This is a genomic window from Streptomyces sp. NPDC059895, from assembly GCF_042731035.1.
Classification (GTDB): Bacteria; Actinomycetota; Actinomycetes; order Streptomycetales; family Streptomycetaceae; genus Streptomyces.
Map to the genome: position 1 here is coordinate 271826 of NZ_JBHWKO010000005.1, position 57484 is coordinate 329309.

Here is a 57484-nt window from a genome sequence, read left to right on the forward strand (position 1 = left end):
GCGCAGCCACCCGTCCGCGCCCTCGCCCTGTCCGGCGCCCCCGCCCGGCACCCCCACGACGACCACGACCACGAGCGCGGGGACCACCACCACGAGCACGGGCACGGGCACGGCCAGGAGCACGGGCACAGGCACAACGGCCCCGACCACCACGGCCACAACCACCACCATCACGGCCACCCCCACCATCACGGCCACCCCCACCCCCACACCCACGGCGGCTCCACCCACACCCACTCCACCGCCCCCACCCTGCGCGGCACGATCCTTCTCGGCTTCGCCGGGGGGCTCGTCCCCAGCCCCTCCGCCGTCGTCGTGCTCGTCGGCGCGGCGGCGCTCGGGCACGCCTGGTTCGGGCTGCTGCTCGTCGTGGCGTACGGCGCCGGCCTCGCGCTGACGCTCACCGCCGCCGGGTTCGCCGTGGTCCGGCTGGGCACGGGAGCGGCCCGGTTCCTGGACCGCGGCGCGCGCCGGCCCGCGCACCCGGTCGTGGCGCTGGTCCGCCGGAACGTGCCGCTGTGGTCCGCGCTCGTCGTCGTGGCCCTCGGGGCCGGGCTGGTGCTCAAGGGGGCCGCATCCCTCGTCGCCTGAGCTACGTTTGTGGAGGTGTCCGCCCGGATGCGAAGGGGGCGCGGTGTCCGAACGACCGGGCAGTGAACGTCTGATCGCGGGCCGCTACCGGCTGCTGTCGCCGCTCGGCGAGGGCGGTATGGGGACGGTGTGGCGGGCCCGGGACGAGGTCCTGCACCGCGAGGTCGCCGTCAAGGAGGTGCGCGCGCCCGCCGGACTGCCGACCGCCGACGTGGAACGGATGTACGCCCGGCTGGAGCGCGAGGCCTGGGCCGCGGCCCGGGTCGCGCACCGCAACGTCGTCACGGTGTACGACGTGGCCGTGCAGGACGGCCGGCCGTGGGTCGTCATGGAGCTGGTGCGGGGCATCTCCCTCGCCGAACTGCTCGACGCCGAGGGCCCGTTGGAGCCGGCGCGGGCCGCGCGCATCGGCGCCGAGGTGCTGGCCGCGCTGCGGGCGGCGCACGGGGCGGGAGTGCTGCACCGGGACGTGAAACCGGCCAACGTGCTGCTGTCGAACGACGGCCGGGTCGTGCTCACCGACTTCGGTATCGCGACCGTCGAGGGCACCTCCGCGCTCACCATGACCGGCGAGGTCATCGGCTCCCCCGAATTCCTCGCCCCGGAGCGCGCGCTGGGGCGCACGCCAGGGCCCGGGTCGGACCTGTGGTCGCTGGGCGTGCTGCTGTACGCGGCGGTCGAGGGCGCCTCCCCCTTCCGGCAGGACACTCCGCTGAGCACGCTGCGCGCCATCGTCGACGAGGAACTGCCGCCGCCGCGCCGGGCGGGACCGCTCGCCCCGGTGATCGAGGGGCTGCTGCGCAAGGACCCGGCCGAGCGGCTGCCCGCCGACCGCGCCGAGCGGGACCTGCGGGTCGTCGCGGCCGGGGGTACCCCCTCGGGGGGAGGCGCCCCGCGCGCCGGCACCGTCCGGGGGACGCCGTACGCGCCGACGGTCGCGGGCCTGCCGTCGGCCGCGGACACGGAACCGCTGCCGCCGCGGCGGCCGGAGCCCTCCGCGCACCCTTCGGGCACGGGCCCGTCGCCGGCCGCCCGGGGCGAGCGGGACGGCAACCGGCGCGCCGCCGCCGTCCTGGTGGCGGGCGTGGTGGCGCTCGCGCTGGCGGTCGCCGGGCTGACGTACGCGCTGCTCGGCCGGGACGACGGGGGCGACGGCACCGGCGGTGGTGTCACCTCCTCCGGCCGGTCGCAGGGCGCGAGTGCGTCCGCGTCACCCGTGTCGCCGGCGGAGAGCGGGACCGGGAGCGAGGCCGAGTCCTCCCCGAGTCCCGGCGGGAGCGAGGGCGGGAGCGGGCAGGCCACCGGTGGGACTCCGGCGCAGTCCGTCGCGGTCGGCGTCACGGGGGCCCACACGGAGTACTCCGGCGCCTGTCCGCCGCGGGACGAGGGGGCGCCCGCCTTCACGGCGACCATCACGGTGGGCCGGCTGCCCGCGCGGGTGTCCTACCGCTGGGTGGCGGAGGAGGGTGAACTCGCCGACTCCGGCTGGCGGACGCTCGACTTCCCGGCCGGCGGGGGGACCTCGCGGCAGGACCGGGTGACCGTGACGACGTACGCGGAGAGCGGGACGTACCGGAACGCGATCGGGGTCGAGGTGCGCGAGCCGCTGCGGACGGCGTCGAACTCGGTGCCGTTCTCGGTGACGTGCGAGACGGAGGCCCCGTCGGGCGAGGCCTCCCCCTCCGCGTCACCCTCGTGAGTGACGGCTCAGGACGCGCCGTTGAGCACGGGCAGGTAGCCACCCGACTGACCGGACGCGGTCGGGTGGTAGGACTCGCCGATGTCGAGCCAGTTGACGCTGTGCAGCCAGGAGCTGCCGGAGCAGATCTCATGGCCGGAGAAGGTGGTGCGGACGTCGCCGAAGACGAAGCCGTGGGCCGCGGCCCGCTGGGCGATGGCGGTGTTCAGGTGGTCGGAGGCGGCGTTGACGGCGGAGCGCTTGGTCTCGGACAGGCCGAGGCAGGTGGTGCCCAGCTTGTAGAAGCGGGGGTAGCCGATGACGACGACGCGGGCGTTGGGCGCCTTGGAGCGGATCGCCGAGTAGACGCTGTCGAGCTGGCCGGGGAGCGTGGAGTCGATGTACGCCCGGGCCGTGTTGATGCGGGACACGCACGTGCTGTCGGAGCTGGTGACGCAGGTGGTCATGACGTCGGCGAAGCCCGCGTCGTTGCCGCCGACGGTGAGGGAGACCAGCCCGGTGGCGGAGTTGAGCGGGCTGAGCTGACCTGAGAGGACGTCACCCGTCCGGGCGCCCGAACAGGCGGTGAACGCGAACGACGAGGGGGCGTGGGCGGCGTTCCACAGGTAGGGGAAGGCCTTGGTGCTGCGCTTGCAGTCACCGCTGGAGCTGTCGTAGCTGCCGGCGCCGACTCCGGAGGAGTAGGAGTCGCCGAGGGCCACGTAGCCGCCGGTGGCGGCGAGTTGGGCGCCCTGCGCCGAGGTGGCGCCGGTGAGTGCGGCACCGGCGGCCAGGAGGAGGGAACTGACGATGACGGCAATGCGGGAACGTCTCATGGAACCTCCCTTTAGCAGCATCTCTGCCACAACCGTGGTAGCAGCTACGCGTGTTGACAGGAAGTGTTCATGCCAAGTCTTTTCGTGCCGTGTCGCGATTGATCACGGCCGCTTTGTTACGTGGCCATGCCAAATTTGTTGACAGGCCTTCAAGTCCCTTGTTCTACCCCTGTAGATGACTCAGGCTTTGCAGCAGCCGAGAGCGGCACGCCGCGACGCTCGACGCCGTGCGCGCGACTCCGCGCGCACCCCCCACAGACGCGCGCCCAACCCAGCGCGCGCCGCCTAGAGGAGGACTCCCTCGTAATGGCACACCTTCGCAGCACCAAGCTCCGCGTCACCGCCGCCGCCACCGTGGCGGCCGCCGCCCTCGTCGGCGGGCTCACCGCACTCCCCGCCCAGGCCGCACCCGCCGAGGGCAAGGTCCTCGCGGCCGGCTCCCCCACCGCCGTCAAGGACAGCTACATCGTCACCCTGAAGAAGGGCGCGGGCTTCAAGGCGTCCTCGGCCACGGGCAAGGGCCTCGTCAAGGAGTACGGCGGCACGGTGAAGAAGACGTTCGGCGCCGCGCTGAACGGCTACACCGCCACCCTCTCGGCCACGGAGGCCCGCAGACTCGCCGCCGACCCGGCGGTCGCCACCGTCGAGCAGAACCAGACCGTCCAACTGGCCGACACCACGCAGTCGAGCGCCCCGTGGGGCCTGGACCGCATCGACCAGGCCGCGCTCCCGCTCTCCGGCACCTACACCTATCCGGACACCGCCGGCGGCGGCGTGACCGCGTACGTCATCGACACAGGCGTCCGCATCACGCACTCCCAGATCAGCGGCCGCGCCTCCTACGGCTACGACGCCGTCGACGGCGACACCACCGCCTCCGACGGCAACGGCCATGGCACCCATGTGGCCACCACCATCGCCGGCTCCACCTACGGCGTGGCCAAGAAGGCGAACATCGTGGCGGTCCGGGTGCTGAACAACAGCGGCTCCGGCACCACGGCGGGCGTGATCGCGGGCATCGACTGGGTCACCGCCAACCACTCCGGCCCCTCCGTCGCCAACCTGTCCCTCGGCGGCTCCGCCTCCACCTCGCTGGACACCGCGGTCGCCAACTCCATAGCCAGCGGTGTGACCTACGCGGTAGCGGCCGGCAACAGCAGCGCCAACGCCTCCTCGTACTCCCCGGCCCGCGTCGCCGCCGCGATCACGGTCGGCGCCACCACCAGCACCGACGCCAAGGCCAGCTACTCCAACTACGGCTCGGTCCTGGACATCTTCGCCCCCGGCTCCTCCATCACGGCGGGCTGGTACACCAGCGACACCGCGACCAACACCATCTCCGGTACGTCGATGGCGACCCCGCACGTCGCGGGCGCGGCCGCGGTCTACCTGGCGGGCCACACCTCGGCCACCCCGGCCCAGGTCGCCTCGGCCCTGACGAGCGGCGCGACCACCGGCGCGGTCACCAGCGCCGGCACCGGCTCCCCGAACCGGCTGCTGAAGATCGTTCCCTGACGTCCTGCCATCTCTCTCCCCGCTGACCCGGCTCCGCTGAGACCGCGGTGAGGGCACCCAGTTCCCCGGAGGCCAAGCGCCTCCGGGGAACACTTCTGTCAGGTCCCTGATCACACTTCTGTCAGGTCCCTGATCACCCTGACCGTCCCGGCGACCGGACGACCCGCTGTGTAACGGTCAAACGAACAAAAAGGTGAGTCTCTTTCCAGGTCTTGCCATACGGGTGCAATCGTCAATACCGTCATACATCTCACCCGCATCGGACCGTCGGCAAGCGGCTCTAGGGGAGGGCTCAAGGACCGCCTCGACGGCGTCCGGCGCGGGAGCGCGGTAGGGGGGTGCCGTGCTCGGTCAGCGCACTGTGTGACCGGGCCGTGCCGCGCGGTCGGCTGCCGTTCTCCGGGGCCGTCCAGTTATGCCAGCTCACCCGGCGTGCGCGGAGAAGTCCTCCGCCATGCCGTGCCGGACGGATCGCGGAGAGGTCCTCCGCCGTGCCGTGCGGCCGCGGGTGGGAAACAACCCCCCTTTCGAACCGGACGTAGATCCGGGCTGCCCAGGGGCGGGCGGCCCACCGGACGAGAGGGACCAGACTCATGAGTTCCGTGCTGCAGCCGGCGACATCGGGCCAGGATCTCCAGGCTCCGTCCACCGCCGGGAAGTACCGGCCCATCACCTCTCACCTGGCCATCACATCGCCGGTGAGCGTCGTGATCCCCGCGATGAACGAGGCCGAGAACCTCCCGTACGTCTTCAAGACCCTGCCGGACTGGATCCACGAAGTGGTCCTGGTCGACGGCAACTCCACCGACGGCACCGTCGAGGTCGCGCGTGAGCTGTGGCCCGGCGTCAAGGTCGTCGGGCAGCGGGGCCGGGGCAAGGGCGACGCCCTGATCACCGGCTTCGAGGCGTGCACCGGCGACATCATCGTGATGGTCGACGCGGACGGCTCGGCCGACGGCAACGAGATCGTGTCGTACGTCTCCGCCCTCGTCTCCGGCGCGGACTTCGCCAAGGGCTCCCGCTTCGCCAACGGCGGCGGCACCGACGACATGACCTTCGTCCGCTGGTTGGGCAACCGGGTGCTGTGCGCCGTCGTCAACCGCAAGTTCGGCGCCCGCTACACCGACCTGTGCTACGGCTACAACGCCTTCTGGCGGCACTGCCTGGACAAGATCGAACTCGACTGCACCGGCTTCGAGGTGGAGACCCTGATGAACATCCGGGTCGTCAAGGCCGGGCTGAGGGTGCAGGAGATCCCCAGCCACGAGTACCTGCGCATCCACGGCGTCAGCAACCTGCGGGCCGTGCGCGACGGCCTGCGGGTGCTGCGGGTGATCCTCGCGGAACGGTCCAACCGCCGGGCACTGCGCCGCCGCGGACACCGGTCGCCGATGCTCGACACGGTCCGGGGAGAGGTGTCTTGAGCTCGAACGGCACCACGAACGGCACCCCGGCCGGCCGGGCCGCGCGCGCCGGCTCCGCCGGCATCTCGGTCGTCGTCTGCGTCTACACCGAGGACCGCTGGGAGGACATCCTCGCGGCCGTCGCCTCGGTGCGGGCGCAGACCCGGCCGGCCCGGGAGACCCTGCTCGTCGTCGACCACAACCCGGTCCTCCTCGACCGGCTGACCGAGGAGTACCGGGAGGCGCACGACGTACGGGTGCTGCCCAACGCGGGCCCGCGCGGCCTGTCGGCCGGCCGCAACACCGGGGTCGCGGCCTCGCACGGCGCGATCGTCGCCTTCCTCGACGACGACGCCGCCGCCGAACCGGACTGGCTGCGCCGCTTCGCCGACGCCTACGCGGACCCCCGGGTCATGGCGGTCGGCGGACGGACGGTACCGGTCTGGGCCTCCGGCCGGCGGCCCGCCTGGTTCCCGGAGGAGTTCGACTGGGTGGTGGGCTGCTCCTACCGGGGCCTGCCGCCCGGCCGGGTCCGGGTGCGCAACGTCCTCGGCGGCAACGCCTCGTTCCGGCGGGAGGCGTTCACCGTCGCGGGCGGCTTCGCCTCCGGCATCGGCCGCGACGGCGACAAGCGGCCACTGGGCGGCGAGGAGGCCGAGCTGTGCATCCGGCTCAGCCGCGCGAGACCCGACGCGATCCTGCTGGTCGACGACCGCGCGGTGATCCACCACAAGGTGCCCGAGACCCGCGAGCACTTCGCGTACTTCCGCACCCGCACCTACGCCGAGGGCCTGTCCAAGGCGCTCGTCGCCCGCAGCGTCGGCGCCGGCAAGGGCCTGGAGTCCGAACGCCGGTACACCACCCGGGTCCTGCCGGCCGGCGTTGTCCGGGGCCTGCGCGACGGACTCCTGGGCCGCGCCGGAGGCGCCCGCCGCGCCGGCGCGATCGTCGCCGGCGTCCTGACCGCCGCCGGCGGCTACCTGGTGGGCAGCGCCCGGGCGCGCCGCGACGGCACGACGTTCGCGGTCGTCCGGATCGGTGCGGGCGGGGCGACCGCCGAACACCCGGAGACCGACACCGGGGCGGCCGGAGCGGTCACGGACGCCGGGGCGGTCGGCGTGGCCGGGGGCGCAGGGGCGGAGGGAGCGGTCACGGACACCGGGGCGACCGGAGCGGCCGGGGACGCCGGGGCGACCGGAGCGGCCGGGGACGCCGAAGTGGCCGCGGACGCCGACGTGGCCGGGGGCGCCGAAGTGGCCCGGGGGACCGCGCCGTTCGGTGGTCCCGGCGGCGGAGGCGGCAGCGGCAGCGGCAGCGGCAGCGGCAGCGGCAGCGGCAGCGGCAGCGGCAGCGGCGCGAACGGCGCGGTCGCGCGTGCCGAAGCGGCCGGAGCGGCCCGGGGCGTCACGCCGTTCGGTGGTCCCGGCGGTCGCGGGAGCGGCGACGTGGGTGAGGCCGGCGGTGGGCGGGACGTGCCGCGGGCGGAGGGCGCCGCATGACGGAAGCGAGGGTTCCGATCCTGATGTACCACGCGGTCGCCGCCGAACCGAACGACGCCACCCGCGCCCTGTCGGTCACACCGGAGGCGTTCGCCGAGCAGATGGGGCTGATCGCGGACCGGGGGCTCACCCCCCTCACCACGGCCGGCCTGGCCGCCCGCTGGCGGTCCGGACGGCCCCTGCCCGACCGGCCCGTCCTGATCACTTTCGACGACGGCTACGAGGGCGTGCACCGCCACGCCCTTCCGGCCCTGGCCCGGCACGGCTTCCCGGCCACCCTGTTCGTGTCCACCGGCTGGATCCGGGGCGCGTACGACACCGGCGGCGGCCTGGACACCATGCTGGACTGGCCGCAGGTGCGCGAACTGGCGGAAGCGGGCGTGGAGATCGGCGGCCACAGCCACACCCACCCGCAGCTCGACCAGGTCGACGACGGCACGCTGCACGCCGAGCTGACCCGCTGCCGGGACATCGTCGCCGACGCACTGGGCGCCCTGCCCGTCTCCTTCGCCTACCCGTACGGCTACTCCAGCCGGCGGGTGCGCACGGCGGTACGGGAGAACGGGTTCGCCCAGGCGCTCGCCGTCGGCAACTCACTCGCCCGCCGCGCCCAAGGGCCGTACGCCCTGCGGCGGGTGACCGTCCGGCGAGGCACGGACGCCGAGGAGTTCGCACGGCTCCTCGACGGCCGGGCCGTCGCCCGCGCCTTCGCCCGGGACCGCGCGCTGACGAAGGGGTACGCGGTGGTCCGCAGGACCCGGCAGATCCACCGCAGAGCCGTCGGGACGCTCTTCTGAGCCGACGGGTACGGCCGAGTACGGCCGAGTACGGCCGAGTACGGCCGGGGCGGTCGGGGCGGTCGGCCCGCCCCGGCCGGGCCCGCGGTGCCGACGCAGAACGCATCCCATGCACCCGAATGCCCTGAAACAGCCAGAAATGCTCTGGACAAATCCGACACACCGTCGCGCAGCGCGGAAACCGGGTGCACGCGGGCGCCGTGTGCCGGATCATGGCGGCATGTCCGCGCACCCACACGACGCCCTGCCGATCCGGCTCACCGTCGACGACTCCGACTCCCCGTCCGATGTCGTCGACGCGCTGTTCCTCGGCCGGTTCGCGACGGGCGAGCAGCCGTACTCGCACGCCGCGAACATCGACCGCGTGCGCTCCGGCGCGAACCTGATCCCGCCGGACGCACGCGTGCTACGCGTCGCCCGGGACGACGACCGCAGCGCGACGCTCGCCGAGGGTGACGGCTGGACCCTGCTGGTCTCCCGCTGGAACCGCGGCGCCGACGTCACGGTCACCGCGACCAGCGCCGAACTGGCCACGAAGGTGCTCAACGAGGCCACCGACGGCGCGGCGGACGAGCCCGAACCCCAGCCGGAGAACGTGACCATGGGCTTCTGGTACGTCTCCCCGAGGCGCGGCCCCCACCGCACCACCCGGCAGATCTCCGCGGGCACCTGGGACGAGATCCGCCCCAACTACACGGCCCCGGTCGCCGACGGGATGGACCGTCTGATGGGGACGACCCCGGACGACATCGCCGGCCGGCTGCTCCTCCTGCACGGCCCGCCCGGCACCGGCAAGACCTCGGCGCTGCGCACCCTGGCCCGCTCCTGGCGGGACTGGTGCCAGGTGGACTGCGTCCTGGACCCCGAGCGCCTGTTCTCCGACGTCGGCTATCTGATGGACATCGCGATCGGCGAGGAGGACAGCACCGGCAAGGGACGGTGGCGGCTGCTGCTCCTGGAGGACTGCGACGAACTGATCCGCGGCGAGGCCAAGCACACCGCCGGCCAGGCGCTGTCGCGGCTGCTGAACCTGACCGACGGCCTGCTGGGCCAGGGCCGCAACGTCCTGGTGGGGGTGACCACCAACGAGGACCTGGAACGTCTGCACCCGGCGGTGGTCCGCCCGGGCCGCTGCCTGGCCCGCATCGAGGTCGGCCCGCTGACCCGCCCGGAGGCGGTGGACTGGCTCGGCACGGACGAGGGGGTCGGCCGGGAGGGCGCGACCCTGGCGGAGCTGTACGCGCTGCGGCGCGGCACCTCCCCGACCTCGCTGCCGGAGCCGCGGGGCGGGGCGGACGCGGGGCTGTACCTGTAGTGCTTTGATGGATCCATGACCCTGTTCGTCGGCACGTCGGGGTGGCAGTACAAGGACTGGAAGGACGTCCTCTACCCGGCCGACGTCCCCGTGCGGCGGTGGCTGGAGGAGTACGCGGCACGGTTCGCCACCGTCGAGATCAACAACGCCTTCTACCGGCTGCCCTCGCGGGAGACCTTCGCGTCCTGGGGCGAGCGCGTCCCGCCGGACTTCGTCGTCGCGGTCAAGGCCAGCCGCTATCTGACCCACATCAAACGGCTGCGGGACCCCGAGGAGCCGGTGCACCGGCTGATGAGCCACGCGGCCGGCCTCGGCTCCCGGCTCGGCCCGGTGCTGCTCCAGCTGCCGCCGACCCTGCGCGCCGACCCGGACCTGCTGGACACCTGCCTGGCGTGCTTCCCGCCCGGGACCCGGGTCGCCGTCGAACCCCGCCACGACTCCTGGTGGACACCGGCGGTCCGCGAGGTCCTGGAGTCCCGGGGCGCGGCCCTGTGCTGGGCCGACGTCCTCTCCCGCCCGGTCACCCCGCTGTGGCGGACCGCCGGCTGGGGCTACGTCCGCTTCCACCAGGGCCGCGCCCGCCCCTCGCCGCACTACGGCCGCCGCGCCCTGGAGACCTGGCTCGACCGCATCGCGACGACCTGGCCGGACGACGCCGAGGTGTACGCGTACTTCAACAACGATCCCGGGGGCGCGGCCGTACGGAACGCGGTGATGTTCGGCAGGACGGCGGAGCGGGCGGGCCTGCGGCCGACCCGCGTCCCCGAGCACACGTCACTCGCCCACCGGTGAGCCCGCGCGCCGCGCCGGCGCACGCTCACTCCCGGCAGACCGCGCCCAGCGCCCCGTCGCCCCTGGCGAACAGCCCCACAGGGCGGTCCCGTCACTCCTGATAGGCGGCCCGCAGGGCGTCCCGGACCGCGGCCAGCGCCTCGTCCTGGGTGAGCCCCAGCCGTCGCGCCCGCTCCCCGTAGGCCTGCGCGGCGGCGGCCAGCTCCCGCTCCGCCGCCGAGCCCGCGGCGGCGACGTACGTGCCGTGGCGGCCCCGCGTCTCGATCACGCCGTCCGCCTCCAGGGCCCGGTAGGCCTTGGCCACCGTGTTGGCCGCCAGCCCCAGCGACTCGGCGAGGCCCCGGACGGTCGGCAGCCGGTGGCCCACGGGCAGCTCGCCGGACCGGGCCTGCTCGGCGATCTGGGACCGCACCTGCTCGTACGGCGCGGCACCCTCAGCGATGTGGATCTTCAAGGTCACGGACCCGATTGTCCCGCACCCGCAGGAAAAGGGGAGGCGCACCCGAGCCTTCCTCTCCTAGCCTGCGCCCCATGACCGTCAGCGTGCGCGACCTGCGCCCCGAGGTGCCGGCGGACGCCGAGGGCTGCGTCCGGGTCGGGCGACTGGCCCTGCCCGCCCTGGTGTCCACCCCGCGGTCCGTGGTCCACGACCTCACCCACGCCCACCCCGCGGCCCGCTTCCGCCGGCTGGTCGCCGAGGCGGACGGCGAGATCGTCGGCACGGCCGAGGCCGGCCTCGCCCACGACAGCCCGGAGCCCGGCCAGGGCTTCGTCAACGTGTACGTGCGCCCTGGGCGCACGCGCCGGGGCGCCGGGGCGCTCCTGGCCCGCGCGGGCGAGGAGCACCTGGCCGCGCACGGCGCCGCCAGGGTGTTCACCTGGGTCCTGGACGAGCCGGGCAACCGCGGTTTCGCCGAGCGGCGCGGCTACCGGGCGAGCCGCTCCGCGCACTTCCTCCGCCTGGACCTGGCGCACGGCACACTGCCGCCGCTCCAGGACCTACCGCCCGGCGTCGAGCTGCGCACCGCCGCAGACTTCGCCGGCGATCCCCGCCCGCTGTTCGAACTCGACGCGGAGACGACCGCGGACGAACCGGGCGATGTGGGCGCCGAGCTCACCGACTACGAGGCGTGGATCGAGGAGACGTGGAGGCATCCGCTCCTCGATCCCGGCCTGACGACGGTCGCCGTCGTCGACGGCCGTCCCGCCGCGTTCACCGCGGCCCGCACGGACGGCGCGACCCGCTACGCCTCCGGCATGACCGGCACGGCCCGCGCCTTCCGCGGCCGGGGGCTGGCCCGACTCGTGAAGAACGCCTCGCTGCACCGCGCCCGCGCCGCCGGGTACCGGGAGGCCTTCACCGGCAACGACACCGGGAACGGCCCCATGCTCGCCGTCAACCGGTGGTTCGGATACGAGATCTACGCAACGGAGGTGCGGTATGTCCGCGAACTCGACTGACCCCGCCGGCTCCCCGGACCGGGTGGACGTCGTCCTCGTCAAGGGCGGCCGGACGAAGATCCGCTACCCCGCCGGGCTGCTGTCCGACGACGGCACCAGGATCGCCGTCCGGGCCCGCTGGGCGGGCGACGGCATACGGGACTTCGGCTTCGTACGGTTCGAGCCGGGAGACGTCTTCACGGAGTACTACTGGCGCGACCGCTGGTACGCGGTGAAGGAGGTCCGCGACGCGTCGGGGGCCCTGAAGGGCTGGTACTGCGACGTCACCCGCCCCGCGACGCTCACCGGCACCGACCTGGTCGTCGAGGACCTCGACCTGGACCTGTGGTGCTCCGCCGACGGCAGCGACGTACGGCGGCTGGACGAGGACGAGTTCGCGGAGAGCGGGCTGGCCGAGCGGGACCCCGGGGCCGCGGCCGCCGCCCTCGCCGCCCTCGACGAACTGGAGGTGTCCGCCGGCGCCGAGGGCGGCCTGGAGTCGCTGCTGGCGTGAGGACGTCACGCCGTGCGGCGCAACGCGTCCCGCCGTGCGGCGTGAGGGCAGGGCGTCACACCGTCGCCACCACCGCGTACCGCTCGTCGTCCACTTCCCTGCCCCACAGCTCCGGGGCGCCGGAGAGCCGCTCCACGCGCGCGTGCCCGGTGAGCGGGGCCAGCAGGGCGGTGAGCCGGTCCGCGGGTATGCCGACGGGGGCGACGGTGCCCCACACGCCCTCGACCAGCACGAGCCGCCCTCCGGGGCGCAGCAGCCCGCACCACCGGCGCAGGGCGCGGGCCGGGTCGGGCAGCGCCCACAGCACATGCCGGACGAGGACGGCGTCGAAGCGCCGGTCCCCGACCGGGGGTGCCGCCGCGTCGCCGAGGAGGACCACCGCCGCGCGTCCGGCGAGCTTGGCGCGGGCCCGGTCGGCCATCGCCGGTGAGAGGTCTACACCGGTGACGCGGTGTCCCTGCTCGGCGGCGAGGAGCGACAGACTGCCCGTGCCGCAGCCGAGGTCGAGCAGGTCGCCCGGCGGCACCGGCAGCCAGCCGCGCAGCCGCCGCGCCCAGGCGGCACGCACATCGGGGTCGCGCAGGCCGTGGTCGGGCTCCTCGTCGAAGGAGGCGGCCGCCGCGTCCCAGTCGACACACGCCGAAGTCGTCCCGTCACTCTTGTTTGCCATGCCCCAAAGGGTGACACCCACCACTGACAATCGAATCGTGACAGCCGCCACTGACAGAACAGGTGGCGATGAGGAACTCTCCCCTAACGGGTCTATCTCCGTGAAACCGCGGAACTCGGTAGCACCCCGAGGAGGCAGCCATGCGCCGCACGACCGTGCAGAAGCCCCTGAAGAAGACGGACTCCCGCAGGGTCCGCGAGGAGGCCGACGAGCGCCCCTCCGGACGCCCCGAGGTGCGAAAGGACATCGCCCGCACCTGGTGGCCGGACGGGTAGCGCCGGCCCGGTCGCCGCGCCCCCGCCCGTGCGGAGCGCGCCCCGGGCCGGCGCGCCCGCTCCCTACCTGATCTCAGCCTGAGCGCTTCCTTAAGGCCACCCTAAAGATCGTCCGCGACCGCCCCCAGCAGGCGTTTTCACGGTTTCTTGGTTCCGGCACACATCAGCACCGGTACCTAGGAGACCTCCATGTCCGCACGCCGCAAGGCCGCCGCCGTCGCCGCCCTCGGCCTGACCCCGCTGGCCCTGACCGGGCTGTCCGCCTCCCCCGCGGCCGCGCACGGCTCGATGGGAGACCCGGTCAGCCGGATCTCCCAGTGCTACGCGGAAGGCCCCGAGAGCCCGTCGTCGGACGCCTGCAAGGCGGCTGTCGCGGCCGGCGGGACGCAGGCGCTGTACGACTGGAACGGCATCCGCCTCGGCGACGCCGGCGGCCGCCACCAGGAGCTGATCCCGGACGGCAAGCTGTGCAGCGCGAACAACGACGAGTTCAAGGGGCTCGACCTGGCCCGCACCGACTGGCCGGCGACGAGCGTGAGCGCCGGCTCGTACACCTTCAAGTACCGGGTGACCGCCCAGCACAAGGGCACCTTCACGGTGTACCTCACCCAGGCCGGCTACGACCCGGCGCAGCCGCTGGCCTGGTCCGACCTGGATCTGGAGAACCCGGTGGCGACGGTCACCGACCCGGTCGCGTCGGACGGCTTCTACACGTTCTCCGGCGCCCTGCCCGAGCGTTCGGGCCGGCACGTGCTGTACGCGGTGTGGCAGCGCTCGGACAGCCCCGAGGCGTTCTACTCCTGCTCTGACGTCGCCTTCGGCGGGGACGGCGCCACCGGCTCCGCGGGGCAGAGCGACACCGGGGAGCAGGACGACACCACCGAGCAGGACGGCAGCGCCGCGCAGGACGGCAGCGCCGCGCCCGCGGCCTCCGCTCCCTCCGACGAGCAGATCGAGGCCGGTGCCGACAAGTCGACGATCGAGCACCACGGCCACGGCGACCAGGACGCCACCACCACGACGGACGCCACACCCGCGAGCGAGGCGTCGCAGACCGCCGCTGCCGGCGACCCCAACCGCCCGAAGGCCGCCGGCAGCACCACGAACCTCGCCGAGACCGGCGGCGACAGCAGCACCCCGTACATCGCGGTCGGGGGCGCCGCCGTCCTCGCGCTGGGCGCGGCCGTGCTGTTCGCGTCGGTCCGCCGACGCGCGGTGGGCGGCGGCCGCCACGGCCGCTGACCGCACGGACCCCGGGGCCTGAACGGCGGCTCAGGCCGGTCAGGCCCCGGCATACGCACCCGGTGACCGGCCGCTCGCCGGCACACCGGGGTGGCGTGTGCCGGGCCGGAACGGGGATCACGCCTCCCCCGGGCCGGCCTCCCCGCCCCGGGCCGGACCTCCACGTCGGGCGGGCTCACGCCCCGGAACGGGATCACGCCCGCCCCCGGACCGGCCTCCCGCCCCGGGCTCGCCTCCCCGCCCCCGGGCCGGACCTCCACGTCGGGCGGGCTCACGCCCCGGAACGGGATCACGCCCGCCCCCGGACCGGCCCGCCGCGCCGGCCGGGCTCACGCCGCCAGTGTCCCCAGCGTCACCGCCCTCGGTCCGAATTTCGCCCGTGCGCGGTCGGCGACCTCCTCGATGCGGCGGGCCTTCTCGTCCACCGGGTCGAAGGTGAGCTGGTGGGTGGCCTGCCCGGCGGGGGCGAGGCCCTCGGCGCGCAGGGCGAGCGCGCGGACGCGGGCGCGCTGGAGGCCGAGCGCCTCGTAGAGGTCGTACGCGGTCCGGGTGAGCACCGGCGAGTGGGCGGTCGGCTCCCGCAGGGTGCGGCTGCGGGTGGTGGCGAGGGAGCTCCCTCCGTTCGAGCCCGTCCGAGAGGGGGGTTGGCCGGCGTAGCGCACGGTGAGGGTGAGGGTGCGGCAGACCTTGTCCAGGGTGCGCAGCCGGGAGCCGAGTTCCTCGGTGGCCGAGAGCAGGGCGCGGCGGTGCCGGTCGGGGTCCAGTTCGTCGCGGGTGAAAGGGCGTTCGGTGGCCAGCATGGGGGTCCCCCCGCTCGAGCGAAGCCGAGAGTGGGGGAGGGAGACGCCGTCGGGGACGACCCGCCCCCGGTCGACGCCGTTCGCCCGCTCGTGCAGGTCCCGGCCCGCCCTCGCCCCGACCAGCCGCTGGAGCGTGGACAGGGGCGCGACGGCGACCCGGCCGAGGGTGTCGAGGCCGTACTCGCACAGGGTGCGGGCGGTCGCGGTGCCGATGCCGGGCAGGGCGACGACGGGCCTCCCGGCGAGGAACTCCCCCACCGCGTCCTCGGGCACAGCGCACGTCACCCCGGGCCGGGCCTCCCGCATCGCCATACGGGCCAGCATCGGGCCCGGTCCGGCGCCGATCGCGCAGTCGACCCCGTGCAGCGCGAGGGCGCGGACGCGGATCACCGAGGCCAGCTCGGCGGCGCCGCGCCCGAAGTAGCGTTCGGCGCCCCGCAGATCGGCCAGCGCCCCGTCCGGCGGCAGCGCCTCGACCACCGGGGTGAAGTCCTCCAGGAGCCCGAGCAGCCCCGGCAGGGCCGTCTCGCGCGCCGGCGGCAGCTGGAAACGTACGCAGAGGATGGTCATCCCGCACTCCCCGGACTCTGGTGCCACAACTTCCTTCCCACCGCGGGCCCTTCGCCCGCGGGGCGCAGATCGGCCCAGGGGTGCATCCGGTACCCCGTGGGCATGCGGATGTGCCGCCGCTCCATCGCGTCCTGGGCCGCGGACCCGGCCGGCGCGGGCAGCCCGTCGGAGCCGGCGAGCCGCCTGCGCGCCGGGCCGTCGGCGCCGGCGGGCGCGGGGCCCTCGGCCGCCGTGGAACCCTCGGCCGCCGTGGAACCGTCGGCGGGCGCGGAACCGTCGGCGGGTGTGGGGCCGGCCGGTTCGGCGAGCCGGGCCGCGACCCCCTCCAGCCCCTCCTCCCGCCGTATCTCCAGCAGTTCGGCGAGGTTCCAGGCGGCGGCGCCCACCACGCTGAGGCTGCGCGGGCCGCGCCGCTGCACCACCCCGCGCACCAGCAGCAGCCAGGAGTGGAAGACGGTGTGGGCGCAGGCGTCGTGGGAGTCGTCGAAGAAGGCCAGGTCGACCAGGCCGGTGCCGTCGTCCAGGGTGGTGAAGATGACCCGTCTGCCGGAGCGGATCGGCGGGGTCTGGGTGGCCGCCTTGGCGCCCGCGACCAGCACCGTCCCGCCGTGCCGCGCCTCGCGCAGCCGGCGCGCCGACACCACGCCCAGCTCGCGCAGGAACTCCCGGTGGTCGTCCATCAGGTTGCGCGAGGCGTCCATGGACAGCACGCCCAGTTCGGCGCTGAGCCGCTCCTCGGAGGTGAGGTCGGGCAGCCCCGCCGGGGCCGTCCCGCGCCCGCCGGCCAGCGGGAGCTGGCCGCCGCCCGCGCCCCGGGAGCCGCGGTGCAGCTCGGTCAGGTGCAGTTGGAGGTCGCGCCGGTTGGCGCCGAAGTCGTCCAGCGCGCCCACCTGCGCGAGGCGCTGCGCGAGCGGCCGGCTCGGCCGGGCCCGTTCCCAGAAGTCGAGCAGCGAGGCGTACGGCTGCCCCTCCTCGATCCGCCGTGCCTCGGCCTCGCTGATGCCGTGCACGTCGGAGAGGGCCAGCCGGAGGCCCCACCGGCCGGAGTTCCCCGACCCCCCCATGGAATCCGCCATGGCTCCCCTGGATTCAGACATCAGTTCGATCCGATGGGCGGCTCCCGAACGGTTCACGTCCAACGGCAGGATCGGCACCCCGCGCCGCCGCGCGTCCGCCAGCAGCAGCCGCTTCGGGTACATCCCGGGGTCGTGCGTGAGCAGCCCGGCGTAGAAGGCGGCCGGGTGGTGCACCTTCAGCCACGCCGACTGGTACGTCGGGACGGCGAAGGCCACCGCGTGCGCCTTGCAGAAGCCGTACGAACCGAAGGCCTCGACGATTCCCCAGGTCCGCTGAATCGTTTCTGCGTCATATCCGTTCGCCGCCGCGCGCTGTGCGAACCAGACCTTGATCCGCCCCTGCGACTCCGGGTCGGACAGCCCGCGCCGCACCCGGTCCGCCTCGCCCCGGCCACAGTCCGTCATGACGGCGACGATGTCGATGACCTGCTCGTGGAAGACGACGACCCCGTACGTCTCCTTCAGCGGCCCCTCCAGGTCCGGGTGCGGGTACCGGACCGGCGCCCGCCCGTGCCGCGCCTCGATGAACGGCCGCACCATGTCGGCGGCGACCGGCCCCGGCCGGAACAGCGAGATGTCGACGACCAGGTCGTGGAAGGTGCTCGGCTGGAGTCGCCCGACCAGGTCGCGCTGCCCCGGCGACTCGATCTGGAAGCAGCCCAGCGTCTCGGTGGACCGGATGAGCCGGTACGTCGCCGGGTCGCCCGGCGGCAGGGCGTCCAGGTCGACCTCGGCGCCCGTCACCCGCCGTGTCTCCGCGACCGCGTGCGCCATCGCCGACTGCATCCGCACGCCCAGTACGTCCAGCTTGAGCAGCCCGAGGTCCTCCACGTCGTCCTTGTCGAACTGGGACATGGGCAGCCCCTCGCCGCTGGTCGGCATCACCGGTGTACGGGTGAGCAGGGAGGCGTCGGAGAGCAGGACCCCGCAGGGGTGCATGGCGACACCGCGCGGCAGGGCGTCGAGGGCCTCGACCAGCTCCCACAGCCTCCCGTACCGCCCCTCCTCCCGCCGGTGCTCCGCCGCCAGCGCCTTGAGCTCGGGCAGCTCCTCCAGCGCCGCGCGGGCGTCGCGCGCCCGGATGTGCGGGAAGGACTTGGCGAGCCGGTCGATCTCGGCGGGGTCCAGGGACAGGGCCGCGCCCACGTCCCGGATCGCGTGGCGGACCCGGTACGTCTCCGGCATCGCGACCGTCGCGACCCGCTCGGCGCCGAACCGGCCGATGATCGCCCGGTAGACCTCCAGCCGGCGCGCGGACTCCACGTCGATGTCGATGTCGGGCAGCACCACCCGCTCCTTGGACAGGAAGCGCTCCATCAGCAGCCCGTGCTCGACCGGGTCCGCGTGCGCGATGCCGAGGAGGTGGTTGACCAGGGAGCCGGCGCCGGAGCCGCGCGCGGCGACCCGGATGCCCATCTCCCGGACGTCGTCCACGACCTGGGCGACCGTCAGGAAGTAGGAGGCGAAGCCGTGGTGGGCGATGATGTCCAGCTCGCGGTGCATCCGCTCCCAGTACGCGCGCCGCCCCTCGTAGCCGCGCAGCACCATCCCCGCCGCCGCCCGCGAGGCCAGCGCCCGCTGGGCGGTCCGGCGGCCGGCGCCGACGAGGTGCGGCTCGGGGAAGTGGACGGTACCGATGCCGAGGTCGTCCTCGGGGTCGACCAGGCACTCGGCGGCCGTCGCCCGGGTCTGCTCCAGCAGGCGGTGGGCGGCCTCGCGCCGGAAGCCGGCGGCCTCCACGATCCGCTCGGCGGCCCGCAGCATGGCGTCCGGGTCCTTCAGCCAGGCCTCGCCGGAGTCCAGCTCCCCGGCCGGGTCGATCGGCACCAGGCGGCGGGCGGCGTCCAGGACGTCGGCGACCGGACCCTGGCCCGGGTCGGCGTACCGGACGGCGTTGCTGAGCACCGGGCGGACCCGCTGTTCGGCGGCGAAGCCGACGGTACGGGCGGCCAGCCGCAGGGAGCCGGGTCCGGTGCCGGTACGGCCGTGCCAGACGGCCTCCAGGCGCAGGGCGTCGCCGTGGACCTCCCGCCAGGGGGCGAGGAGCCGCGCGGCGCGGTCCGGGCGGCCCGCGGCGAGGGCCCGGCCGACGTCGGAGTCGGGGCCGAGCAGGACGGTCAGACCGTCGCCGTGCTGGTCGGCCCAGGACAGCAGGGGGGTGCCCGCCGCGGTGTGGGCGGCGGTGACGAGCCGGCACAGACCGGCCCAGCCACGGGCGCCGTTCCGGGCGAGGAAGGTGACGCGGGGGGCCGACTCGTCGACGAAGGCGCCTCCGCGCACCGGGGTGCGGCGCCGCTCCCGCCGTACGGCTCCGTCCCCGGGGACCGGCTCGGGGGGCACCACCGCCAGATCCACCCCGAACAGCGGCCGCACGCCCGCCTTCGCGCAGGCCTTGGCGAAACGGACCGTGCCGGCGAGGGTGTCGCGGTCGGTGAGGGCGAGGGCGTCCATGCCGCGTTCGCAGGCGCGCTCGGCCAGCCGCTCCGGGTGCGAGGCGCCGTGGCGCAGGGAGAACCCGGAGACGGTGTGCAGATGCGTGAAGCCCGGCATCCACACCTCCCACTATCGAACATCAGTTCAAAACTGCCTCACCCCCACCATAGACCAATTCCCGAACATCTGTACGACGACCGTTCGAGCGCCCCCCACCTGCGCAAACGTCCGCCGTCAGCCGATCCGTGTGCCCGTCGCCGACAGCGCCTCGGTCACCGGCTGGAAGAACGTCTCCCCGCCCGAGGCGCAGTCGCCGCTGCCGCCGGAGGTGAGGCCGATCGCGCTGCCGCCGGAGAAGAGGGGGCCGCCGCTGTCGCCGGGCTCGGCGCAGACGTCGGTCTGGACGAGGCCGTCGACGACCTCGCCGTTGCCGTAGTTCACGGTGGCGTCCAGGCCGGTGACCGTGCCGGAGTGCACCTGGGTCGTCGAGCCGCTGCGGGTGACGCCCATGCCGACGGTGGCCTCGGCGGCGCCCGTGATCGCCTGCGCCGAGCCGTCGTAGAGGTTCACCTCGCTGGGATGGGGAACGTCGGCGGTGTACCGGACGAGGCCGTAGTCGTCGCCGGGGAAGCTGGAGGTCTCGGTCGTGCCGATGACGGTGCCGGAGGAGTCCGACCAGGTCGAGGCGGACTCGGTGCAGTGGCCGGCGGTCAGGAAGTACGGCTCGCCGCCCTTCACCACGTTGAAGCCGAGCGAGCAGCGTCCGCCGCCGCCCGTGATGGCGTCGCCGCCGGCGACGAAGGGCGTGAACTCCCCCCGGATGCGCCGGAGCCGTGCCGTGGGGCCGAGGCCCTCGACGACCTCGGCGAGCCGGGCCCACTCGGCGTCGGAGACCGTACGGTCGGCGGTGACGACGATCTTGTTGGCGGTCGGGTCGGTCACCCAGGAGGTGCCGGGGACGGCCGCGTCCCTGCGGAGTGTCGCACGGGCGCCGCGCAGCTCGGCGAGGGAGTTCTCGACGCGTCTGGCCCGGGCGCCGGCCGCCTCGACGGTCCTGGCCGCGGCCTCGTCGAGCACGTTCACCACGAGGGTCCCGCTCTCCGCGTCGTAGTAGCCGCCGGCCGCGTCGGCGCCGAGGTCCGCGCCGAGGGCCGAGGCGAGCTTTCCGGCCGCCGGGGCGGAGAGCGGCCGGGGCCCGGGAGGGCCCGGGGCCTCGCTCGCGTTCGCAGTCCGGAAGGTGGCTCCCGCGACGACGAGGGCGGCGATGCCCGTTCCCGTGAGGACGGCCCGCCGTCCGGACATGCGTCGGTGCTTCAACTCGCGTCCTCCTGTGGGGGTCGGTCCGGACCGGTCGCGGGGACCGCCGCGGACCGGAAGGCTGGGTCGACGGGCGCCCACTCTTCCGAACCCCACAGGTAGCACACAAGGTCGCCTTCCGGACGCGCACATGGCGACCACGGCGCGCCCTTCACGCCTTCACCACCCCGCTCGCGCCGGGCGGTTCGCACTGCAAACGCCACGCGTGACGCGCCGGCCACCAGGCGGCGAGGTCCGGACCTGGCGTGATGTCACCGGTGCGTCCGGTGCTCCCGGCGGGCGCCGTCGTGCGCCGCGGCAGGCCGTTCGGACAGGGGAGAGCCCCCGCACGCCGTCGCGTGCGGGGGCTCTCCTGCCGGCCGGGGGCGGACCCGGGCGCACACCCGGACGGACCCGGGATCAGAAGACGCTGACGCCGTAGGCGTTCAGGGCCTCCACCACGGGCTGGAAGAAGGTCGTGCCGCCGGAGGTGCAGTCGCCGCTGCCGCCGGAGGTCAGACCGTAGGCCACGCCGTTGGTGCCGTACAGGGAACCGCCGGAGTCACCGGGCTCGGCGCAGACCGTGGTCTGGATCATGCCGTAGACGATGTCGCCGCTGCCGTAGTTCACGGTCGCGTTCAGGGCGGTGACGCGGCCGCTGTGGATGCCGGTGGTCGAGCCGTCGCGGTAGACCGTGGTGCCCACGCTCGGGGTGCCCGCGCTGGTGATGTCCGTGTTGCCGGCGGTGCCCGACTTGGCGATCGACGTGTTGCTGTACCGGACGATGCCGTAGTCGTTCGTCGGGAAGCTGGAACCCGTGGTCGGGCCGAGGACCGTGGTGCGGGCGGAGTTGGAGTACCAGGTGCCCGCGCCGTCGGTGCAGTGACCGGCCGTCAGGAAGTAGTAGTTGCCCGCACTGTCACGGACGTTGAAGCCGAGGGAACAGCGCCAGCTACTCGCATAGATGGCGTCGCCGCCCGCGATGTACTTCCGGAACGTACCCTCGGTGCGCTTGATCGTCAGAGCGTCGGCGTCGGCACCCGCCTGCTCCTTTATCTTCGCGATCTCGGCCTGGGACACCGTGCTGTCGACGGTGACGACGACGCGGTTGGTCTTGCTGTCGACCGCCCAGGCGGTGCCCGGGACGTCGGCCTCGAGCACCGAGGCGCCGGCGCTCTGGAGTTCGGCGGCGCTGAACGGGGTGGCGTCGGCCGCACTCGCGTGGGGCATGGCGACGGCCGCCGCGGCCACGAGTCCGGTGGCCACGGCGGTCAGCCGGGTCCGTCTTGTGATGCCGCTGGTGGGGGTGGTGCGCTTGATCCTCACGTTTCGTTCCCTCCCAGGGGAAGTCGGGGGCCCGCGTGGGGTCGGGGCCCGTGAGGCGCAGTCAAAGGGCGGCTCGGGCGTCCGGATTCCGAACACGCCGTGCCCCTGACAAGCGCTGAGGGGGAGTATTCGGCCGAACGGCCGGTCGGCGCAAGGGCGCCTTTCGGCCGTCAACCCTTGAACGGGCTGTGCGAGTCGGGCCTCACGGGTGCGCCTGCCGGACTCCTGCGGCCCCCGGCGACGGACCGGGCCGGGCACGCGGACAGGCGGGCACTCGGACCCGCGGGCACGCGGACAGGCGGGCACTCGAACCCGCGGGCACGCGGACAGGCGGGCACTCGAACCCGCGGGCACGCGGGTACTCAGGCACTCGGACCCGCGGGCACTCGGGCACGGACGCCGGACACCCTCCCCTCTTCTAGCAGTCGCACCCGCAGCCGTCGCAGCAGCAGCCGTCACCGCAGTTCCCGCAGCAGTCACAGCACTCGCAGCAGTCGGAGCAGTCGTCGCAGCGCGAGCAGTACCCCTCTTTGCGCTCCCGCGTCCACGGGTCGTCGTACTCGCCGCAGCACATCTGGCAGGTGCAGGCGAGCCCCGCCCAGACCAGGCAGCCGGCGAGGAGGCCGCGCCGGTCGCGGTGCGGGGGCTGCGGGGGCGCAGGCGGGCCGCCGGGGCCGGAGGGCGCGTACGGGTTGCCCGGCGGGGGTCCGAACCGCTGCGCCGGGTGCCCGCACGAGGTGGTGCCGAAGGCACGGTCGACGGAGGCGCGCAGTTCGTGCACGAGCAGCACATGGGCCAGCCTCGCGTCGCTGAACTCGGCCTCGCGCAGGGCGAGCCGGATCCCGTGCACGGCGTCGTCGGCGAGCCGCCGGGCCTCCTGGAGCGGTGTCCCGGTCGCGGTCAGCGGGTTCCACGCCCCCGACGCGGCGTCGGCCTCCCTGTCCTCCACGGCGTCCAGGAGGTGCGCGAGCCGTCCGAAGAGGCGCCCGGCCTCGGCGAGCGGTGCGGCGTTGCCCGGCCGTCCGGCCAGGACCGCGGTGTGCGCGAAGGCCGCGGCCGTCGCGGTCTCGGTCGGTTCGGTGACCGCCAGGATCGGCGTGCCGGGCCCGGCGAGCGCCTCGAGTCCGACCTGCCGGTCGACGGCGTCGACGAGGACGGCGGTGTCGAAGCCGACGGCCGAGCCGGTACGGGCGCCCGCCGCGCCCCAGCTCGTGGCGACCCGGCGCGCGGCGAGCGCCACCGGCCGCCGGGCCAGCCAGCCGTCGCCGTCGGCGACGTGGTCGCGCACCTTGGCGGAGGCCAGCACCAGCGAGACGGCGGCCGCGAGCCGCGCGCCCTCGCCCTGCGCGACGGACGCGCTGCGCATCCCGCGCAGCGGGCACGGTCCGGCCGTGCGCCGCCCTCCCCCGTCCCGGCCGACTGCCTGAGCCTCTGTCAGGACGGATATCAGCAGCCCGTCGTAGTTGGTGACGACCCGCGCGAACTGTCCGTGGTCCCGCCGCAGCGCGAGGCACAGCCCGCACAAGTGCGCCATCCACTGGGTCCTGAGTCCCTCACCGAGCCGGTGACGGCACGGCCTGACGATTCCGAACACGACGATCCCCCCGTGGTCCGTACGACGTTGAGCTGCGACGACCTGCGGAGAAGGACAGTGAACCGCAGTGCGCCGCCGCATCGTATCGACGGATCATCACACCGGAGCGGCTCGCCCGGCTCACCCGTACGCTCCAGTTGTCACCCGTACGCCGTGAAGAATCATATTTCACTCTCAGTCAGCAGCAGTGTGGTGAGCGACCCTTGGGGCACACGGACTCTCGACGGATCGCCTGTGCACCAGTACCGTCACAAACCCCCCGCGCGGCGTCTATCCACTTGGCGCGACATCCGCATCATGGACGACCATGGGGAAGCGGAACGGAAGAAGAACCGCTGTGAGAGGAGGCGTCCATGGGATCGGTACGCAAGGCGAGTGCCTGGCTTGGCCTCGTCGACGACAACGATGACGAGCGTTACTACGACGACGACTATTCCGAGGGGACCGACTCCGGAGACGCCTGGGTCACCGACCCCCGGGTGAGGGTCGCCGCCGACACGGCCGAGGAGAAGGGCCGGCGGATCGGCACGGTGACCCCGGACGGCTTCCGGGACGCGCGGGTGATCGGCGAGCTGTTCCGCGAGGGGGTCCCGGTCATCATGAACCTGACGGCCATGGAGGCCGGCGACGCCAAGCGCGTCGTCGACTTCGCGGCCGGGCTCATCTTCGGTCTGCGCGGTTCGATCGAGCGGGTGTCGACCCGTGTGTTCCTCCTCACCCCGGCCGACACGGAGATCGTCAACGGCGACCCGGCCGCGCGCCGCACGGACGGCTTCTTCAACCAGAGCTGAGGCAGGGCCGTTCACCGGCCCTGCCCCCGTGGGTCAGCGGAAGGCGTCCAGCCCGGTGAGCGCCTTGCCCAGCACGAGCTGGTGCATCTCGACGGTGCCCTCGTAGGTGAGGACCGACTCGAGGTTGGTCGCGTGCCGCATGACGGGGTACTCCAGGGAGATCCCGTTGGCGCCCAGGATCGTCCGCGCCGTCCGGCAGATCTCGATCGCCTCCCGTACGTTGTTGAGCTTGCCGAAGCTGACCTGCTCGGGACGCAGGCGGCCGGCGTCCATCCGCCGCCCGAGGTGATGGGCGAGCAGGATCCCCTTGTGCAGTTCGACCGCCATGTCGGCGAGCTTGGCCTGGGTGAGCTGGAACCCCCCGATCGGCCGCCCGAACTGCTCCCGCGTCCTCGCGTACGCCACGGCGGCCTCGAAGCAGGCGCGCGCCGCCCCCATGGCCCCCCACACGATCCCGTAACGGGCGTGCGACAGACAGCTGAGCGGGCCCTTCAGCCCGACGACCCCGGGCAGGACCGCGTCGGCGGGCAGCCGCACGTCGTCGAGCACGAGCTCGCTGGTGACACTGGCCCGCAGGGACCACTTGTGCTTGATCTCCGGCGCGGAGAAACCCGGGACGCCGGTGGGCACGACGAAGCCCCGGACCCCCTCCTCGGTCCGGGCCCACACCACGGCGACGCCGGCGACGGACCCGTTGGTGATCCACATCTTCCGCCCGGTGAGGATCCAGTCGGAGCCGTCCCGCTTGGCGTACGTCCGCATGGAGCCGGGGTCGGATCCGTGATCGGGCTCGGTCAGCCCGAAGCACCCGATGACCTCACCGGAGGCCATCCGCGGCAGCCACGTCCGCTTCTGCTCCTCGCTGCCGAAGCGGTGCACGGCGTACATGGCGAGGGACCCCTGCACCGAGACCAGGGACCGGATCCCGGAGTCGGCGGCCTCCAGCTCCAGACACGCCAGCCCGTACTGGACGGCACTCGCCCCGGCGCACCCGTACCCCTCGAGCGACATCCCGAGGGCGCCCATCCCGCCGAGCTCGCGCGCCAGCTCCCGGATCCCCGGCAGCTCCCCCGCCTCGTACCACCCGGCCACATGCGGCACCACCCGGTCCGCGGCCCACGCCCGCACGGTGTCCCGGACGGCGCGGTCCTCCTCCGTCAGCAGGTCGTCGAGGCCGAGGGGGTCGGCGGGATCGAACGGGGGCAGGGCGGAAGCGGACATCGAACCCTCCGGAACAGGAAAACTAGCACCGCTAGTCACGGAAATCCGGCGCCCCACGTTACGGCGTTCTCCCCCGGGCGTCACGCCGTGACGCGGGTTGTCCCCGGGCCCGTCGTCCCCGGGCGTCACGCCGTGACGCGGGTCTCCGTGGCCTCCCGGGGCCCGGGCAGTTCCACCGGCGGGATCTCGTCCTGCATGGCCCGCGGCAACCGCAGCGCCATCACCGCCCCCAGCAACAGCAGCCCCGCGCTCACCAGCAGCGTGACGTGCAGCCCGTGCACGAAGCAGTCCCGGGCCGTGCGCCGCAGGGCATCGCCCGCCGCTCCCCCGAGCCGCCCGGCCACTTCGTACGCCTCGCCCAGCGAGTGCCCCGCCGCGGCGGAGTCAGCGGCCGGCACCCCCGGCACCGAGGACAGCCCGGGCGCGTACGCCGCGTTCATGACGCTGCCCAGCAGGGCGATCCCGATCCCCGCCCCCAACTGGTACGAGGTCTCCCCGATCGCGGCCGCCCCGCCGGCCCGCTCCGGCGGGGCCTCGCTCAGCATCGACTCGTACGCCCCGAACAGCGTCGTCTCCAGCCCGAAGCCGAGCAGCACGAAGCCGAACAGCAGCAGCCCCGCGTTGTCCGTGCCGCCCATCGGGGTCAGCGTCACCACCGCGGCCGCCGTGAGGCAGAAGCCGGCGCACACCATCCGCCGCGGCCCGAACCTCCGCAGCAGCCGCGCCCCGGCCAGCCCCGCCGCCATCGCCGCGAAGGTCAGCGGCAGCAGCCGCAGCCCCGTCTGAAGCGGGGACAGCTCCAGCACCAGTTGCAGGTACTGCGCCGCGATCAGCTCCAGACCCACCAGCGCCAGCATCGCCAGCACGATGCACCCCACCGACGTGCTGAACGCCGGCCGGGCGAACATCCGCAGGTCCACCAGGGGATGCGCGCGCCGCCGCTGGCGCCGTACGAACAGCACCATCAGCGCGGCGCCCGCGAGCAGCGGCACCGAGGTGAGCGCGTCGGTCCCCCCGCCGCCCAGCCGCTTCACGCCCAGCACCACGCCGAACAGCCCGACGGCGGCCATCAGCGCGCCGACGACGTCCCACGGCCCGTCGCCCGCGCCGCGCGACTCCGGCAGCAGCAGCCGCCCCACCGGGAGGCTGACCAGCATCAGCGGGATGTTGACCAGGAAGACCGAACCCCACCAGAAGTGCTCCAGCAGGAAGCCCCCGAGCAGCGGCCCCACCGCCGCGCCGACCGCGGCCACCGCGCTCCAGACGCCGATCGCGACCGCCCGCTCCCGCCGGTCGGGGAAGACCTGCCGCAGGATCGACAGCGTCGCCGGCATGATCATCGCGCCGCCGACCCCGAGGAGCGCCCGCGCCACGATGAGCACCTCGGCGCTCCCGGCGCACGCGGCCAGCGCGGAGGCGACGCCGAACAGGGCGTATCCGAGCAGCAGCACGCGTCTGCGGCCCACCTTGTCACCGAGCGTGCCGAAGAGGATCAGCAGCGAGGCGCAGACGAGGGGGTAGGTGTCGACGATCCAGAGCAGTTCGATGGCCCCGGGCCGGAGGTCCTCGGTGACGGCGGGCACCGCGACGTGCAGCACGGTCGCGTCGACGGCGACCAGGAGCAGGCTGACGCACAGGACCACGAGCACGATCCAGCGGTTGGCACCGGCCCCGGCCGCCCGACGGCGCAGCCCGACGGCGGCCGTGGTCGTCCCGGACATGTACGTACCTCCCAGGTGTTCCTCGGGTTCGGCGGGCTCGCGGGGGCGGGGACTCCCCGCGACTCGGCCGGAGGGAAGCGGTGTTCTCCGGCCCGCGCAGACGAACGGCGAGAGACACGCAGCGTACGCGAGTTCGCGGCTCGGCCACATGGCGGACCTCTCAGACCTCCGGGGAACCCGTGTGGCGTACACCACTCCTTCCACCGGCCCGCACGCCCCGGCGCGCCCCGCCCCCGCGCGTCCGGCCGATAATCGAGCCCGTGACCGATCTTGGAACGCGCGGGGCGCTCCCCGGCTCCGCGGCCCTGCGCCGGGCGGCCCCGGCCCTGGCGGGGTACGCGGCCGTCCGCGCCCTGGGCCTGCTCGCCCTCGCCGTGTGGAGCGCCGCGCGGGACAAGAGCGCGTACACGCTGTTGACGGCGCGCTGGGACGCGCTGTGGTACACGCGGGTCGCCGAGCTGGGGTACGGCTACGAGGTGCGCCTGCCCAACGGTGACGTGCACTCCAACCTGGCCTTCTTCCCGCTGCTGCCGTGGCTGGAGCGGCTGCTGCACGCGGTGACGCCGCTGTCGTACGGCGGCGCCGGTCTCGTCGTCTCCCTGGTCGCCTCGCTCGCCGCGGCCTGGGGGATCTTCGCGGTCGCCGACCTGCGGTACGGGCGCCGGGCGGGGGTCTGCGCGGTGCTGCTCTGGGCGGTGCTGCCGGTCGGGGTGGTGCAGTCGATGGCGTACAGCGAGTCGCTGTTCACCGCGCTCGCCGCCTGGTCGCTGTACGCGGTGCTCACCGGCCGCTGGGTGACCGCGGGCGCGCTGGCGGCGCTGGCGGGCCTGACCCGGCCGGCGGGGCTCGCCGTGGTCGCGGCGGTGTGGACGGCCGGTGCGCTCTCGTTCGGGGGAGCCCGGAGCGCGGAGCCCGCACAGAGCGCGCGTACGGAGGTGCGCGCCCCTTGTCCTTCCCCCCACCCCCTTGCCCGGCGTGAACGCACCGCCTGGGGCGCGCACAGGACGAGACGCGCCCTCGGTCTTCTCCTCGCCCCCCTCGGGACAGCCGGCTATGTCCTCTGGGTGGGCCACCGCACCGGCCGGGGCCCGCTCGGCTATCTCGACGTCCAGGCGGGCTGGCGCAACGGCTTCGACGGCGGCTATGCCTTTGCCCGTTTCATCATCGACAAGTTCACGTCAATTCCGTCGGCCGTCGCCGGTCTCGGACTGATCGCCGGCGTGACCCTGCTCCTCCTGCTGTACGCCGTCTGTGCAAGGCGGCGCCAGCCGCTTCCGCTGCTGGTGTACACGGGTGCGGTCCTGGCGCTCGCGCTGTGCGCGTCGAGTTACTTCGGCTCGAAACCCCGTCTGCTGCTGCCCGCGTTCCCGCTGCTGTTCCCCCTCGCCGTGACCCTCGCCCGGCTGCGGACGACGCGGTCCGCGCTGGTGGTGACGGGTGTCGCGGTGGCGTCGGCGCTCTACGGGGCGTGGTGGCTGAACGGCTCCGGTCCCCCATGATCGACTCCGTACTGTCAGTGAGCGCGCAGTGAATGGAGGGTCCGCCATTCGGTGAACCCATTCATAAGTTCCCTAAAACTGCCCCCCAGAATGATCAAAGGAATTGAAGGGATCGGCGCAGGCGGATTGCTGAATCCGGAGGAATAAGTGCCGCCCTGAGAGCAATCCCACATCACATCGTCATCACAAAGCCGTGGATTCGGCCGGGAACTGAGCTCACTCGCTGTAACGTCGATTGGGTGCGTACCGAACAAAACCTCACCCGTCTGGACCGGGTGTTCGCCAGGCTCGACCGCGAGCCGGAACGGCCGACCCACATCGATGTGCCGAGGATGAGCAGGCACCGGGTCGCGCTGTTCGCCGCGACCTTCGCCTTCTACCTGGCGATCGTGTGGCTCGTGGTGATCACCTCGTGGCTGGTCCGCCTCGACTGGCAGGTCATGTTCTTCCGGCCGTACCAGCAGTGGTCGGAGATCCACTGGTTCGTCGACTACTACGTGGTCCTCGGCCAGCGCGGCCCCACGGCCGTGATGGTGGCCGCCTGGCTCGGCTGGAGATCCTGGCGCCAGCACACCCTGCGCCCGCTCCTCACCCTGGGCACCTCACTGCTGCTGCTGAACCTCAGCGTCGGCGCCGCGAAGATCGGCATGGGCCGCCTCGGACCGCACTACGCCACCACCATCGGCTCGAACGAGATGGGGCTGGGCGGCGATATATTTCCCAGCGGCCACACCGCCAACGCGGTCGTGACGTGGGGGATCCTGGCCTATCTGGCCTCCACCCCGAGAGCCCGCCGCTGGCTGTCCGCGCTCTCCGCGGTCACCTCCCTCGGCGTCGGCCTGGCCACGGTCTACCTCGGTACGCACTGGCTGAGCGACGTGGTCCTCGGCTGGGCCGCCGGCCTGCTGATCCTGCTGGCGCTGCCCTGGTTCGAGCCGTTGATCGCCCGCGCCGAGGCGTGGATCCTCACCCTGCGCGACCACTGGCGCGACCGCCGCGCCGGTGCGGTGCCCGCGCCCGCGCCCGCCCCGGTCCCGGTGCCCGTGTCGCTCAAGCCGCGCGCCACGACCCAGGACGAGACCACCGCGGCCCGCTCCCCGCGGGCGCCGGTCTACCTCGCCCCCGGCCCGCACACGGTCCGCTCGGAGCGCACACCGGTCACCCCCGTCGGCAGCCGCCGCCCACCGCACTCCGACCGGCTGCCGCGCGGTACGACCACGTCCACGGCCCGCCCGCTGACGGGCGGCTGACCGGCCGCGGGACCTCGGTACGCACAGACCGGTCCCGCGACGAGGAGGGCCCCGGCTCCTGGAGACAGGAACCGGGGCCCTCCTCGTCGCGCGCGGCGGGCGCGGCGGGAGGCGCGACGGGGGCACGCGGGAAGCCCGGTGAGGACTCTCAGCCCTTCCAGGCCCGGCTGACGCGCCCGCCCCGCACCTCGAAGTTCAGCCGGCCCACCCGGTACTCCATGGTGATGACCGTCCCGGGCTCCAGCGAGCGCACGGTCGACCACCCCCGTTCCCGGGCGAGCCGCTCGGCGCGCGCGGCCTCGAGGCCGACATATCCGTCCGGATCGTCCTGGGGCTCCGCCTGCGGAGTGGGAATCGGTGCCATACCGCCACGCTAGGCCGAGGAGGCCGTCCCCGGAACCCGGAACCGAGATGTGGATCACTCCGGTCACACTTCTGTCACAGGACCACGACAGGCGTTTCGGTGTATGTCCGTCACACGTACGAGCGGTTCACTACGCCTTCCGCGCGCATTCGAACGTAATTCCCGCGTGTCGCCCGGACCCCTCGAATAACCCGTCGGAAAGTTCCCGGAGAACCGTCCCCGGAACCCGTTCCATTCCCCTCCCGCACCGCACCGCGAGAGCTCGCATTCCATAGGAAATGCACGGCTTCCCCACACAACCTCCGCACGCCCCCTGTCGGCGCGGGCGGCGGCGCGAGCATCATGGCGGCGACCGACGGGCACCCGTGCGGCGCGGGCGGCGGCGGGCCGGGGGCGACGAGCGAAGGGGTGGCGATGGGGACGGAGACCGTACCGGCGACGGCACGAGCCGTACGGGCCAGGCGGGGCGGCCGGGTGGTCGTCGACTGGCTGACCACCACCGACCACAAGAAGATCGGCCACCTCTACCTGATCACGTCGTTCGCGTTCTTCCTGGTCGGTGGCGCGATGGCGTTGATCATGCGGGCCGAGCTGGCCCGGCCCGGACTCCAGCTCGTCGACAACGACCAGTTCAACCAGCTGTTCACCCTGCACGGCACGATCATGCTGCTGCTCTTCGCGACGCCGAGCTTCGCGGGCTTCGCCAACGAGCTGATGCCGTTGCAGATCGGCGCCCCGGACGTGGCCTTCCCCCGGCTGAACATGCTCTCGTACTGGCTGTTCCTGTTCGGCGGGCTGATCGTGCTGGGCTCGCTGCTGATCCCGGACGGACCGGCCGCCTTCGGCTGGTTCGCCTACGCGCCGCTCAACGACGCCGCCCACTCCCCCGGCCTCGGGCCGGACCTGTGGATCATGGGCCTCGCGCTGGCCGGGTTCGGCACGATCCTCGGCGCGGTCAACTTCATCGCCACCATCATCGGGATGCGCGCGCCCGGCATGACGATGTTCCGGATGCCGATCTTCACGTGGAACACGCTGTTCACGTCGATCCTGATCCTGATGGCGTTCCCGGTGCTCGCGGCGGCGCTGCTGGTGCTGGAGTCGGACCGGCGGTTCGGCTCGCAGGTGTTCCAGGCGGCCAACGGCGGCGCGCTGCTGTGGCAGCACCTGTTCTGGTTCTTCGGGCATCCCGAGGTGTACATCATCGCGCTGCCGTTCTTCGGGATCATCACGGAGATCGTCCCGGTCTTCAGCCGCAAGCCGATCTTCGGCTACCTCACGCTGGTCGGGGCGACGATGGCGATCACCGGCCTCTCGGTGGTGGTGTGGGCCCACCACATGTTCGCGACCGGCGCCGTGCTGCTGCCGTTCTTCTCCTTCATGTCGTTCCTGATCGCGGTGCCGACGGGGGTGAAGTTCTTCAACTGGACCGGCACCATGCTGAAGGGGTCGGTGTCCTTCGAGACGCCGATGCTGTGGGCGACGGGCTTCCTGGTGACCTTCCTCCTCGGCGGTCTGACCGGGGTGATCCTGGCGTCGCCGCCGCTGGACTTCCACGTCACCGACTCGTACTTCGTGGTGGCGCACTTCCACTACGTCGTCTTCGGCACCGTCGTCTTCGCGATCTTCGCGGGGTTCTTCTTCTGGTGGCCGAAGTTCACCGGCAAGCTCCTCGACGAGCGGCTCGGCAAGATCCAGTTCTGGACGCTGTTCGTCGGCTTCCACACCACGTTCCTGGTGCAGCACTGGCTGGGCGCGGAGGGCATGCCCCGCCGGTACGCGGACTACCTGGCCGCGGACGGCTTCACCGCCCTGAACACCGTCTCCACGATCGGCTCGTTCCTGCTCGGCCTGTCGACGCTGCCGTTCCTCTACAACGTCTGGAAGACCGCCCAGTACGGCCGGAAGGTCGAGGTCGACGATCCCTGGGGCTTCGGCCGCTCCCTGGAGTGGGCGACCTCCTGCCCGCCGCCCCGGCACAACTTCACCGCGCTGCCCCGGATCCGCTCGGAGTCCCCGGCGTTCGACCTGCACCACCCCGAGTACGCGGCCGAGATCCCGCAGCCCGAGCCGAAGAAGCACCAGGCCCGCGGATCGTCCTGACCGTCCCGGGCACGGACCGCACGCAGTGCGGGAAGGGGCCCGGGGAGCGGCCGCGCCCCGGCCGGTCCCCCGCGACGGCGGGCGGCCCCACCCGGCGGTTGCACCGGGTGGGGCCGTCGGCGCGGAGCCCGGTCAGAGGTTCAGGCGCAGGCCCGGCATGATCAGGTCGGGGTTTGCGCCGATGGCGGCCCGGTTGGCGGCGTAGATCCGCTGCCAGGTGGTGCCGTGCCGGGCGGCGACGGTGCTGAGCGTGTCCCCCTCGCGGACCGTGTAGTCGCCGCCGGAGCCGCCGCGGGAGACGCGGTCCGCCGAGCGGCCGGACGCCTTCGCCGACGTCTCCGCGGAGCCTCCGGCGGACGAGCCGGACCCGGTCGAGCCCGACCCGCTGGAGCCCGAGCCGGACGAGGGAGCGTCAGGTGCGCCGCCGGACGCCCCGGCCCGCGCCGAGCAGGTGGGCCACGCGCCCCACCCCTGCGCCCGCTGGACCTCGGTGGCGACGGAGATCTGCTGCGCCCGGGTGGCCCGGTCGGCGGTGGGCGCGTAGGCGGTGCCGCCGTACGCGCGCCAGGTGGAGGCGGAGAACTGGAGCCCGCCGTAGTAGCCGTTCCCGGTGTTGATGTGCCAGTTGCCGCCGCTCTCGCACTGGGCGATGCGGTCCCACACCCCGCTGTCCGCCGCCGCGGCGTTGCCCGTCGCGGCCAGCAGTCCGAGGGGGGCGAGGAGCGCCGCCCCGGTGAGGACAGCCGTGGTCCGCGCCTTGCCGGCGCGGGTGTCGACGCGGTTGTCGACGCGGTTGTCGATGCGGCTGTTGTCGGCACATTCGGACATGTAGATCCCTCTCTACGGACCCGGGCTCCCCCCGAACGGGGCGCGGTCGTCCGCGCGGTCGCGCGGTCGCCGTGCTCCGTCCCGTCCGCCGGCGGTCGTGCTGCGCGGTGTCTGGCTCTGCGCGGCCGGCGGACGTACCCGAGCGGTGCTCTGTGCACACGGCGGAGGAATGTAGGGATTTTGACGAACCGTTATCAAGCAACTTCCCGTTCCCCCAGGCCAGTTGCCTGTTACCGCCGGTAGCGACGAAATCCGGCCACCCACTTCATGCGCCGATTTCGGGATTTGTCGACCAGCACCCCCGACCGGCTGTGGCCCACCTCACGGAACCAACTTCCGTACGGCGCCTCTGACTTGACCGTGAGTGCCCGATTCCGCGCAGGTCGTGACCGTACGCGCAGGGCGATGCGATTACGTTCGCCGGGCAGCGTGACCCTGGCCACAGATCGCCCGTTGTCTTCTTCATGAGCCGGGAGCCACCCGGTCCCGCCAACGCACCGCATTCCGAGGGAGTCACCCGTGCCGCGCATGCTCGACGTCAGCGACGAGGTACGCGCCGAGATCGGCGACGAAGAAGCCAACCGGCTGCTCGCCGGAGAGAACGCCCCGGGCAGTTACGACTGCACGTCCTGCCGCACCCCGGGCGACTCCGAGCACGAGCGCACCAGCACCGTCCTGTTCATCGGGGACGAGACCGCGGTCCTCGCCTTCGCCCACGCCACCTGCCTGCCCTCCCAGGTCGTCCATGTGACCGAGGAGCAGCTCCAGGGAGCCGTGCGCTCCATCAGCGGCGACACCGTCGACCTGGACCCCGACAAGGTCGTGCCCGAGCAGGCCGTGCTGGGCGTCACCAGCGGACTCGTCCTGATCGCGGGAGAGCTGCACCCGGCCCTCGTCGTGGAGCCGACCGCCCCCATCGTGCGCCCCGGCACGACGGGCGCCGGCGACGACTTCCTGCCGCTCCTCATCGAGCAGGGCTTCATGCCGCTGACCGAGCTGTCCGAGGTGCCGCCGGTGCAGCACGGCTGGTCGGTGCTGCTGGCGATGGGGCAGCTGCACGCGGTGCTCCAGCCCTCGGCGGGCGGCGGTCAGCCGGTCGCGTGGTGGCAGGCGCACCAGCCGCTCCAGGTGACGGAAGGCTGGCGGGCGGCCGCCAACAAGCACCAGCAGGTGCTGATGTTCGCGGCGCCGGTGGGGTCGATCGGCCGCCAGCCGCGGGAGGACCTGCTGCGGGACGCGCTGGACAGGGCGGCGGCGGGCGGCAAGCTGGTCGGGGCGGCGCTGCCCCTCGCGGGCACCTGAGCACCACCGCGACGGGGAGCCGCCGGCGATCGGCGGCCGCGGGTGGTCCGCGGCCCGTCGCGCCCACGCGGCGGGCCGCACACCGGCACAGTGCCGCGCTCCGTCGGGGCGCCGCCCGGCCGCATCCCTTCCCGTCCGGCCTCGTTTGGACATACGTGCACACCTACGACGTTCCGCGCCGCCAGGCCTACCAGTCGCTCCCGTCCGCGCGGCCGGTACACGAACCCCAGGGCGGCCCTTCGGCCACGCCGATCTACGACGCGCTCTACGCCGAGTACGTCAAGTCGTTCCGTTCACTGCCCGGGGACCGCAGCGGGGAGGACGATCTGGGGTTCACGGCCTTCGGGAACATTCCGCACGGTACGGGGTCGTTCAGCAGCTCGTACACCAGCACCTACAGCGCCTACAGCGCGGGCGCTCACAGTGCGCGCAGCGGGCTCGGGCAGCAGCCGCAGTGGCAGCGGGTCGGGCCGCTCGGGCCGGTGGGCCAGCAGCACGCGCCCTCGCGAACGCACCACGTGCCGGCGGCCCTGCCCCCGGCGCCGCGAAGAGGCCTGTGAGACGCGGCGGTTCGCAGGACGTCCGGAGGGCGGCACCCGCAACGGGGTGCCGCCCTCCGGACGTCGTGTCACTTCTTCTTGCCGCGCTTCTCGCGCACCCGCACCGAGATGTGGATCGGGGTGCCCTCGAAGCCGAACTCCTCACGCAGCCGGCGCTCGACGAACCGCCGGTAGCCCGCCTCGATGAAACCGGAGGCGAACAGCACGAACCGCGGCGGCTTGGTGCCGGCCTGGGTGCCGAAGAGGATGCGCGGCTGCTTGCCGCCCCGGATCGGGTGCGGGTGGGCCGAGACCAGCTCCCCGAGGAAGGCGTTCAGACGGCCGGTGGGGACCCGGGTCTCCCAGCCGGCCAGGGCCGTCTCGATCGCGGGAACCAGCTTCTCCATGTGCCGTCCGGTGCGCGCCGAGACGTTCACCCGGGGCGCCCAGGCGACCTGGGCGAGCTCGGTCTCGATCTCCCGCTCCAGGTAGTAGCGGCGCTCCTCGTCGAGGGTGTCCCACTTGTTGTAGGCGAGGACGATCGCGCGGCCCGCCTCGACGGCCATGGTGACGATGCGCTGGTCCTGGACCGAGATGTTCTCGGAGGCGTCGATCAGGATCACGGCCACCTCGGCCTTCTCGACGGCGGCCGCGGTCCGCAGCGAGGCGTAGTAGTCGGCGCCCTGCTGGAGGTGGACCCGCTTGCGGATGCCGGCCGTGTCGACGAACTTCCAGGTGACGCCACCCAGCTCGATCAGCTCGTCGACCGGGTCACGGGTGGTGCCCGCCAACTCGTTGACGACGACGCGCTCCTCGCCGGCGACCTTGTTCAGCAGCGAGGACTTGCCGACGTTCGGACGGCCGATGAGCGCGATACGGCGGGGGCCGCCGACCGCCGTGGCGAAGCTCTGCTCGGGCGCCTCCGGCAGCGCCTCCAGGACGGCGTCCAGCATGTCGCCGGTGCCGCGGCCGTGCAGCGCGGAGACGGGGTGCGGTTCGCCCAGGCCCAGGTTCCACAGGTAGGCGGCGTCGGCCTCGCCGCTCGGGCCGTCGACCTTGTTGGCGCAGAGCACGACCGGCTTGCCGGCCTTGCGCAGCAGGCGGACGACCGCCTCGTCGGTGTCGGTCGCGCCGACCTTGGCGTCGACGACGAAGACGACGGCGTCGGCGGCCTCGATCGCGTACTCGGCCTGCGCGGCGACGGAGGCGTCGATACCGAGGACGTCCTGCTCCCAGCCGCCGGTGTCGACGACCTTGAAGCGGCGGCCCGCCCACTCGGCCTCGTAGGTGACGCGGTCCCGGGTGACGCCGGGCTTGTCCTCGACGACGGCCTCGCGGCGCCCGATGATCCGGTTGACCAGGGTCGACTTGCCGACGTTCGGGCGGCCGACGACGGCGAGCACGGGCAGCGGCCCGTGACCGGCCGCCTCGATGGCGCCCTCGACGTCCTCGAGATCGAAGCCCTCTACCGCGGCGAGCTCCATGAACTCCGCGTACTCGGCGTCGCCGAGCGCCCCGTGATCGTGCTCGAAGGCGTCCGAGCCGTCGGGCTGGATGTGGTCGTTCATGAAGTCCGTACCTCGTCGTTCATTCGTGGTGGTCGGTGGACCGCCCGTTTTCCCCGGTTGATCCACTACTCAGTGTCGCCCGGCGCCCGTGCGGGTGCCCGGCGTTTCCGGCCCGCTGCCCGCTAGTCCCCGGCCGTCCGCCGGCCGGTGAGCCGTCTGGCGTGCTCCAGGTGCGCGGCCAGGTGTTTCTGGATGCGCTCGGTCGCCTCGTCCAGCGCCTTGCGCGTACGCCGTCCGCTGCCGTCGCCCGCCTCGAACGGGTCGCCGAAGACGACGTCGACGCGGGAGCGCAGCGGGGGCAGCCCCTTCATCAACCGTCCGTGCCGCTCGGAGCTTCCCAGGACGGCGACGGGTACGATCGGCGCCCCGCTGCGCACGGCGAAGTAGGCGAGCCCGGCGCGCAGGGAGGCGAAGTCGCCCTCGCCCCGGGTGCCCTCCGGGAAGATTCCCAGGACGCCGCCGCTCTCCAGCACGCCCAGCGCGCGGGTGATCGCCGTGCGGTCGGTGGTCTCGCGGTCCACCTTCAGCTGCCCGATGCCGGTCAGGAAGGGGTCGAGGGGGCCGACGAACGCCTCCTTCTTGATCAGGAAGTGCGTCGGCCGGGGCGCCACGCCCATCACCATCGGGCCGTCGATGTTGTGGGAGTGGTTGACGGCGAAGATCACCGGGCCGGCCGCCGGGACCTTCCAGGCCCCCAGCACCCGCGGCCGCCACAGCCCGTACATCAGGCCGACGCCGATGCGCCGCCCGACCTCCGCGCCCCGCTCGGAAGGCAGTTCGCTCACTTCGCGGCCCGCTTCTCCTCGACGAGGGTGACGACGCACTCGATGACCTGGGCCAGCGTCAGCTCGGTGGTGTCCACCTCGACGGCGTCGTCCGCCTTGGCGAGCGGCGAGGTCTTGCGGGAGGAGTCGGCCGCGTCGCGCTTGATCAGCGCCTCGCGGGTGGCGTTGACGTCCGCGCCCTTCAGCTCGCCGCTGCGGCGGGCGGCGCGGGCCTCGGGCGAGGCGGTGAGGAAGATCTTCAGGTCGGCGTCCGGCAGCACGGTGGTGCCGATGTCGCGCCCCTCGACGACGATCCCGCGCTCGGCCGAGGCCGCCAGCGACCGCTGGAGCTCCGTGATCCGGGTCCGCACCTCCGGGACCGCGCTGACCGCGCTGACCCGGGAGGTGACCTCCTGGGTGCGGATCGGGCCGGACACATCGGTGCCGTCCACCGTGATCGTCGGGTCCACCGGGTCGGTCCCGGAGACGATCTCCGGCTTGCCCGCGACGGCGGCGATCGCCGAGGGGTCCTCGATGTCGATCGCGTTGTGCACCATCCACCACGTGATCGCCCGGTACTGCGCCCCGGTGTCCAGGTAGCTCAGGCCGAGCTGCGCGGCCACGGCCTTCGACGTGCTCGACTTGCCCGTGCCGGAGGGGCCGTCGATGGCGACAATCACGGGCTGGGCGGCGCCGTTTTCCACGGGGGGACACCTTCCTGGTGCGAGGCGGTGGGCTGCGGGGCGACACTGCGCCCCGCACAAGGTTACTGGGTGCGGGTCACTCGTCCGGCCGCACAGCGGCCGACCGCACCGCGGGGCACCTTCCCGGCGGGGGCGGGCACCTCCGGCGGCCGTACGGCACCTTCCCGGCGAGGCCGACGCTTCCGACAGCCGTACAGCACCCGCCGGCGGAGACCGGCGCATCCGGGCCGCCTTACGGCACCTTCCCGCCGGTGGCGGACACATCCCGCCGCTGTACGGCACCTCCCGGCGGGGGCCGGCACATCCCGCCGCCCTGCGGCACCTTCCCGGCGGGGGCCGACCCATCCCGCCGTCCTACGGCACCTTCCCGTCGGTGGCGGGCACATCCTGCCGCTGTACGGCACCTCCCGGCGGAGGCCGACACATCCCACCGTCCTACGGCACCTTCCCGGCGCAGGCCCGCATATCCAGCCCGTCCGGCGATTGAGGACGAGGCCCGTTCAGGGCCGAAGCGGGGGTCTGGGGGCGGCAGCCCCCAGCAGGCGCCCGCGGCGGGGCGCGCCCCTGCCACAGTGCGCCTACTGCCGGATCGCCCAGCCCCGCTCCCGCAACGCCGCCGCCAGCACCACCGCACTCTTCGGCTCGACCATCAACTGCACCAGACCGGCCTGCCGCCCCGTCGCGTGCTCGATCCGCACGTCCTCGATGTTGACCCCGGCCTGCCCCGCGTCGGCGAAGATACGGGCCAGCTGCCCGGGCTGGTCGTCGATCAGCACCGCGACGACCTCGTACACCCGCGGGGCGGACCCGTGCTTGCCGGGGACGCGGACCTGCCCGGCGTTGCCGCGGCGCAGGACGTCCTCGATGCCGTCGGCGCCCGTGCGGCGCTTGTCCTCGTCGGCGGACTGCAGGGCCCGCAGCGCCTTGACGGTCTCCTCCAGGTCGGCGGCGACGTCGGTGAGCAGGTCGGCGACCGGCCCGGGGTTCGCGGACAGGATGTCGATCCACATCCGGGGGTCGGAGGCGGCGATGCGGGTCACGTCCCGGATGCCCTGGCCGCACAGCCGTACGGCGGCCTCCTCGGCGTGCTCCAGGCGGGCGGCGACCAGGCTGGAGAGCAGGTGGGGCATGTGGGAGACCAGGGCGACCGCCCGGTCGTGGGCGTCCGCGTCCATGACGACGGGGACGGCCCGGCAGTGCGAGACCAGTTCCAGGGCGAGGTTGAGCACCTCGGTGTCGGTGTCCCGGGTCGGCGTGAGCACCCACGGGCGGCCCTCGAAGAGGTCCGCGCTCGCCGCCAGCGGTCCGGACTTCTCGCGGCCGGACATGGGGTGCGTGCCGAGATAGGCCGAGAGGTCGAGGCCGAGGGCCTCCAGCTCGCGGCGCGGCCCGCCCTTGACGCTGGCCACGTCGAGGTAGCCGCGGGCCACTCCCCGGCGCATGGCGTCGGCGAGCACGCCGGCGACATGGGCGGGCGGGGCGGCGACGATCGCGACGTCGACGGGGCCGTCGGGGGCCTCGTCGGTGCCGGCGCCCAGCGCGGCCGCCGTACGGGCCTGTTCGGGGTCGTGGTCGTCCAGGTGGACGACGACGCCGCGCTGGGCGAGGGCCAGGGCGGCGGAGGTGCCGATGAGCCCGGTTCCGATGACGAGCGCGGTCCTCACTGGGCGATGTCCTTGCGCAGGGCCGCGGCGGCACCGAGGTAGACGTGGTTGATGTCGGCGCGGGGCCGGTCGGACTCGATGTGCGCGAGGACGCGCACCACCCGCGGCATGGCGCCCCGGATGTCGAGTTCCTGGGCGCAGATCAGCGGGACGTCGACGATGCCGAGCTTGCGGGCCGCGGCCGCCGGGAAGTCGCTGTGCAGGTCGGGCGTGGCCGTGAACCAGATGCTGATCAGGTCGTCGGCGCCGAGGGAGTTCCGCTCCATGATGGCGGTGAGCAGGGACCCGACCTGCTCGTCCATGTGTCCGGCCTCGTCCCGCTCCAGCTGGACCGCTCCCCGGACCGCTCGTACCGCCACGGCACCGCTCCTTGTTTCCCGTACGTTTCCTGCTCTTCGCGTCCAGCGTAGTCAGGCCGGGCCGCGGCGGTGCGCCGCGACCGCCCGCTGAGACGGCGTGCGCAGGGACGACGCCTCGGTACGCCGCCGCACGCCGGGCGTGGATCAGACAGGGTGAAGGAGTGTTGTGTGGCAGTCTTTCCTGAATCGCCGATCCCACATCGCCGATGCCGTGGGGCCGTCCGTGCCGCACACCGCCGGCCGGCCTCCTCACCTCTGGTTCTTTCGCACCCTCGGAGTGACGACATGACCCACACCGCCTCGCGCCGGACGGTTCTCCTCGCGACGGGCGCGGCGGCGCTCGCCGCCGGCTGCAGCGACAACGACGACAACGGCGGCTCCGCGTCCACCACCACGTCCCCGGCCGCCCCGGCGGCCTCGGGCAACGCCCGGGCGCTGGCGCGGACGGCCGACATCCCCGTCGGCGGCGGCAAGATCTTCACGAACGAGAAGATCGTCGTCACGCAGCCGACCGAAGGGGACTTCAAGGCGTTCTCGGCGGTCTGCACCCACCAGGGGTGCACGGTCGCGAGCGTCGCCGACGGCACCATCAACTGCCCCTGCCACCGGAGCAGCTTCAAGATCTCCGACGGCGCGCCGACCGGCGGCCCGGCGACCAGCCCCCTGCCCGCCGAGCAGATCACGGTCCAGGGCGACAGCATCGTGCTGGCGTAGGTCAGAGGTCCCAGAGCGCCCCGAGGGTCACCAGTTCCCCGCCGTACTCGATCCGGTCCGCCCACTCCGTCGGCCACGCCTCGGCTCCGGCGTAGGCGCCCGCGAAGGCGCCCGCCAGGCAGGCGACGGAGTCGGAGTCGCCGGACGAGCAGGCGGCCCGGCGCAGGGCGGTGACCGGCTCGTCGGGGAAGAGCAGGAAGCACAGCAGACCGGTCGCCAGGGCCTCCTCGGCGATCCAGCCCTCCCCCGTGGCCAGGCAGGGGTCGGTCTCGGGCGAGGGGGCGCGCAGGGCATCCCGGAGGCGCTCCAGGACGGCCAGGCACTCGTCCCAGCCGCGCGTGATGAAGTGCTCGGGGGTCGGGTCCTGGCCGCGGGTCCACAGGTCGCCGAGCCAGCGCTCGTGGTAGCGGCTCCGGTTCTCCAGGGCGTACGAGCGCAGCAGCCCGACCAGCCCCGTCGGCTCGGCGCCCTGGGCGAGCAGCCGTACCGCGTGGGCGGTGAGGTCGGAGGCGGCGAGCGCGGTGGGGTGGCCGTGGGTGAGGGCGGCCTGGAGCTGGGCGGCGCCGGCGCGCTGCTCGTCGCTGAGGCCGGGGGCGAGGCCGAGGGGGGCGACGCGCATGTTGGCGCCGCAGCCCTTGGAGTGGATCTGGCTGGCGTCCTGCCAGCGGCGCGCGTCGTCCTCCAGCAGGTCGCAGGCGGCCAGGCAGGTCCGGCCCGGGGCCCGGTTGTTCTCGGGCGACCGGTACCAGTCCACGAACTCCCCGCGCAGCGGCTGCTCCAGCCGCTCCGGCACGAGCAGACCGCGGTCCATGGCCGTGCGCAGGGCGCGTCCCACGGCCAGCGTCATCTGGGTGTCGTCGGAGACGAAGGCGCGCGCCGGCAGGTCCATCCGCCGCCACGGCCCGTACTTGGCGAGGATCGACGGAACGTCGTGGAACTCGGTGGGGAACCCGAGCGCGTCCCCCAGCGCGAGGCCCACCAGGGCCCCGGTCGCGGCGCGTTTCCTGACGGTGGTGGTGGTCATGCGGGGCGTCCTTCCCGGAGCGGTCGCAGCAGAGGCGGGTGGAGGGTGGTGGCGGTGCCGGCGCGGTAGAGGGCGGCCGGTTTGCCGCGGCCGCCGGTCAGGCGTGCGGCGCCGCCGGGGACGGGCTCGACGAAGCCCGGGGTGGCGAGCACCTTGCGGCGGAAGTTGGGCCGGTCCAGGCCCGTGCCCCACACGGTCTCGTAGACCTGCTGGAGCTCGCCGAGCGTGAACTCGGGCGGGCAGAAGGCGGTGGCGAGGCAGGTGTACTCGAGTCTGGCGCCGACCCGTTCATGGGCGTCGGCCAGGATCCGGTCGTGGTCGAAGGCGAGCGCCCGCACGTGGTCGTACGGCTGCCAGCGGGCCTGGGCCGCGTCGCCGCCGCCGTACGGCTCGGGCGCGTCGGGCAGGAGCGCGGCGAAGGCGACGGAGACGACCCGCATCCGCGGGTCGCGGCCGGGGTCGCTGTAGGTGCGCAGTTGTTCCAGGTGGAGTCCGGAGACGTCCGCGAGGCCGGTCTCCTCGGCGAGTTCGCGCCGGGCCGCGGTCTCGGCGGACTCGTCCGGCAGCAGGAACCCGCCGGGCAGTGCCCACCGGCCGGCGTACGGCTCCTGCCCGCGCTCGACGAGCAGGACGTGCAGTGCGCCCGCGCGCAGGGTGAGGACGGCGAGGTCGACGGTGACGGCGAAGGGTTCGAAGGCGTACTTGTCGTAGCCCCGCATCCACCCCACCCCCTTAATAGTCTTGACGACTATAAACCTTCGGGGGTGCGGGCACAAGAAAGCGGCCGGTCCGGGGTCGCCCGGACCGGCCGCTCCGCGGGGCGCGGCGCCCTACAGCTCGACTTCCTTCATCAGCATGCCGACCTCGGTGTTCGACAGCCGCCGCAGCCAGCCCGACTTCTGGTCGCCCAGGGTGATCGGGCCGAACGCCGTGCGCACCAGCTTGTCGACCGGGAAGCCGGCCTCCGCCAGCATGCGGCGCACGATGTGCTTGCGGCCCTCGTGCAGGGTGACCTCGACGAGGTAGTTCTTGCCGGTCTGCTCCACGACGCGGAAGTGGTCCGCGCGCGCGTAGCCGTCGTCCAGCTGGATGCCGTCCTTGAGCTTCTTGCCCAGGTCGCGCGGGATGGGGCCGACGATGTGCGCGAGATAGACCTTCTTCACGCCGTACTTGGGGTGGGTCAGCCGGTGCGCCAGCTCGCCGTGGTTGGTGAGCAGGATGACGCCTTCGGTCTCGGTGTCGAGCCGGCCGACGTGGAAGAGCCGCGTCTCCCGGTTGGTGACGTAGTCGCCGAGGCACTGCCGGCCCTCGGTGTCCTCCATCGTCGAGACGACACCGGCGGGCTTGTTCAGCGAGAAGAACTGGTACGACTGCGTCGCCACGGTCAGGCCGTCGACCTTGACCTCGTCCTTCTCCGGGTCGACCCGCTTGCCCTGCTCCAGGACGATCTCGCCGTTGACCTCGACCCGCGCCTGTTCGATCAGCTCCTCGCAGGCGCGCCGGGAGCCGTAGCCCGCGCGGGCGAGGACCTTCTGCAGCCGCTCGCCCTCCTGCTCGGCGCCCGGGAAGGTCTTCGGCAGCTTGATGTCCTTCTTGCCCGCGTACCGCTCGCGGTTGCGCTCCTCGGCCCGTGTCTCGTACTCGCGCGAGCGCGCCGGAGCCGTACGGCCGCCCTGCTGGGGCTTCTTCGGCCCGCCCTTGGCGCCGCCTCGGGCCGCGCCGCCGCGCCCCGCCTTCGGGCCGTCCGGGGAGGCGCCGGGGCCCACGTCGTAGCGGCGCTCCTCGGGGCGGGGCTTGCGGGGACGGCCCTGGCCCTGCTTCTGGTCCCTGTCGTTGCCGGCCCCGCGGTAGTTACCGCGCCCACCGCTCTTGCCGCTACCGCTGCCGCTGCTTCGCATCAAAGTTCCGTCGTTGTCCTAATCGGCATGTCCGTCGGGGGACCGTCGTCCGGCTCCGGGGCGTCCGGATCGAACGACGGTACGCCTTCCTGGGTCTCGGCCTCGATCGCCTCCGCCTCCGGGAGGAAGGGCGCGAGCTCCGGGAGCTCGTCCAGACCGCGCAGGCCCATCCGCTCCAGGAAGTAGTTCGTCGTCCTGTACAGGATCGCACCTGTTTCGGGTTCCGTGCCCGCCTCCTCGACCAGTCCGCGCTGCAGGAGGGTGCGCATCACACCGTCGCAGTTCACTCCGCGCACCGCGGAGACCCGGCTGCGGCTGACCGGCTGGCGGTAGGCGACGACGGCGAGGGTCTCCAGCGCGGCCTGGGTGAGCCGGGCCTGCTGCCCGTCCAGGACGAAGCGCTCGACGGCCGGGGCGTACTCGGCGCGGGTGCAGAACCGCCAGCCGCCCGCCACGAACCGCAGCTCGAAGCCGCGCCGCTGCACGGTGTACTCGTCGGCCAGCTCGCGCAGGGCGTCCGCGACCCGACGGCGCGGACGCTCCACGATCTTCGCGAGGTGCTCCTCGGTCGCGGGCTCGTCCACCACCATCAGGACGGCTTCCAGGGCGGGCTTGAGGTCGAGGTCCGCGACGGTGCCCGTCGCGGCCGGGACCCCGGCGGTCTCCTCGCTCACGGTTTCCTCTCCTTCTCCGGCCCCTCGGGCGGCCGGTCGAACTCGTCGGTCACCCTCGGTGCCTCGTCGCCGTCCCCGCCCGTCCAGCGCACGAGCAGCTCGCCGAGCGCGCTCTCCTGGTCCAGGGCGACGGCCTTCTCCCGGTACAGCTCCAGCAGGGCCAGGAAGCGCGCCACGACGGTGAGGGTGTCGCCGGTGTCCTCGACGAGCGTGCGGAAGCTGGCCTCACCGAGCTCGCGCAGCCGCGCGACCACGATCCCGGCCTGCTCCCGCACGCTGACCAGGGGCGCGTGGATGTGGTCGACGTACACCTGCGGCTCGGCCCTGGGCTGCATCGCCTTGACCGCGAGCTTCGCGAACCCTTCCGCGCCGATGCTGATGACCACCTCGGGCAGCAGTTCGGCGTGGTGCGGTTCCAGGCCGACGGTACGGGGGTGGCGGCGGGCCTCCTCGAGGAGCCTGCCGTGGAAGATGTCGGCGACCTGCTTGTACGCGCGGTACTGGAGCAGCCGGGCGAACAGCAGGTCGCGGGCCTCCAGCAGCGCCAGGTCCGCCTCGTCCTCGACCTCCGCCTGCGGCAGCAGCCGGGCCGCCTTCAGGTCGAGCAGCGTCGCGGCCACGACCAGGAACTCGGTCGTCCGGTCGAGGTCCCAGTCAGGCCCCATCGCCCGGATGTACGCCATGAACTCGTCGGTGACCTTCGACAGCGCGACCTCGGTGACGTCCAGCTTGTGCTTGGAGATCAGCTGGAGGAGCAGGTCGAACGGGCCCTCGAAGTTGGCGAGCCGCACCTGGAAGACCCCGCCGGCGACTGCCGCACCGGCGTCCGCCCCGACCGCCCCGGGCCGCCCGTCCGCATCCGCTCCGGCATCCGCGGCGGTGTCCGCGGCGGTGTCCTCCGCGACGGCCGCCGTCTCCCTGTGGGGCGCGGCCCCGGGCTCCGGCGGGGCGACCGGGTCGACCAGCACGGGCGGTACGGGCGGTTGTGCGGCCCCCGTCGCCGGTTCCGCCCGCGGGGCGTTCGCCCCCGGTCCGCGTCCCAGCGCGCGCCGACGGCCACCGGCTGCGGGGCCGGAGCCGGGAGCGGGAGCGTCCTTCGAGGTCATGGCCCCCGCAGGCTACCGCTACCGCCCGCGCAGCCGTCGTACGAGGATGCTGGCGTCCCCGCGGGTCTCCAGGTCGGCGAGGACGACGGCGACCGCCTCGCGGACGATGCGGCCGCGGTCGACGGCGAGGCCGTGCTCACCGCGGAGCACCAGACGCGCGTGTTCGAGGTCCATCAGCTCCTCGGCGGACACGTACACGGTGATCTTCTCGTCGTGCCGCTCCCGGCCGCTGGGCCGGCGCGCGGACGACCGTCCGCGCTTGCGCGGCTGGGCGGCCGCGGCAGAGCCTTCCGGCGCCTCCTGGCGCCGCGCGGCACGCTCCGCGCCGGCGGTCCGGCTGCGGGACTCACCGGCGTCGGCCCGCTCGGGGTCCGCCGCCACGTGCTCGGCGCCCTCGCCGTCGCCGCCCTGCGCGGGCACCGCCGGCGGCGTGTCCTCGCCGGAGGCGGCCGCCACCGCGTCGCTCTCGCCCGCCGGCGCGGGCACCCGGGCCTCGCCGTTGGCCTGGCGCCGGGGTGCGGACGACTGGAGCGCCGTCCCCCCTGTCGTACGGAAGAGTTCGTCGGCCCCCGGCAGACTCACTCGGCGTGACACCGGGCGAGCACCTCCCTGGCGAGCTGGCGGTAGGCGGCGGCACCGACGGAGTTGGAGGCGTACGTGGTGATCGGCTCACCGGCGACCGTGGTCTCCGGGAAGCGGACCGTGCGCCCGATGACCGTGTGGTAGACGTGGTCGTCGAACGCCTCGACGACCCGCGCGAGCACCTCACGGCTGTGCACGGTGCGCGAGTCGTACATGGTGGCCAGGATCCCGTCGAGTTCCAGCTCCGGGTTGAGCCGTTCCTGGACCTTCTCGATGGTCTCGGTCAGCAGCGCCACACCGCGCAGGGCGAAGAACTCGCACTCCAGCGGGACGATCACCTTGTGCGCGGCGGTCAGCGCGTTGACCGTGAGCAGGCCGAGCGAGGGCTGGCAGTCGATGACGATGTAGTCGTAGTCGTCCATCAGCGGCTTGAGGGCGCGCTGGAGCGTGGACTCGCGGGCGACCTCGGAGACCAGCTGGACCTCGGCCGCGGACAGGTCGATGTTGCTGGGCAGCAGGTCCATGTTGGGGACCGCCGTCTTCAGGAGCACCTCGTCCGCGGACATGCCCCGCTCCATGAGCAGGTTGTAGACGGTGAGGTCGAGCTCCATCGGGTTGACGCCGAGACCGACCGACAGCGCGCCCTGCGGGTCGAAGTCCACGAGCAGCACCCGGCGTCCGTACTCCGCGAGCGCGGCACCCAGGTTGATGGTCGACGTGGTCTTGCCGACGCCGCCCTTCTGGTTGCACATCGCGATGATCGTCGCGGGACCGTGGTTCGTCAGCGGTCCCGGGATCGGGAAGTACGGCAGCGGGCGACCGGTCGGGCCGATGCGCTCGCGGCGCTGGCGGGCAGCGTCGGGCGCGAGCGTGGCCGCGTACTCGGGGTCGGGCTCGTACTCGGCGTCGGGGTCGTAGAAGTGCCCGTCGGGCAGTTCGTCGTAGTCGGCGAAGTGGTTGTGGGGCGCGCCACTTCCGTCGCCGGCCATGGCGTTCACGTAATGGCCATCCATGCTCTGGTGTGCTGACAGAGCCGTATGGGGGCTTCTCTGGCTCTGATGGGCTGCGAAGGTTCGGACAGCGACGGAGCCGACAGCCTCGAGCCCCGTGGAGCCCGGGCCCCGCGTAGGCATTCCTGGTTGACCACCCCCGGGAGCAAATGTCGACTCATTCACAAGTCGTCTTACCTCCTTGGTGACCAGGAAACTTCTAGACAAGGTCAGCGTGGCACCATGCCGACAGTCGGCGACTCTATGGCGTGTCGGGCGTCCGCAGCAACACAATCCGCCGGACCCGGCCCGATGTGTCGGCAATGAAACATCCCGCTGTCAAGGGCGTACGGCCGTCGCACAGCAGGTTTCACCGGGGTGCGAATCGGTCGAACAGTTACGTTCGAGGCGAGTTGTCCGAGCATCGCAAAGTGACCATACACACATCCGGCCGGACCTTGTCGGGCAAGGTCCGGCCGGGTGCGCGCGGTTGACGCGCCGAGTTGACGTATCGCCTTTACGAAAAGGTGACTTGGCCGTGCGGCGAGGTGCTCGGCGGGCGGGCTCAGCCGAGGAGCGAGTCGAGTTCCACGTGCTCCAGGCCGTGCGCCTCGGCGACCTCGCGGTAAACGACCTTGCCGTCATGGGTGTTGAGGCCCCGGGCCAGCGCGGCGTCGCGGCGCAGCGCCTCCGCCCAGCCCTTGTTCGCGAGTTCGACGATGTAGGGCAGGGTCGCGTTGGTGAGCGCGTAGGTGGAGGTGTTGGGGACCGCGCCGGGCATGTTGGCGACGCAGTAGAAGATCGAGTCGTGGACCTGGAAGGTCGGCTCGGCGTGGGTGGTCGGCCGGGAGTCCTCGAAGCAGCCGCCCTGGTCGATCGCGATGTCGACAAGGACACTTCCCGGCTTCATGCGCGAGACGAGCTCGTTGGTGACCAGCTTCGGGGCCTTGGCGCCCGGGATGAGGACGGCACCGATGACGAGGTCGGCCTCGAGGCACGCCTTCTCCAGCTCGAAGGCGTTGGAGACGACCGTCTGGATCTTCGTGCCGAAGATCTTGTCCGCCTCCTTGAGCTTGTTGATGTCCTTGTCGAGCAGGGTCACGTGGAAGCCCATGCCGATGGCGATCTGGGCGGCGTTCCAGCCGGAGACGCCACCTCCGATGACGACGGCCCTGGCGGCCAGCACGCCCGGGACACCGCCGGGCAGGACACCGCGCCCGCCGTTGGCGCGCATCAGGTGGTAGGCGCCGACCTGCGGGGCGAGCCGGCCCGCCACCTCGGACATCGGGGCGAGCAGCGGCAGCGCGCGGTTCGCCAGCTCCACGGTCTCGTAGGCGATCGCGGTGGTGCCGGACTCCAGCAGGGCGTCCGTGCACTCCCTGGAGGCGGCCAGGTGCAGGTAGGTGAAGAGCGTCTGGTCCTTGCGGAGGCGGTGGTACTCCTCGGCGATGGGCTCCTTGACCTTCAGCAGCAGGTCGGCGGCGGCCCACACCTCGTCGGCCGCCTCCAGGATCTGCGCGCCGGCGGCCAGGTACTCGTCGTCCGTGATCGACGAGCCGACACCGGCGTTGCGCTCGACGACGACCTGGTGGCCGTGGCGCACCAGCTCGTGCACGCCGGCCGGGGTGATGGCCACCCGGAACTCGTTGTTCTTGACCTCGCGGGGGATGCCGACCTTCACGTCGATCACGGTCCTTGGCTCAGAGGGTGTAGGGCATAGCAGCAGATACCCGGAGGCAACGGGCACACCGGGATACACCGCAGGAGAACGTGCGGCAGAGCCAGTCTAATGAAGGTGTTCCCGCTGTCTAGCCTTTCAAAGCATCAATCTTCAGCCGATGTACTACGGATTTCGCAGGTGTTAGCGCTGTGTTCCGGCCCTGGATCACTGTCGGAGGCCTCCTCTCCCAGGATGCGCTCGGCCGCGCCCCGGTGCAGCAGTGCCGCCGCCGGGTCGCCGAGGTGCTCCAGGGTGTCGGCCAGCCGCAGGTGCAGCGCGGCCTGAAGCCGTACGTCCTGCGCACGCCGCGCCCACTCCACCGCCTCCTGGCAGGTGCGCAGCGACTCCTCGGGGCGGCCCGCGTACTCCTGGACCCGCGCCAGCTCGCTCAACGCCCGGGCGTAGGCGCCCAGATCGCCGTTCTTGCGGTGCCCGGCCGCCGCGGCGCGCCAGCCGCGCTGCGCCTCGCCGTAGCGGCCCGCGTAGGTCTGCGCGGTGGCGATCCGGCCGTACAGCCGGGCGGCGTCCGCGCGCTCGTCGCGGGCCAGCCGCTGGGCCAGGGCCCTGCCGAACCAGTCGGCGGCGCGCTCGTAGTCCCCGAGTTCCTGGTGCGCGCCGCCTACGGATTCCATCGCGCGGCCGGTCGCATACGGGTCGTTCGCCTCGCGTCCGGCGTCCAGCGCCGCCCGGTACCGCGCCAGGGCGTCCGCCGTCCGCCCGGTCCGCGCGTCGACGTCGGCGAGGTTCAGCAGGGCGGCGGCCTTCTCGCGGGGCAGGTCGCGCCGCTCGGCGACGTCCAGGACGAGCTGGTGGACGCCGTACAGGTCGGGGGCGGCTCCCTGGGTGCCGAAGTGCGCGACCATCGCCCTGACCAGCTGGGACATCAGCCGCCTGGCCAGGGTGTCCAGCTCGCCGTCGGCGACCGCGAGCCGGGCGGAGGCGAGCAGGGCGGGCCGTCGCACCCGCAGCCAGTCGGCGGCGGCGCGGGGGCTCGGGAAGCGCAGGGCCCGGGGCATGCCCTGGAGCCTGCCGCGGGCCTGGGGGTCGTCGGTCTCGGTGATCGCCCGGCAGGACTGCAGCAGCCGTACCGTCCGCTCCAGCATGCGGGCGCGCGCCAGCTGGAGCTCGCCCGGGCGTTCGTGGGTCTCGGCGGCGGCCCGCAGCAGGGGGTGCAGACAGGCGGGGACCTCGTACTGCGGCAGCGGTGAGTCCACCACCCGCAGCAGGCCCGCGGCGACGAAGCCGTCCAGGGTGGTGCGGGCGGTGTCGATCGAGCAGCCGGCGAGCGCGGAGGCGGTGTGCGGGTCCACCAGGCCGGCCGGGGCGAGGGAGAGCAGGCGCAGTATCCGGGCGGAGGCCGCGGGCAGGGAGTCGTGGGTGAGCCGGAGGACCCGGCCGAGGGGGCTGGTGTCGGCGCTGTCGTCACCGGTCTCGGCGTGCATCTGTTTGGCGAGGTCGGCGACGGTCGCCTTGGGGCGGGCGGCGAGCCAGCCGCCCGCGAGGATCAGCGCGGCGGGATGGCCCTGGCAGGCCTCCACGAGCCCCTCCGCGGCACGCGGGTCGACGGTGACGCGCACCGATCCGGTGTAGCGGGTGATCAGTTCGAGGGCGGACTTGGTGTCCAGACCGCCCAGTGTGCAGGGACGCACGTCCGAGATCCCGGTGAGCGGGCCCGCGGAGACGGCGACGACCAGGCATTCCGGGGAGTCCGGGAGCAGTGCGTCGACCTGGTCGGCGCCTGCCGCGTCGTCGAGCAGGAGCAGCATCCGCCGCTCGGCGAGCGCCTCGCGCAAAGTGGCCGAAAGGTCCTCCTCGCCGGCGCCCGGCGGGATGGGCAGGCCGAGGGCGGCGAGCAGTTCGCGGGCGGCGCGCTCGACGGGCACGGGGGTGCCGTCCGGCTCCCCGAGGCGGGCGCGCAGCACACCGTCGCGGTAGCGGTCCGCGACCTGGCGGACCAGTTCCTCGGCGAGCGCCGTGCGCCCGGAGCCGGGCCGGCCGGCGATGAGCAGCACGCGCGCGCGGGGCGCCTTCTTCCCGGACAGCGTGTCCAGCCCCGCGCGCGCGATGTCGGCGCGCAGTTCCTTCAACTCCCGGGCCCGGCCCAGGAAATGGCCCTCCGTCGCAGCGTGTCCCGACAGCTGCACGCCGTCTGTGTCCACTGCCTGTTCCGTCACGGGCCACACTCCCGTCCCACCGCGCGCGCAAGCCCGCCGGGTCTCCGGACCGGGCGATTCCAGAGCCTAGTTCACGCTCTGCGACGTTCCGGGAGGAGCACGGCGGTGGCGTCGCCCGATCGGATCAGGCGATCGTCACACCGGACGGTGGGGGCTCACGGGCGTCCCGCCGATCACGCCTCGAAGGGACGGGCCGGCCACGGCGCCTGAGCCGGCCGCAGCGCGTCGAGCCCGTCGCCGCCGCGAGCGGCGACCAGGGAGAGGACGCCGACGACGAGGCAGTTGTTGTGCAGGTCGCCCGCGAGCACGCCCCGGACCAGCTCGTCGAGCGGCACGCGCGCGTGTTCCATGTCGGCCTCCTCGTCCTCCACCGCGAAGCGCTCGCCGTCGGCCTCGGACAGATCGCGGGCGAGGAAGACGCGCACCGCCTCGTCGCAGCCCCCGGCGGTCGTGTACACGTCGGTCAGGACCCGCCAGTCCTCGGCCTTGACGTGCGCCTCCTCGTACAGCTCGCGCTGGGCGGCGTGCAGCGGGTTCTCGCCCGGCACGTCGAGCAGGCCGGCCGGGATCTCCCACAGCTTCTGCCGCACGGGGTGGCGGTACTGCTTGATGAGCAGGACGCGGTCGTCGGCGTCGAGGGCGAGGACGGCCACGGAGCCCGGGTGCACCTGGTAGTCGCGGCGGACCACCGAGCCGTTCGGCATGACCACCTCGTCGGTGCGGACGGAGGTCTTGTTGCCCACGAAGGGGGTCTCCGTCGCCCGGATCTCCCATGCCTCGGGGGTGTCCTTGATCGTCATGCCCTGTCCTTCCACACGTACGCGAGTGACCGGCCCGCACACGGCGAAGAGACCGGCCGAAACAAAACCGGGGTGCCCACCTTTTGAAGGTATGCACCCCGGCCACCGTACAACCGGTGTGTTACTCGGAAGTCGCCCCCGCGGCGACCTGCCGCTCCACGGCCGCCTTCACCAGGCCCGCGAACAGCGGGTGCGGACGCGTCGGCCGCGAGCGCAGCTCGGGGTGCGCCTGCGTGGCGACCAGGTAGGGGTGGACGTCCCGCGGGTACTCGACGTACTCGACGAGCTTGCCGTCCGGGGAGGTGCCGGAGAACAGGATGCCCGCCTTCTTCTCCAGCTCCGCGCGGTAGGCGTTGTTCACCTCGTACCGGTGACGGTGCCGCTCCTCGACGTACTCCTTGCCGTCGTACACCTCGCGGACGATGGAGCCCTCGGCCAGCTTGGCCGGGTACATGCCCAGGCGCATCGTTCCGCCCATGTCGCCCTCGCCGGCGACGATGTCGAGCTGTTCGGCCATGGTGGAGATGACCGGGTGGGCGGTGGCCGGGTCGAACTCGGTGGAGTTGGCGTCCGCGACGCCGGCCAGGTTGCGGGCCGCCTCGATCACGATGCACTGGAGGCCGAGGCAGAGGCCGAGCAGCGGGATCCGGTTCTCGCGGGCGTAGCGGATCGCGCCGACCTTGCCGAGCACACCGCGGTCGCCGAAGCCGCCGGGGATGCAGATGCCGTCGACGTCGGCGAGCTGGGCGGCGGCGCCGGCCGGGGTCTTGCAGTCGTCGGAGGTGACCCACTTGATCTTGACGCGGGCCTTGTTGGCGAAGCCGCCGGCGCGCAGCGCCTCGGTGACCGAGAGGTAGGCGTCGGGCAGGTCGATGTACTTGCCGACCAGGGCGAGGGTGATCTCGTGGTCGGGGTTGTGCACGCGGTCCAGCAGGTCGTCCCAGGTCGTCCAGTCCACGTCACGGAACGGCAGGTCCAGCTTGCGGACCACGTAGGCGTCCAGGCCCTCGCCGTGCACGGTCTTCGGGATGTCGTAGATCGAGCGGGCGTCGGGGCAGGCGACCACCGCGTCCTCGTCGACGTCGCACATCAGCGAGATCTTGCGCTTGATGGCGGTGGGGACCTCGCGGTCGCAGCGCAGCACGATGGCGTCCGGCTGGATACCGATGTTGCGCAGGGCGGCCACGCTGTGCTGGGTCGGCTTGGTCTTCAGCTCGCCCGAGGGGCCGATGTAGGGAAGGAGGGAGATGTGGACCACGAAGACGTTGTCCCGGCCGACCTCGTGGCGGACCTGGCGGACGGTCTCCAGGAACGGCAGCGACTCGATGTCGCCGACCGTGCCGCCGACCTCGGTGATCACGACATCCACCTCGTCCGTCGCCATGCGGCGGATGCGGTGCTTGATCTCGTTGGTGATGTGCGGGATGACCTGCACGGTGTCGCCCAGGTACTCGCCGCGCCGCTCCTTGGCGATGACCGTGTTGTAGACCTGGCCGGTGGTGACGTTGGCAGAGCCGTCCAGGTCGCGGTCGAGGAAGCGCTCGTAGTGGCCGATGTCCAGGTCGGTCTCGGCGCCGTCGTTGGTGACGAACACCTCACCGTGCTGGAACGGGTTCATCGTGCCAGGGTCGACATTGAGGTACGGGTCGAGCTTCTGCATCACGACGCGCAGGCCCCGTGCCTTGAGCAGCATCCCGAGGCTGGAGGCCGTCAGACCCTTGCCGAGAGAGGAGGCGACACCCCCGGTGACGAAGATGTGCTTGGTCGTCGTGGATTTGGGCGGCATGGCCAAGAGGGGGCTCCCGTGGTCGCGGTCTGGGGGTGCGGTGCGGCGTCCGGAGGCTCTCACCAGCGGTTCGGGCCGGATTTCTCCGGTGGTGCCGTCGCTGCGGTTCGGGGGTTTCGAGCCCACCGGTCCACGGGCTACCAGGGTATCAGCGCCTCGGGGAGATGGCTTCCGGCCACGCTCCGCACACACCCGGACACAGGCTCTCTGGTCCACACTGGTTTCTCACCCGGTGCTCACCCGTTCGGCCCACCCGCGTTGCCCGGAGCGGCACACAGATCATCTACGTGCGTCGTATCCTGCTCGGACACTCGCTGCCGAGCGCGGCCGGCCGACACGGCACCACCCCCGTCCGTATCCACCGGAACAACGAGAGCTCGTCAGTTCGTTGAGCAACAATTGGCGTTTTGCCAACACGGCTGAGCGACTGCTTTGCTTCACCGCTCAACGACGCATGACAACAACCCCCTTGACCGCACTAGCGACAACCCCCTGACGGGGGTGACGTGGCCGTTCGACTGGAGTTGCACGTGGCCGGGCGCATCGAAGACTACGCACTCATCGGAGACATGCAGACCGCCGCTCTGGTCTGCCGTGACGGGACCGTGGACTGGCTGTGCCTGCCCCGCTTCGACTCGCACGCGATCTTCGCGGGGCTGCTGGGCACCGAGGAGCACGGCTTCTGGCGGCTCGGGCCCGCCCACGCCCCCGACCAGGAACCCCCCACCGCCGCCCGGCGCGCCTACCGCGGCGACTCGCTGATCCTGGAATCCGAGTGGGACACCCCGCGCGGCACGGTCCGAGTGACCGATTTCATGCCCCCGCGCGACGGCGCCCCCCAGCTGATCCGCATCGTCGAGGGCGTCTCCGGCCGCGTCCCCATGCGCTCGGCCCTGCGGATGCGGTTCTCCTACGGACGCGTCGTCCCCTGGGTGCACCGGCACGAGGGACGCACGGTCGCGGTCGCCGGACCGGACTCGGTGTGGTTCGACACCGACTGCGAGACCTACGGCAAGTCGCTGACGACCTACGCCGACTTCACCGTCTCCCCCGGCGAACGCATCGCCTTCACGATCTCGTGGCAGCCGTCGCACAAGGAGCCGCCGCCCCTGCCCGAGCCGGAGCAGTCGCTGGAGGCGACGGAGGAGTTCTGGCGCGAGTGGGTCGAGCACTGTACGTACCACGGCCCCTACCGCGAGGCCGTGATCCGCTCGCTGATCACGCTCAAGGCGCTGACCTACGCCCCCACCGGCGGGATCGTCGCCGCCCCCACCACCTCCCTGCCGGAGGACATCGGCGGCGTGCGCAACTGGGACTACCGCTACACCTGGCTGCGCGACGCGGCCATCACCCTGTCCTCGCTGCTGCGCACCGGCTACCGCGAGGAGGCCCGGGCCTGGCGCGAGTGGCTGCTGCGCGCGGTCGCCGGCGACCCGGAGAACCTCCAGATCATGTACGGCATCGCCGGCGAGCGCGAGCTCGGCGAGGCGGAGCTGGACTGGCTGCCCGGCTACGAGAACTCCGCGCCGGTCCGGGTCGGCAACGGCGCCGCGCACCAGCTCCAGCTGGACGTGTACGGCGAGGTCACCGAGGCCCTGCACCTGGGCCACATGACGGGCCTGGCCCGCAACGACTACGCCTCCCTCCTCCAGCTGAAGCTGATCCGCTACCTGGAGAAGCACTGGGACACCCCGGACGAGGGCATCTGGGAGGTCCGCGGTCCGCGCCGGCACTTCGTGCACTCCAAGGTCATGGCCTGGGTCGCGGTGGACCGCACGATCAAGCTGATCGAGTCCGGCGACGCGGACGGCCCGCTGGAGCGGTGGCGCGAGCTGCGCGACGACATCCACCGGGACGTGTGCGAGAAGGGCTACGACAAGGAGCGCAACACCTTCACGCAGTCCTACGGCTCCAAGGAGCTGGACGCGTCCTTGCTGCTCATCCCGCAGATGGGCTTCCTGCCCCCGGACGACAAGCGGGTGATCGGCACGATCGAGGCGATCCAGCGGGAGCTGTCCACGCCCGACGGCTTCATCCTGCGCTACCCCACCCAGGGCGACCACGAGGGCGTGGACGGCCTCCCCGGCGACGAGGGCGCCTTCCTGGCGTGCTCGTTCTGGATGGCGGACGACCTCGCGATGATCGGCCGCGTGGACGAGGCCCGCAGGCTCTTCGAGAAGCTGCTGTCGCTGCGCAACGACCTCGGACTGCTCGCCGAGGAGTGGGACCCGCGCCTGCAGCGCCAGGTCGGCAACTTCCCGCAGGCGTTCAGCCACGTCCCGCTGATCGACACGGCCCTGCGCCTGACGGCGTCCGGCGCCTACGGCGGCTGAACCCGGCCCGACCCGGCACGCCCGCCTGGCTAGGCTGGAAGGCATCGGCCCCTGCACGGAAGGGGGCGGCCCATGGCTTCCCCGTCGAAGGCGGGCGCGGCCCTCACCGCGCTGCGCGAGGATCTGGTCGGCGACGTGTTCGCCCCGGGGGACGTGGGGTACGACGAGGCCCGCACGGTGTTCAACGCGATGGTCGACCGCCGTCCGGCGGTGATCGCGCAGTGCGTGGACGAGGCCGACGTCGTACGGGCCGTGCGGTTCGCCCGTGACCTCGACCTGAAGGTCGCGGTGCGCGGCGGCGGACACAGCGTGGCGGGCATGGCGGTGAACGACAACGGCCTGGTGGTCGACCTGCGGCACATGCGGGCGGTCGCCGTCGACCCCGCGGCGCGGTCGGTGCGGCTCGCGGGCGGCGCCACGATGAGCGACCTGGACCGCGCCACCCGGCCCCACGGTCTGGCCACGACCGGCGGCCGGGCCTCCACCACCGGCGTCGGCGGCTTCGTCCTCGGCGGCGGCACCGGCTGGCTCGACCGCCGCTGCGGACTCGCCGTCGACAACCTGCTCGGCGTCGACCTCGTCACCGCCGACGGCGACCGGCTCCACGCCAGCCCCGACGAGCACCCCGACCTGTTCTGGGCCCTGCACGGCGGCGGCGGCAACTTCGGCGTCGCCACCGCGCTCACCCTGAGGCTGCACGAGCTGCCCGAGTTCGCCGTCGCGCTGCTGCTGTACCGCCCGGAGTCGGGCCGCGAGGTCACGCGCGCCTACCGCGACGTGATCGAGTCCGGCCCCGACGAGGCGGGCGGCGCCGTCCTCTACCGCACCGGCCGGCCCGCCGGGTTCGTCCCGCCGCACCTGGTCGGCACGCTGGTGTGCGCCGTGCTGCTGACGTACGCCGGGCCGGAGGCCGGTCTGCGCGAGGTGGCCGAGCCGCTGCTGGCGCTGCCGCACGAGGCGGAGACCGTCGGGGCGGTGCCGTACGCCGATGTGCAGTGCATGATCGACGAACCGTCCGGGATGCGGAACCACTGGTCGGCGGAGTACCTGTCGGGCGCGCCCGACGACCTCGTGGACGTCTTCTGCGCCCGGGGGGAGGCGCTGCCCGTGCCGACCGGCTCGATGCACGCCCTGTTCCCGCAGGGCGGGGCGATCGCCGCCGGCCCGCACGGGTTCCCGGTGCCGTACCGGGACGCGCCGTGGGCCGTGCACCCCTTCGGGCTGTGGGAGGACCCCGCGGACGACGAGCGGTGCGTGCGGTGGGTCCGGGGCGTGCGGGCCGAGGTGGGGCCGTGGAGCACGGGCGCGGTCTACCTCAACTTCATCGGCGACGAGGGCGCCGACC

At 73.1% G+C, this 57484-nt stretch carries 48 protein-coding genes and 1 pseudogene (2 of these 49 cut by a window edge); 21 read left to right on the forward strand and 28 right to left on the reverse strand.

Annotated features, from left to right (window positions below; all coding sequences use genetic code 11):
• Together ACFV9M_RS08695 and ACFV9M_RS08700 are read left to right on the forward strand one after the other, a co-directional pair.
• On the forward strand, positions 1-591 hold the 3' portion of the coding sequence (locus tag ACFV9M_RS08695) for a nickel transporter (RefSeq protein ID WP_385071060.1). It extends 1080 nt beyond the left edge of the window; 591 of the gene's 1671 nt are visible here — the last part of the coding sequence; its start codon lies beyond the left edge, outside the window; its stop codon occupies positions 589-591.
• A 43-nt stretch (positions 592-634) separates the two neighbouring features.
• Entirely contained in the window at positions 635-2290 is a 1656-nt protein-coding gene (locus ACFV9M_RS08700; RefSeq protein WP_385071057.1) for a serine/threonine-protein kinase, read from the forward strand.
• Between the two features lie 8 nt (positions 2291-2298).
• On the opposite strand, the gene ACFV9M_RS08705 is transcribed toward ACFV9M_RS08700, so the two are convergent.
• Positions 2299-3105 (reverse strand): SGNH/GDSL hydrolase family protein, encoded by an 807-nt coding sequence (locus tag ACFV9M_RS08705; protein WP_385071054.1) that lies wholly within the window; start codon positions 3103-3105, stop codon positions 2299-2301.
• Positions 3106-3411: 306 nt separating this feature from the next.
• On the opposite strand from ACFV9M_RS08705, the gene ACFV9M_RS08710 reads away from it, so the two are divergent.
• From ACFV9M_RS08710 to ACFV9M_RS08735, 6 genes and pseudogenes are all read left to right on the forward strand, one after another.
• Positions 3412-4620: a S8 family peptidase gene (locus ACFV9M_RS08710; RefSeq protein ID WP_385071051.1), complete on the forward strand. Its 1209-nt coding sequence runs from the start codon at positions 3412-3414 to the stop codon at positions 4618-4620.
• A gap of 593 nt (positions 4621-5213) precedes the next feature.
• The gene (locus ACFV9M_RS08715) at positions 5214-6044 is read left to right on the forward strand and encodes a glycosyltransferase family 2 protein (protein ID WP_385071048.1); all 831 of its coding nucleotides are present in this window, start codon (positions 5214-5216) and stop codon (positions 6042-6044) included.
• Between the two features lie 62 nt (positions 6045-6106).
• Positions 6107-7060 (forward strand): annotated as a pseudogene (locus ACFV9M_RS08720) (glycosyltransferase family 2 protein); the annotation flags it as partial.
• A 458-nt stretch (positions 7061-7518) separates the two neighbouring features.
• Positions 7519-8319: a polysaccharide deacetylase family protein gene (locus ACFV9M_RS08725; RefSeq protein WP_385071045.1), complete on the forward strand. Its 801-nt coding sequence runs from the start codon at positions 7519-7521 to the stop codon at positions 8317-8319.
• A 220-nt stretch (positions 8320-8539) separates the two neighbouring features.
• Positions 8540-9634 carry a DUF5925 domain-containing protein gene (locus ACFV9M_RS08730; protein ID WP_385071043.1) on the forward strand — a complete coding sequence of 365 codons (1095 nt, stop codon included), beginning with the start codon at positions 8540-8542 and terminating at the stop codon, positions 9632-9634.
• Between the two features lie 15 nt (positions 9635-9649).
• Complete coding sequence (locus tag ACFV9M_RS08735; protein WP_385071040.1) at positions 9650-10426, forward strand: DUF72 domain-containing protein; 777 nt, start codon at positions 9650-9652, stop codon at positions 10424-10426.
• Positions 10427-10517: 91 nt separating this feature from the next.
• On the opposite strand, the gene ACFV9M_RS08740 is transcribed toward ACFV9M_RS08735, so the two are convergent.
• On the reverse strand, positions 10518-10886 hold the full coding sequence (locus ACFV9M_RS08740; RefSeq protein ID WP_385071037.1) for a GntR family transcriptional regulator: 369 nt from the start codon (positions 10884-10886) through the stop codon (positions 10518-10520).
• 71 nt (positions 10887-10957) lie between these two features.
• On the opposite strand from ACFV9M_RS08740, the gene ACFV9M_RS08745 reads away from it, so the two are divergent.
• Together ACFV9M_RS08745 and ACFV9M_RS08750 are read left to right on the forward strand one after the other, a co-directional pair.
• Positions 10958-11887, forward strand: a complete 930-nt coding sequence (locus ACFV9M_RS08745) for a GNAT family N-acetyltransferase (protein WP_385071034.1) — start codon at positions 10958-10960, stop codon at positions 11885-11887.
• Positions 11868-12380: a DUF402 domain-containing protein gene (locus tag ACFV9M_RS08750; protein WP_385071032.1), complete on the forward strand. Its 513-nt coding sequence runs from the start codon at positions 11868-11870 to the stop codon at positions 12378-12380. The genes ACFV9M_RS08745 and ACFV9M_RS08750 overlap by 20 nt, the downstream gene beginning before the upstream one ends.
• 55 nt (positions 12381-12435) lie before the next feature.
• Here the strand turns inward: ACFV9M_RS08750 and ACFV9M_RS08755 are convergent, their stop codons facing one another.
• The gene (locus tag ACFV9M_RS08755; RefSeq protein ID WP_385071029.1) at positions 12436-13050 is read right to left on the reverse strand and encodes a class I SAM-dependent methyltransferase; all 615 of its coding nucleotides are present in this window, start codon (positions 13048-13050) and stop codon (positions 12436-12438) included.
• 140 nt (positions 13051-13190) lie between these two features.
• Here ACFV9M_RS08755 and ACFV9M_RS08760 point away from each other — a divergent pair, with 140 nt between their 5' ends.
• Together ACFV9M_RS08760 and ACFV9M_RS08765 are read left to right on the forward strand one after the other, a co-directional pair.
• Positions 13191-13325, forward strand: a complete 135-nt coding sequence (locus ACFV9M_RS08760; protein ID WP_385071026.1) for a hypothetical protein — start codon at positions 13191-13193, stop codon at positions 13323-13325.
• A gap of 189 nt (positions 13326-13514) precedes the next feature.
• Positions 13515-14567 carry a lytic polysaccharide monooxygenase gene (locus ACFV9M_RS08765; RefSeq protein ID WP_385071023.1) on the forward strand — a complete coding sequence of 351 codons (1053 nt, stop codon included), beginning with the start codon at positions 13515-13517 and terminating at the stop codon, positions 14565-14567.
• A gap of 329 nt (positions 14568-14896) precedes the next feature.
• Here ACFV9M_RS08765 and ACFV9M_RS08770 read toward each other — a convergent pair whose 3' ends face one another.
• The 5 genes from ACFV9M_RS08770 to ACFV9M_RS08790 form a co-directional block, all read right to left on the reverse strand.
• On the reverse strand, positions 14897-15937 hold the full coding sequence (locus ACFV9M_RS08770; protein ID WP_385071020.1) for a hypothetical protein: 1041 nt from the start codon (positions 15935-15937) through the stop codon (positions 14897-14899).
• Positions 15934-19563, reverse strand: coding sequence for a DNA polymerase III subunit alpha (locus ACFV9M_RS08775; RefSeq protein ID WP_385071018.1), 3630 nt, complete (start codon positions 19561-19563; stop codon positions 15934-15936). Before ACFV9M_RS08775 ends, ACFV9M_RS08770 begins: the two co-directional genes overlap by 4 nt.
• A gap of 117 nt (positions 19564-19680) precedes the next feature.
• Positions 19681-20763, reverse strand: a complete 1083-nt coding sequence (locus tag ACFV9M_RS08780) for a S1 family peptidase (protein WP_385071015.1) — start codon at positions 20761-20763, stop codon at positions 19681-19683.
• Positions 20764-21162: 399 nt separating this feature from the next.
• Positions 21163-22068 carry a S1 family peptidase gene (locus tag ACFV9M_RS08785; protein ID WP_385071013.1) on the reverse strand — a complete coding sequence of 302 codons (906 nt, stop codon included), beginning with the start codon at positions 22066-22068 and terminating at the stop codon, positions 21163-21165.
• Positions 22069-22486: 418 nt separating this feature from the next.
• Positions 22487-23662, reverse strand: coding sequence for a DUF5685 family protein (locus ACFV9M_RS08790; protein ID WP_385071010.1), 1176 nt, complete (start codon positions 23660-23662; stop codon positions 22487-22489).
• 353 nt (positions 23663-24015) lie between these two features.
• On the opposite strand from ACFV9M_RS08790, the gene ACFV9M_RS08795 reads away from it, so the two are divergent.
• On the forward strand, positions 24016-24453 hold the full coding sequence (locus ACFV9M_RS08795) for a cell division protein SepF (protein WP_385071007.1): 438 nt from the start codon (positions 24016-24018) through the stop codon (positions 24451-24453).
• 33 nt (positions 24454-24486) lie between these two features.
• Here ACFV9M_RS08795 and ACFV9M_RS08800 read toward each other — a convergent pair whose 3' ends face one another.
• Positions 24487-25674 carry an acyl-CoA dehydrogenase family protein gene (locus ACFV9M_RS08800; RefSeq protein ID WP_385071004.1) on the reverse strand — a complete coding sequence of 396 codons (1188 nt, stop codon included), beginning with the start codon at positions 25672-25674 and terminating at the stop codon, positions 24487-24489.
• 125 nt (positions 25675-25799) lie between these two features.
• Complete coding sequence (locus ACFV9M_RS08805) at positions 25800-27395, reverse strand: MFS transporter (RefSeq protein ID WP_385071001.1); 1596 nt, start codon at positions 27393-27395, stop codon at positions 25800-25802.
• Positions 27396-27655: 260 nt separating this feature from the next.
• Here ACFV9M_RS08805 and ACFV9M_RS08810 point away from each other — a divergent pair, with 260 nt between their 5' ends.
• Both ACFV9M_RS08810 and ACFV9M_RS08815 read left to right on the forward strand, forming a co-directional pair.
• Complete coding sequence (locus ACFV9M_RS08810; protein ID WP_385070998.1) at positions 27656-28894, forward strand: mannosyltransferase family protein; 1239 nt, start codon at positions 27656-27658, stop codon at positions 28892-28894.
• Positions 28895-29133: 239 nt separating this feature from the next.
• Positions 29134-30144, forward strand: a complete 1011-nt coding sequence (locus ACFV9M_RS08815; RefSeq protein WP_385070996.1) for a phosphatase PAP2 family protein — start codon at positions 29134-29136, stop codon at positions 30142-30144.
• A 148-nt stretch (positions 30145-30292) separates the two neighbouring features.
• Here the strand turns inward: ACFV9M_RS08815 and ACFV9M_RS08820 are convergent, their stop codons facing one another.
• Positions 30293-30508 (reverse strand): I78 family peptidase inhibitor, encoded by a 216-nt coding sequence (locus ACFV9M_RS08820; RefSeq protein ID WP_385070993.1) that lies wholly within the window; start codon positions 30506-30508, stop codon positions 30293-30295.
• Positions 30509-30922: 414 nt separating this feature from the next.
• Here ACFV9M_RS08820 and ctaD point away from each other — a divergent pair, with 414 nt between their 5' ends.
• A complete protein-coding gene (gene ctaD / locus ACFV9M_RS08825) occupies positions 30923-32611 on the forward strand; it encodes a cytochrome c oxidase subunit I (RefSeq protein ID WP_385070990.1) in 1689 nt (562 codons plus the stop codon).
• A 132-nt stretch (positions 32612-32743) separates the two neighbouring features.
• Here the strand turns inward: ctaD and ACFV9M_RS08830 are convergent, their stop codons facing one another.
• Entirely contained in the window at positions 32744-33439 is a 696-nt protein-coding gene (locus ACFV9M_RS08830; protein ID WP_385070987.1) for a transglycosylase family protein, read from the reverse strand.
• 519 nt (positions 33440-33958) lie between these two features.
• Between ACFV9M_RS08830 and ACFV9M_RS08835 the strand changes: the two genes are divergently transcribed.
• Complete coding sequence (locus ACFV9M_RS08835) at positions 33959-34741, forward strand: hypothetical protein (RefSeq protein ID WP_385070984.1); 783 nt, start codon at positions 33959-33961, stop codon at positions 34739-34741.
• Between the two features lie 155 nt (positions 34742-34896).
• Positions 34897-35301, forward strand: a complete 405-nt coding sequence (locus ACFV9M_RS08840) for a hypothetical protein (RefSeq protein WP_385070981.1) — start codon at positions 34897-34899, stop codon at positions 35299-35301.
• 68 nt (positions 35302-35369) lie between these two features.
• Here ACFV9M_RS08840 and der read toward each other — a convergent pair whose 3' ends face one another.
• The 5 genes from der to aroH form a co-directional block, all read right to left on the reverse strand.
• Complete coding sequence (gene der, locus ACFV9M_RS08845) at positions 35370-36848, reverse strand: ribosome biogenesis GTPase Der (protein ID WP_385070978.1); 1479 nt, start codon at positions 36846-36848, stop codon at positions 35370-35372.
• Between the two features lie 122 nt (positions 36849-36970).
• Positions 36971-37633 (reverse strand): lysophospholipid acyltransferase family protein, encoded by a 663-nt coding sequence (locus ACFV9M_RS08850; protein ID WP_385070975.1) that lies wholly within the window; start codon positions 37631-37633, stop codon positions 36971-36973.
• Positions 37630-38316 (reverse strand): (d)CMP kinase, encoded by a 687-nt coding sequence (cmk, locus tag ACFV9M_RS08855; RefSeq protein WP_385070973.1) that lies wholly within the window; start codon positions 38314-38316, stop codon positions 37630-37632. The genes ACFV9M_RS08850 and cmk overlap by 4 nt, the downstream gene beginning before the upstream one ends.
• A gap of 578 nt (positions 38317-38894) precedes the next feature.
• The gene (locus ACFV9M_RS08860) at positions 38895-39980 is read right to left on the reverse strand and encodes a prephenate dehydrogenase (protein ID WP_385070970.1); all 1086 of its coding nucleotides are present in this window, start codon (positions 39978-39980) and stop codon (positions 38895-38897) included.
• Entirely contained in the window at positions 39977-40339 is a 363-nt protein-coding gene (gene aroH / locus ACFV9M_RS08865; protein ID WP_385070967.1) for a chorismate mutase, read from the reverse strand. Before aroH ends, ACFV9M_RS08860 begins: the two co-directional genes overlap by 4 nt.
• A gap of 285 nt (positions 40340-40624) precedes the next feature.
• Here aroH and ACFV9M_RS08870 point away from each other — a divergent pair, with 285 nt between their 5' ends.
• Positions 40625-41053 carry a Rieske (2Fe-2S) protein gene (locus ACFV9M_RS08870; protein ID WP_385070964.1) on the forward strand — a complete coding sequence of 143 codons (429 nt, stop codon included), beginning with the start codon at positions 40625-40627 and terminating at the stop codon, positions 41051-41053.
• Position 41054: 1 nt separating this feature from the next.
• On the opposite strand, the gene ACFV9M_RS08875 is transcribed toward ACFV9M_RS08870, so the two are convergent.
• The 11 genes from ACFV9M_RS08875 to ACFV9M_RS08925 form a co-directional block, all read right to left on the reverse strand.
• The gene (locus tag ACFV9M_RS08875; RefSeq protein ID WP_385070961.1) at positions 41055-42077 is read right to left on the reverse strand and encodes an ADP-ribosylglycohydrolase family protein; all 1023 of its coding nucleotides are present in this window, start codon (positions 42075-42077) and stop codon (positions 41055-41057) included.
• Positions 42074-42796 carry an NUDIX domain-containing protein gene (locus ACFV9M_RS08880; protein WP_385070958.1) on the reverse strand — a complete coding sequence of 241 codons (723 nt, stop codon included), beginning with the start codon at positions 42794-42796 and terminating at the stop codon, positions 42074-42076. Before ACFV9M_RS08880 ends, ACFV9M_RS08875 begins: the two co-directional genes overlap by 4 nt.
• A gap of 111 nt (positions 42797-42907) precedes the next feature.
• Entirely contained in the window at positions 42908-43975 is a 1068-nt protein-coding gene (locus ACFV9M_RS08885; RefSeq protein WP_385070955.1) for a pseudouridine synthase, read from the reverse strand.
• Positions 43975-44649 (reverse strand): SMC-Scp complex subunit ScpB, encoded by a 675-nt coding sequence (gene scpB / locus ACFV9M_RS08890; protein ID WP_385070951.1) that lies wholly within the window; start codon positions 44647-44649, stop codon positions 43975-43977. The genes ACFV9M_RS08885 and scpB overlap by 1 nt, the downstream gene beginning before the upstream one ends.
• On the reverse strand, positions 44646-45755 hold the full coding sequence (locus ACFV9M_RS08895; protein ID WP_385070948.1) for a segregation and condensation protein A: 1110 nt from the start codon (positions 45753-45755) through the stop codon (positions 44646-44648). Before ACFV9M_RS08895 ends, scpB begins: the two co-directional genes overlap by 4 nt.
• Before the next feature lie 18 nt (positions 45756-45773).
• Complete coding sequence (locus tag ACFV9M_RS08900; protein ID WP_385070945.1) at positions 45774-46349, reverse strand: hypothetical protein; 576 nt, start codon at positions 46347-46349, stop codon at positions 45774-45776.
• Entirely contained in the window at positions 46334-47470 is a 1137-nt protein-coding gene (locus ACFV9M_RS08905; protein ID WP_385070942.1) for a ParA family protein, read from the reverse strand. The genes ACFV9M_RS08900 and ACFV9M_RS08905 overlap by 16 nt, the downstream gene beginning before the upstream one ends.
• 421 nt (positions 47471-47891) lie before the next feature.
• A complete protein-coding gene (ald, locus tag ACFV9M_RS08910; protein ID WP_385070939.1) occupies positions 47892-49016 on the reverse strand; it encodes an alanine dehydrogenase in 1125 nt (374 codons plus the stop codon).
• A gap of 134 nt (positions 49017-49150) precedes the next feature.
• Positions 49151-51220 (reverse strand): tetratricopeptide repeat protein, encoded by a 2070-nt coding sequence (locus ACFV9M_RS08915; protein ID WP_385070936.1) that lies wholly within the window; start codon positions 51218-51220, stop codon positions 49151-49153.
• Between the two features lie 173 nt (positions 51221-51393).
• The gene (locus ACFV9M_RS08920) at positions 51394-52020 is read right to left on the reverse strand and encodes an NUDIX domain-containing protein (protein WP_385070933.1); all 627 of its coding nucleotides are present in this window, start codon (positions 52018-52020) and stop codon (positions 51394-51396) included.
• Positions 52021-52141: 121 nt separating this feature from the next.
• Complete coding sequence (locus tag ACFV9M_RS08925; RefSeq protein WP_385070930.1) at positions 52142-53806, reverse strand: CTP synthase; 1665 nt, start codon at positions 53804-53806, stop codon at positions 52142-52144.
• Between the two features lie 530 nt (positions 53807-54336).
• Here ACFV9M_RS08925 and ACFV9M_RS08930 point away from each other — a divergent pair.
• Together ACFV9M_RS08930 and ACFV9M_RS08935 are read left to right on the forward strand one after the other, a co-directional pair.
• Positions 54337-56139 carry a glycoside hydrolase family 15 protein gene (locus ACFV9M_RS08930; RefSeq protein WP_385071075.1) on the forward strand — a complete coding sequence of 601 codons (1803 nt, stop codon included), beginning with the start codon at positions 54337-54339 and terminating at the stop codon, positions 56137-56139.
• Positions 56140-56211: 72 nt separating this feature from the next.
• Positions 56212-57484, forward strand: partial view of an FAD-binding oxidoreductase gene (locus ACFV9M_RS08935; protein WP_385070927.1) — the 5' portion only. Its footprint extends 110 nt past the window's final position; the window shows 1273 of its 1383 coding nt (coding positions 1-1273); the start codon lies at positions 56212-56214; its stop codon lies off the right edge, out of view.

Excerpts from the sequence above, each read along its gene's own strand:
- ACFV9M_RS08705 (WP_385071054.1), bottom strand. The coding sequence starts at position 3,105 with ATGAGACGTTCCCGCATTGCCGTCATCGTCAGTTCCCTCCTCCTGGCC.
- ACFV9M_RS08710 (WP_385071051.1), top strand. The coding sequence starts at position 3,412 with ATGGCACACCTTCGCAGCACCAAGCTCCGCGTCACCGCCGCCGCCACC.
- ACFV9M_RS08715 (WP_385071048.1), top strand. The coding sequence starts at position 5,214 with ATGAGTTCCGTGCTGCAGCCGGCGACATCGGGCCAGGATCTCCAGGCT.
- ACFV9M_RS08725 (WP_385071045.1), top strand. The coding sequence starts at position 7,519 with ATGACGGAAGCGAGGGTTCCGATCCTGATGTACCACGCGGTCGCCGCC.
- ACFV9M_RS08730 (WP_385071043.1), top strand. The coding sequence starts at position 8,540 with ATGTCCGCGCACCCACACGACGCCCTGCCGATCCGGCTCACCGTCGAC.
- ACFV9M_RS08735 (WP_385071040.1), top strand. The coding sequence starts at position 9,650 with ATGACCCTGTTCGTCGGCACGTCGGGGTGGCAGTACAAGGACTGGAAG.
- ACFV9M_RS08745 (WP_385071034.1), top strand. The coding sequence starts at position 10,958 with ATGACCGTCAGCGTGCGCGACCTGCGCCCCGAGGTGCCGGCGGACGCC.
- ACFV9M_RS08750 (WP_385071032.1), top strand. The coding sequence starts at position 11,868 with ATGTCCGCGAACTCGACTGACCCCGCCGGCTCCCCGGACCGGGTGGAC.
- ACFV9M_RS08755 (WP_385071029.1), bottom strand. The coding sequence starts at position 13,050 with ATGGCAAACAAGAGTGACGGGACGACTTCGGCGTGTGTCGACTGGGAC.
- ACFV9M_RS08760 (WP_385071026.1), top strand. The coding sequence starts at position 13,191 with ATGCGCCGCACGACCGTGCAGAAGCCCCTGAAGAAGACGGACTCCCGC.
- ACFV9M_RS08765 (WP_385071023.1), top strand. The coding sequence starts at position 13,515 with ATGTCCGCACGCCGCAAGGCCGCCGCCGTCGCCGCCCTCGGCCTGACC.
- ACFV9M_RS08770 (WP_385071020.1), bottom strand. The coding sequence starts at position 15,937 with ATGACCATCCTCTGCGTACGTTTCCAGCTGCCGCCGGCGCGCGAGACG.
- ACFV9M_RS08775 (WP_385071018.1), bottom strand. The coding sequence starts at position 19,563 with ATGCCGGGCTTCACGCATCTGCACACCGTCTCCGGGTTCTCCCTGCGC.
- ACFV9M_RS08795 (WP_385071007.1), top strand. The coding sequence starts at position 24,016 with ATGGGATCGGTACGCAAGGCGAGTGCCTGGCTTGGCCTCGTCGACGAC.
- ACFV9M_RS08800 (WP_385071004.1), bottom strand. The coding sequence starts at position 25,674 with ATGTCCGCTTCCGCCCTGCCCCCGTTCGATCCCGCCGACCCCCTCGGC.
- ACFV9M_RS08805 (WP_385071001.1), bottom strand. The coding sequence starts at position 27,395 with ATGTCCGGGACGACCACGGCCGCCGTCGGGCTGCGCCGTCGGGCGGCC.
- ACFV9M_RS08820 (WP_385070993.1), bottom strand. The coding sequence starts at position 30,508 with ATGGCACCGATTCCCACTCCGCAGGCGGAGCCCCAGGACGATCCGGAC.
- ctaD (WP_385070990.1), top strand. The coding sequence starts at position 30,923 with ATGGGGACGGAGACCGTACCGGCGACGGCACGAGCCGTACGGGCCAGG.
- ACFV9M_RS08830 (WP_385070987.1), bottom strand. The coding sequence starts at position 33,439 with ATGTCCGAATGTGCCGACAACAGCCGCATCGACAACCGCGTCGACAAC.
- der (WP_385070978.1), bottom strand. The coding sequence starts at position 36,848 with ATGAACGACCACATCCAGCCCGACGGCTCGGACGCCTTCGAGCACGAT.
- ACFV9M_RS08870 (WP_385070964.1), top strand. The coding sequence starts at position 40,625 with ATGACCCACACCGCCTCGCGCCGGACGGTTCTCCTCGCGACGGGCGCG.
- ACFV9M_RS08875 (WP_385070961.1), bottom strand. The coding sequence starts at position 42,077 with ATGACCACCACCACCGTCAGGAAACGCGCCGCGACCGGGGCCCTGGTG.
- ACFV9M_RS08880 (WP_385070958.1), bottom strand. The coding sequence starts at position 42,796 with ATGCGGGGCTACGACAAGTACGCCTTCGAACCCTTCGCCGTCACCGTC.
- ACFV9M_RS08885 (WP_385070955.1), bottom strand. The coding sequence starts at position 43,975 with ATGCGAAGCAGCGGCAGCGGTAGCGGCAAGAGCGGTGGGCGCGGTAAC.
- ACFV9M_RS08895 (WP_385070948.1), bottom strand. The coding sequence starts at position 45,755 with ATGACCTCGAAGGACGCTCCCGCTCCCGGCTCCGGCCCCGCAGCCGGT.
- ACFV9M_RS08905 (WP_385070942.1), bottom strand. The coding sequence starts at position 47,470 with ATGCCTACGCGGGGCCCGGGCTCCACGGGGCTCGAGGCTGTCGGCTCC.
- ACFV9M_RS08920 (WP_385070933.1), bottom strand. The coding sequence starts at position 52,020 with ATGACGATCAAGGACACCCCCGAGGCATGGGAGATCCGGGCGACGGAG.
- ACFV9M_RS08925 (WP_385070930.1), bottom strand. The coding sequence starts at position 53,806 with ATGCCGCCCAAATCCACGACGACCAAGCACATCTTCGTCACCGGGGGT.